The organism is Brevundimonas sp. (assembly GCF_047617075.1).
Taxonomy (GTDB): Bacteria; Pseudomonadota; Alphaproteobacteria; order Caulobacterales; family Caulobacteraceae; genus Brevundimonas.
In genome coordinates this window covers 1-56,506 of the sequence record NZ_JBLGCI010000002.1, presented here as the reverse complement: position 1 = coordinate 56,506, position 56,506 = coordinate 1, and the positions used below count along the sequence as shown (strand labels likewise).

Annotated in this window: 52 protein-coding genes and 1 tRNA gene (1 of these 53 cut by a window edge); 25 read left to right on the top strand and 28 right to left on the bottom strand. The window is 68.2% G+C overall.

Annotated features, from left to right (window positions below):
* The 3 genes from ACI8U3_RS02205 to ACI8U3_RS02195 all read left to right on the top strand — a co-directional run.
* A protein-coding gene (locus tag ACI8U3_RS02205) for an aspartate aminotransferase family protein (protein WP_415013476.1) crosses the window boundary here: on the top strand, positions 1-493 show its 3' end. It extends 683 nt beyond the left edge of the window; 493 of the gene's 1,176 nt are visible here — the last part of the coding sequence; its start codon lies beyond the left edge, outside the window; it ends in the stop codon at positions 491-493.
* An 11-nt stretch (positions 494-504) separates the two neighbouring features.
* The gene (argF, locus tag ACI8U3_RS02200) at positions 505-1,419 is read left to right on the top strand and encodes an ornithine carbamoyltransferase (RefSeq protein WP_415013232.1); all 915 of its coding nucleotides are present in this window, start codon (positions 505-507) and stop codon (positions 1,417-1,419) included.
* 78 nt (positions 1,420-1,497) lie between these two features.
* On the top strand, positions 1,498-1,758 hold the full coding sequence (locus ACI8U3_RS02195; protein WP_415013231.1) for a hypothetical protein: 261 nt from the start codon (positions 1,498-1,500) through the stop codon (positions 1,756-1,758).
* Between the two features lie 191 nt (positions 1,759-1,949).
* Here the strand turns inward: ACI8U3_RS02195 and ACI8U3_RS02190 are convergent, their stop codons facing one another.
* Genes ACI8U3_RS02190 through ACI8U3_RS02180 form a run of 3 tightly spaced genes read right to left on the bottom strand, consistent with a single transcriptional unit; the run spans position 1,950 to position 6,089 of the window.
* Positions 1,950-3,584 (bottom strand): serine hydrolase, encoded by a 1,635-nt coding sequence (locus tag ACI8U3_RS02190; protein ID WP_415013230.1) that lies wholly within the window; start codon positions 3,582-3,584, stop codon positions 1,950-1,952.
* Positions 3,585-3,644: 60 nt separating this feature from the next.
* On the bottom strand, positions 3,645-4,274 hold the full coding sequence (locus ACI8U3_RS02185; RefSeq protein ID WP_415013229.1) for a LysE family translocator: 630 nt from the start codon (positions 4,272-4,274) through the stop codon (positions 3,645-3,647).
* Between the two features lie 45 nt (positions 4,275-4,319).
* Positions 4,320-6,089, bottom strand: a complete 1,770-nt coding sequence (locus ACI8U3_RS02180) for a gamma-glutamyltransferase family protein (protein WP_415013228.1) — start codon at positions 6,087-6,089, stop codon at positions 4,320-4,322.
* 133 nt (positions 6,090-6,222) lie between these two features.
* On the opposite strand from ACI8U3_RS02180, the gene ACI8U3_RS02175 reads away from it, so the two are divergent.
* Positions 6,223-6,299: transfer RNA gene (locus tag ACI8U3_RS02175), tRNA-Arg, on the top strand.
* Between the two features lie 213 nt (positions 6,300-6,512).
* On the opposite strand, the gene ACI8U3_RS02170 is transcribed toward ACI8U3_RS02175, so the two are convergent.
* Complete coding sequence (locus ACI8U3_RS02170; protein ID WP_415013227.1) at positions 6,513-8,099, bottom strand: DUF5605 domain-containing protein; 1,587 nt, start codon at positions 8,097-8,099, stop codon at positions 6,513-6,515.
* A gap of 89 nt (positions 8,100-8,188) precedes the next feature.
* Positions 8,189-8,932, bottom strand: a complete 744-nt coding sequence (locus tag ACI8U3_RS02165) for a FadR/GntR family transcriptional regulator (RefSeq protein ID WP_415013226.1) — start codon at positions 8,930-8,932, stop codon at positions 8,189-8,191.
* Between the two features lie 234 nt (positions 8,933-9,166).
* Between ACI8U3_RS02165 and ACI8U3_RS02160 the strand changes: the two genes are divergently transcribed.
* From ACI8U3_RS02160 to ACI8U3_RS02125, 8 genes are all read left to right on the top strand, one after another.
* The gene (locus ACI8U3_RS02160) at positions 9,167-10,312 is read left to right on the top strand and encodes a mandelate racemase/muconate lactonizing enzyme family protein (RefSeq protein WP_415013225.1); all 1,146 of its coding nucleotides are present in this window, start codon (positions 9,167-9,169) and stop codon (positions 10,310-10,312) included.
* Between the two features lie 41 nt (positions 10,313-10,353).
* On the top strand, positions 10,354-11,286 hold the full coding sequence (locus ACI8U3_RS02155; RefSeq protein ID WP_415013224.1) for an aldo/keto reductase: 933 nt from the start codon (positions 10,354-10,356) through the stop codon (positions 11,284-11,286).
* Positions 11,283-12,158, top strand: coding sequence for an amidohydrolase family protein (locus ACI8U3_RS02150; protein WP_415013223.1), 876 nt, complete (start codon positions 11,283-11,285; stop codon positions 12,156-12,158). Before ACI8U3_RS02155 ends, ACI8U3_RS02150 begins: the two co-directional genes overlap by 4 nt.
* Positions 12,155-13,423: an MFS transporter gene (locus tag ACI8U3_RS02145; RefSeq protein WP_415013222.1), complete on the top strand. Its 1,269-nt coding sequence runs from the start codon at positions 12,155-12,157 to the stop codon at positions 13,421-13,423. Before ACI8U3_RS02150 ends, ACI8U3_RS02145 begins: the two co-directional genes overlap by 4 nt.
* Positions 13,424-13,558: 135 nt before the next feature.
* On the top strand, positions 13,559-16,279 hold the full coding sequence (locus tag ACI8U3_RS02140) for a TonB-dependent receptor (protein WP_415013221.1): 2,721 nt from the start codon (positions 13,559-13,561) through the stop codon (positions 16,277-16,279).
* Positions 16,280-16,416: 137 nt separating this feature from the next.
* Entirely contained in the window at positions 16,417-17,142 is a 726-nt protein-coding gene (locus tag ACI8U3_RS02135) for an SDR family oxidoreductase (protein WP_415013220.1), read from the top strand.
* Positions 17,143-17,225: 83 nt separating this feature from the next.
* Entirely contained in the window at positions 17,226-19,241 is a 2,016-nt protein-coding gene (locus ACI8U3_RS02130) for a right-handed parallel beta-helix repeat-containing protein (RefSeq protein WP_415013219.1), read from the top strand.
* Positions 19,238-22,444 carry a family 78 glycoside hydrolase catalytic domain gene (locus tag ACI8U3_RS02125; protein WP_415013218.1) on the top strand — a complete coding sequence of 1,069 codons (3,207 nt, stop codon included), beginning with the start codon at positions 19,238-19,240 and terminating at the stop codon, positions 22,442-22,444. Before ACI8U3_RS02130 ends, ACI8U3_RS02125 begins: the two co-directional genes overlap by 4 nt.
* Positions 22,445-22,593: 149 nt before the next feature.
* Here the strand turns inward: ACI8U3_RS02125 and ACI8U3_RS02120 are convergent, their stop codons facing one another.
* The 11 genes from ACI8U3_RS02120 to ACI8U3_RS02070 all read right to left on the bottom strand — a co-directional run bounded on the left by ACI8U3_RS02120 (position 22,594) and on the right by ACI8U3_RS02070 (position 35,512).
* Entirely contained in the window at positions 22,594-24,693 is a 2,100-nt protein-coding gene (locus ACI8U3_RS02120; protein WP_415013217.1) for a glycoside hydrolase family 2 protein, read from the bottom strand.
* A gap of 29 nt (positions 24,694-24,722) precedes the next feature.
* Complete coding sequence (locus ACI8U3_RS02115; protein WP_415013216.1) at positions 24,723-26,354, bottom strand: glycoside hydrolase family 28 protein; 1,632 nt, start codon at positions 26,352-26,354, stop codon at positions 24,723-24,725.
* A gap of 75 nt (positions 26,355-26,429) precedes the next feature.
* Complete coding sequence (gene lldD, locus ACI8U3_RS02110; protein ID WP_415013215.1) at positions 26,430-27,560, bottom strand: FMN-dependent L-lactate dehydrogenase LldD; 1,131 nt, start codon at positions 27,558-27,560, stop codon at positions 26,430-26,432.
* Positions 27,557-28,369 (bottom strand): kinase, encoded by an 813-nt coding sequence (locus ACI8U3_RS02105; RefSeq protein ID WP_415013214.1) that lies wholly within the window; start codon positions 28,367-28,369, stop codon positions 27,557-27,559. Before ACI8U3_RS02105 ends, lldD begins: the two co-directional genes overlap by 4 nt.
* Complete coding sequence (locus ACI8U3_RS02100; protein WP_415013213.1) at positions 28,353-29,306, bottom strand: 2-hydroxyacid dehydrogenase; 954 nt, start codon at positions 29,304-29,306, stop codon at positions 28,353-28,355. The genes ACI8U3_RS02105 and ACI8U3_RS02100 overlap by 17 nt, the downstream gene beginning before the upstream one ends.
* Before the next feature lie 11 nt (positions 29,307-29,317).
* Entirely contained in the window at positions 29,318-30,478 is a 1,161-nt protein-coding gene (locus ACI8U3_RS02095) for a fumarylacetoacetate hydrolase family protein (protein ID WP_415013475.1), read from the bottom strand.
* Between the two features lie 2 nt (positions 30,479-30,480).
* Positions 30,481-31,254, bottom strand: coding sequence for an enoyl-CoA hydratase/isomerase family protein (locus ACI8U3_RS02090; protein WP_415013212.1), 774 nt, complete (start codon positions 31,252-31,254; stop codon positions 30,481-30,483).
* The gene (locus ACI8U3_RS02085; protein ID WP_415013211.1) at positions 31,251-32,375 is read right to left on the bottom strand and encodes an extracellular solute-binding protein; all 1,125 of its coding nucleotides are present in this window, start codon (positions 32,373-32,375) and stop codon (positions 31,251-31,253) included. Before ACI8U3_RS02085 ends, ACI8U3_RS02090 begins: the two co-directional genes overlap by 4 nt.
* Positions 32,372-33,562 carry a CaiB/BaiF CoA transferase family protein gene (locus ACI8U3_RS02080; RefSeq protein ID WP_415013210.1) on the bottom strand — a complete coding sequence of 397 codons (1,191 nt, stop codon included), beginning with the start codon at positions 33,560-33,562 and terminating at the stop codon, positions 32,372-32,374. Before ACI8U3_RS02080 ends, ACI8U3_RS02085 begins: the two co-directional genes overlap by 4 nt.
* Positions 33,563-33,584: 22 nt before the next feature.
* A complete protein-coding gene (locus ACI8U3_RS02075) occupies positions 33,585-34,331 on the bottom strand; it encodes an SDR family NAD(P)-dependent oxidoreductase (RefSeq protein ID WP_415013209.1) in 747 nt (248 codons plus the stop codon).
* Positions 34,331-35,512 carry an aldose 1-epimerase family protein gene (locus ACI8U3_RS02070; protein WP_415013208.1) on the bottom strand — a complete coding sequence of 394 codons (1,182 nt, stop codon included), beginning with the start codon at positions 35,510-35,512 and terminating at the stop codon, positions 34,331-34,333. The genes ACI8U3_RS02075 and ACI8U3_RS02070 overlap by 1 nt, the downstream gene beginning before the upstream one ends.
* A 71-nt stretch (positions 35,513-35,583) precedes the next feature.
* Between ACI8U3_RS02070 and ACI8U3_RS02065 the strand changes: the two genes are divergently transcribed.
* The 4 genes from ACI8U3_RS02065 to ACI8U3_RS02050 all read left to right on the top strand — a co-directional run bounded on the left by ACI8U3_RS02065 (position 35,584) and on the right by ACI8U3_RS02050 (position 39,785).
* Complete coding sequence (locus ACI8U3_RS02065; protein ID WP_415013207.1) at positions 35,584-35,952, top strand: L-rhamnose mutarotase; 369 nt, start codon at positions 35,584-35,586, stop codon at positions 35,950-35,952.
* Positions 35,953-36,373: 421 nt separating this feature from the next.
* Entirely contained in the window at positions 36,374-38,008 is a 1,635-nt protein-coding gene (locus tag ACI8U3_RS02060; RefSeq protein WP_415013206.1) for an alpha-D-glucose phosphate-specific phosphoglucomutase, read from the top strand.
* Between the two features lie 8 nt (positions 38,009-38,016).
* A complete protein-coding gene (locus ACI8U3_RS02055) occupies positions 38,017-38,721 on the top strand; it encodes a hypothetical protein (protein WP_415013205.1) in 705 nt (234 codons plus the stop codon).
* Between the two features lie 113 nt (positions 38,722-38,834).
* Positions 38,835-39,785: an acetyl-CoA carboxylase carboxyltransferase subunit alpha gene (locus ACI8U3_RS02050; protein WP_415013204.1), complete on the top strand. Its 951-nt coding sequence runs from the start codon at positions 38,835-38,837 to the stop codon at positions 39,783-39,785.
* Here the strand turns inward: ACI8U3_RS02050 and ACI8U3_RS02045 are convergent.
* The 3 genes from ACI8U3_RS02045 to rdgB form a co-directional block, all read right to left on the bottom strand.
* The gene (locus ACI8U3_RS02045) at positions 39,782-40,480 is read right to left on the bottom strand and encodes a pirin family protein (protein ID WP_415013203.1); all 699 of its coding nucleotides are present in this window, start codon (positions 40,478-40,480) and stop codon (positions 39,782-39,784) included. The two genes, ACI8U3_RS02050 and ACI8U3_RS02045, sit on opposite strands and share 4 nt — an antisense overlap.
* Positions 40,481-40,573: 93 nt before the next feature.
* Positions 40,574-41,731 (bottom strand): radical SAM family heme chaperone HemW, encoded by a 1,158-nt coding sequence (hemW, locus tag ACI8U3_RS02040; RefSeq protein ID WP_415013202.1) that lies wholly within the window; start codon positions 41,729-41,731, stop codon positions 40,574-40,576.
* On the bottom strand, positions 41,724-42,326 hold the full coding sequence (gene rdgB, locus ACI8U3_RS02035; RefSeq protein ID WP_415013201.1) for an RdgB/HAM1 family non-canonical purine NTP pyrophosphatase: 603 nt from the start codon (positions 42,324-42,326) through the stop codon (positions 41,724-41,726). The genes hemW and rdgB overlap by 8 nt, the downstream gene beginning before the upstream one ends.
* Before the next feature lie 476 nt (positions 42,327-42,802).
* On the opposite strand from rdgB, the gene ACI8U3_RS02030 reads away from it, so the two are divergent.
* The 3 genes from ACI8U3_RS02030 to ACI8U3_RS02020 are packed head-to-tail and all read left to right on the top strand — an operon-like array spanning position 42,803 to position 44,195.
* Positions 42,803-43,366 (top strand): DUF2975 domain-containing protein, encoded by a 564-nt coding sequence (locus tag ACI8U3_RS02030; RefSeq protein WP_415013200.1) that lies wholly within the window; start codon positions 42,803-42,805, stop codon positions 43,364-43,366.
* 25 nt (positions 43,367-43,391) lie between these two features.
* Positions 43,392-43,640 carry a helix-turn-helix domain-containing protein gene (locus ACI8U3_RS02025; RefSeq protein WP_415013199.1) on the top strand — a complete coding sequence of 83 codons (249 nt, stop codon included), beginning with the start codon at positions 43,392-43,394 and terminating at the stop codon, positions 43,638-43,640.
* A 3-nt stretch (positions 43,641-43,643) separates the two neighbouring features.
* On the top strand, positions 43,644-44,195 hold the full coding sequence (locus tag ACI8U3_RS02020; protein WP_415013198.1) for a Smr/MutS family protein: 552 nt from the start codon (positions 43,644-43,646) through the stop codon (positions 44,193-44,195).
* Here ACI8U3_RS02020 and ACI8U3_RS02015 read toward each other — a convergent pair.
* The 4 genes from ACI8U3_RS02015 to timA all read right to left on the bottom strand — a co-directional run bounded on the left by ACI8U3_RS02015 (position 44,179) and on the right by timA (position 47,015).
* Positions 44,179-44,751, bottom strand: coding sequence for a DUF2939 domain-containing protein (locus tag ACI8U3_RS02015; protein ID WP_415013197.1), 573 nt, complete (start codon positions 44,749-44,751; stop codon positions 44,179-44,181). The two genes, ACI8U3_RS02020 and ACI8U3_RS02015, sit on opposite strands and share 17 nt — an antisense overlap.
* 63 nt (positions 44,752-44,814) lie before the next feature.
* Positions 44,815-45,264, bottom strand: coding sequence for a YaiI/YqxD family protein (locus ACI8U3_RS02010; protein WP_415013196.1), 450 nt, complete (start codon positions 45,262-45,264; stop codon positions 44,815-44,817).
* A 9-nt stretch (positions 45,265-45,273) separates the two neighbouring features.
* Positions 45,274-46,413, bottom strand: a complete 1,140-nt coding sequence (locus ACI8U3_RS02005; protein ID WP_415013195.1) for an MltA domain-containing protein — start codon at positions 46,411-46,413, stop codon at positions 45,274-45,276.
* A complete protein-coding gene (gene timA, locus ACI8U3_RS02000) occupies positions 46,413-47,015 on the bottom strand; it encodes a TIM44-related membrane protein TimA (protein ID WP_415013474.1) in 603 nt (200 codons plus the stop codon). Before timA ends, ACI8U3_RS02005 begins: the two co-directional genes overlap by 1 nt.
* A gap of 215 nt (positions 47,016-47,230) precedes the next feature.
* Between timA and secB the strand changes: the two genes are divergently transcribed.
* Positions 47,231-47,752, top strand: coding sequence for a protein-export chaperone SecB (gene secB / locus ACI8U3_RS01995; protein WP_415013194.1), 522 nt, complete (start codon positions 47,231-47,233; stop codon positions 47,750-47,752).
* Between the two features lie 84 nt (positions 47,753-47,836).
* Here the strand turns inward: secB and dnaQ are convergent, their stop codons facing one another.
* Genes dnaQ through ACI8U3_RS01970 form a run of 5 tightly spaced genes read right to left on the bottom strand, consistent with a single transcriptional unit; the run spans position 47,837 to position 51,466 of the window.
* Positions 47,837-48,547: a DNA polymerase III subunit epsilon gene (gene dnaQ / locus ACI8U3_RS01990; protein WP_415013193.1), complete on the bottom strand. Its 711-nt coding sequence runs from the start codon at positions 48,545-48,547 to the stop codon at positions 47,837-47,839.
* A gap of 6 nt (positions 48,548-48,553) precedes the next feature.
* On the bottom strand, positions 48,554-49,192 hold the full coding sequence (coaE, locus tag ACI8U3_RS01985; protein WP_415013192.1) for a dephospho-CoA kinase: 639 nt from the start codon (positions 49,190-49,192) through the stop codon (positions 48,554-48,556).
* A complete protein-coding gene (locus ACI8U3_RS01980; protein ID WP_415013191.1) occupies positions 49,189-50,007 on the bottom strand; it encodes a shikimate dehydrogenase family protein in 819 nt (272 codons plus the stop codon). Before ACI8U3_RS01980 ends, coaE begins: the two co-directional genes overlap by 4 nt.
* On the bottom strand, positions 50,004-50,600 hold the full coding sequence (locus ACI8U3_RS01975) for a Maf family protein (RefSeq protein ID WP_415013190.1): 597 nt from the start codon (positions 50,598-50,600) through the stop codon (positions 50,004-50,006). Before ACI8U3_RS01975 ends, ACI8U3_RS01980 begins: the two co-directional genes overlap by 4 nt.
* The gene (locus tag ACI8U3_RS01970) at positions 50,597-51,466 is read right to left on the bottom strand and encodes a pyruvate, water dikinase regulatory protein (RefSeq protein WP_415013189.1); all 870 of its coding nucleotides are present in this window, start codon (positions 51,464-51,466) and stop codon (positions 50,597-50,599) included. Before ACI8U3_RS01970 ends, ACI8U3_RS01975 begins: the two co-directional genes overlap by 4 nt.
* Before the next feature lie 446 nt (positions 51,467-51,912).
* On the opposite strand from ACI8U3_RS01970, the gene hemE reads away from it, so the two are divergent.
* The 5 genes from hemE to ACI8U3_RS01945 all read left to right on the top strand — a co-directional run bounded on the left by hemE (position 51,913) and on the right by ACI8U3_RS01945 (position 56,336).
* Complete coding sequence (gene hemE, locus ACI8U3_RS01965; RefSeq protein ID WP_415013188.1) at positions 51,913-52,953, top strand: uroporphyrinogen decarboxylase; 1,041 nt, start codon at positions 51,913-51,915, stop codon at positions 52,951-52,953.
* Positions 52,950-53,993: a ferrochelatase gene (hemH, locus tag ACI8U3_RS01960; protein WP_415013187.1), complete on the top strand. Its 1,044-nt coding sequence runs from the start codon at positions 52,950-52,952 to the stop codon at positions 53,991-53,993. The genes hemE and hemH overlap by 4 nt, the downstream gene beginning before the upstream one ends.
* Positions 53,990-54,442, top strand: a complete 453-nt coding sequence (locus tag ACI8U3_RS01955) for a CopD family protein (protein WP_415013186.1) — start codon at positions 53,990-53,992, stop codon at positions 54,440-54,442. Before hemH ends, ACI8U3_RS01955 begins: the two co-directional genes overlap by 4 nt.
* A gap of 202 nt (positions 54,443-54,644) precedes the next feature.
* On the top strand, positions 54,645-56,033 hold the full coding sequence (gene rho, locus ACI8U3_RS01950; protein WP_415013185.1) for a transcription termination factor Rho: 1,389 nt from the start codon (positions 54,645-54,647) through the stop codon (positions 56,031-56,033).
* Positions 56,034-56,108: 75 nt separating this feature from the next.
* Positions 56,109-56,336 (top strand): DUF6489 family protein, encoded by a 228-nt coding sequence (locus ACI8U3_RS01945; protein WP_409746592.1) that lies wholly within the window; start codon positions 56,109-56,111, stop codon positions 56,334-56,336.
* Positions 56,337-56,506 lie beyond the last annotated feature (170 nt).

Here is a 56,506-nt window from a genome sequence, read left to right as displayed (position 1 = left end):
CGGCATCACCCCGGACATCATGGCCATCGCCAAGGCCCTGGGCGGCGGCTTCCCCATCGGCGCCTGCCTGGCCACCACCGAGGCGGCCAAGGGGATGGTGGCGGGGGTGCACGGCACCACCTTCGGCGGCAATCCGCTGGCCATGGCCGTGGGCTACGCGGCGCTGGACGAGATCGCCAAGCCGGAGACCCTCGCCAATGTGGCCGAGATTTCCGGCTATCTGACCCAGCAGCTGCATGGGCTGAAGGAGCGCTTCCCCGACATCATCGTGGACGTGCGCGGACGCGGCCTGCTGATCGGCGTCAAGCTGGTCCCCAACAACCGCGAGTTCATGGGCTGGGCCCGCGACGGCCAGCACCTGCTGGTGGCCGGCGGCGGCGACAACTGCGTGCGCCTGCTGCCGCCCCTCAACCTCACCCTCGACGAGGCCCGCGAGGCCGTCGAGAAGTTCGAAAAGACCTGCGAGGCCGCCCGCGAAACGTTGGCGGCCTGATCGGAGCCGCCATGGTCCGCCACTTCCTCGACATCCACCGGCTGGACGCAGAGACCCTGCGCGCCATTCTGGACGACGCCCACGCCCGCAAGACGGCCCGCAAGGGCTGGCCCAAGGGGCGCGTGGACGCCGATGCGCCCGCGAAGGACCGGGTACTGGCCATGATCTTCGAGAAGAACTCCACCCGCACACGGTTCAGCTTCGACGCCGCCATCCGCCAGCTGGGCGGCGACGCCATCATCGCCAATGCGGCGGACATGCAGCTGGGCCGGGGCGAGCCCATCGAGGACACCGCGCGGGTGCTGTCGCGCATGGTGGACGCGGTGATGATACGCGCCAACGACCACGAGGACGTGGAGCGCTTCGCCCGGGTCTCGACCATCCCCGTGGTCAACGCCCTGACCGACCGCTCGCACCCGTGCCAGATCCTGGCCGACCTGATGACCATCGAGGAGCATCGCGGCCCGGTGTCGGGCAAGACCATCGCCTGGGTGGGCGACGGCAACAATGTCTGCGCCAGCTTCATCCACGCGGCGCCGAAGTTCGGGTTCCAGCTGAACGTGGCCTGCCCGTCCGACTACCACCCCGACCTGCACGACCTGCAGCGCGGCGGCGCCCATGTGCACCTGACCTCGGACCCGCGCGAGGCCGTGGCCGGCGCCGATGTGGTGGTCACCGACACCTGGGTCTCCATGGGCGATCAGGACTATGAGGAGCGGCTGGCCGCCTTCGAGGCCTACGGCGTCGACGCGGCCCTGATGAAACAGGCGGCGCCGGACGCGGTGTTCCTGCACTGCCTGCCCGCCCACCGGGGCGAGGAAGTCTCCGACGCCGTTCTGGACGGCCCCCAGTCCGTCGTCTGGGACGAGGCCGAGAACCGCATCCACGCCCAGAAGGCGGTGCTGGCGTGGTGCTTCGGGGGGTAGCGGAACCTCGCAGACTCCAAGGGTTCGCTCTAGAACGGCCAGATGACAGAGCCGCACGCGGCGAGGACGGGGCTGCTAATGAAGGACGTCATTACTTACGGGAAGTTGATGGCTAAGGTGGCATTCTATTCATTGGGAATGCTGCTGTTTTTATTGACGATCAATGTTTTTCCATCTTTATTGAGCAATATATTTAACTCGCGCCCGATTTTGTTTGAATTGCTTGGGCCTGCGATGATCTCGCTGAAGCTATGGGGACTTTTCTTTGGAATTTTGGCTATAATTTCTTCGTATGTTTACTGGAGCGCGCCGAAAAGTTCTGGAAGTAATTCTGAATGATCTGGGTTGCTCTAGCCATCCGGTGAAGCGCACCTGAGCGATAGCATCGCTCGCATTCCCGCTTTCCGACCGGGCGGCTTGATCGCGCCGAAGGTCTTCATTTCGGTCGAACCGCATGGCCGCTCCCCACCTGTTGCGGCGATCCGAGAGTCTGCTGATCGCAGCTCCAGCTTCATTCATGAGCGCACGACCTAAACCCGCGTCAGCCGCAGGTCCTGATAGTCGTACGAGAAGTCGATGTCCGGCGAGACGCCCTTGAGGGTCGCGCTGACCGGAACGCCGTCCGCCATCTCAAACATCACGAACGCATCCTCCTCGCGCCGGTCCGGGAAGCGGGTGCGGAAGGTCTCGCCGTCGTAGGGCTCCAGCGGGCCCTTCAGGGCGTTGGACCGGGTGAAGTCCAGCCACAGGCCGCCGTCGCGCTGGCTGATGACGATGTCGCCGTACCACGGGTCGCGCCAGGTTCCCGCATAGGCCGACAGCGGCAGGGACGGCGCGGCGCCGGCGGCCTGTTTCGCGTCGATTTCGGCGGCGGCGGTCAGGGAGCGTTCGGTGGACTCGGCCAGCAGCCTCTGGCCGTCCGCGATCCAGTCGAAGGCCGAGAAATCCCGGTCCTCGGCCATCACGATGTCGGCGATGCCGCTGCGCAGGGCCCGCAGCAGATAGCTTTCCTCGGCGTTGGAGAAGACGGCGAAGCCCGTATCGCGGCCGGGGATCAGCACCGTGGCCGAGATGCCGCCGGGCGAGCCGCCGCCGTGGGTCACCATGCGCTCGCCCCGGTAATCCGCCACGCTCCAGCCCATCGCATAGGTCGAGGCGATGGAGCGGCCGGGCAGTTCCGCCGTCGGCCCCGGCGAGGAGCCGGAGATGACGTTGGGCCGCCACATCTCGCGGGCGACCGCTTCCGACCACAGGCGCGTTCCGTCCGGCGCCACGCCCGAGGCCAGCTGGGTCTTCATCCATTGGGCCCAGTCGCGCGGCGAGGCGGCGAAGCCCCCGGCGGCGCCTGCGGAATCCCAGTTCCAGATGCCGACGATGCTGTCCTCCAGCAGGGTCATCTCCCCCTGATAGCGCAGGGGCGGTCCGATGCGGCCGTGGGGCAGGGCCGAGCGCGCCGGGTCCGCCCGGCTGGTCAGGGGAACCGTGTCGGCCATGCCCAGCGGGGTCAGCACCCGGGTCTGGACGAAGTCCTCCCAGGGCATGCCAGAGACCGCCGCGATCACCTCCCCCGCCGCCACGAACATCAGGTTGCAGTAGTGGTACCCGGCCCGGAAGCCATGCTCGATGGGCACGTTCGGGATGGCGGCCATGATCTCGGCCCGGGTCCGGTCGCTGTTGGGCCAGAACAGCAGGTCCCCGGCGCCCAGGCCGAAGCCCGCCCGGTGGCTGAGCAGATCGCGCACGGTGATGCGCTCGGTGATGAAGGGGTCCGACAGGCGAAAGTCGGGCAGATAGGTGCGCACCGGCGCGTCCCACTGCACCCGCTCCTCGTCCACCAGCATGCCCAGCGAGGCGGCCGTCATCGCCTTGGTGTTGGACGCCACGGCGAACAGGGTGGTCTCGTCCACGCGGCTGGCCGGCTGGTCCTGACGGCGCACGCCATAACCCTTGGCCAGCACCGTCTCGCCGCCGCGCACCAGGGCGACGCCCAGCCCCGGCTGGTCCGGGAAGGCGGCCATGCTGCGGGTGACGTATGCGTCCACCGCATCGGCCAGCGCCTGATCCCGCGCCGCGTCCCGGGCCCAACTGCGGCGCGGCAGGACGGCGGCGCCCGCCGCGGCGGTGGAGAGGGACAGCGCCGCGCGGCGCGAAAGGCTGAGGCTCATGACTGGATTTCCCGACTGATCCCGCAGGCTAGACCGGCGCCGCCCGCCCTGTCCACGCGCTCAGCGCTGCGTCTGCCACGCCATCCACACGGCGATCAGCACCAGCCCCGCCGCCATGGCCGCCCGGGCGCGCGGCCCCTGCATCCGCTCGGTCAGGCCGCGCCCGGCGCCCGCCGCGCTGAACACCACCAGCGAATGCACAAAGACAGCGATCATCAGGTGCAGCCCGCCCAGGATCAGGGCCTGGGTCAGGGGCGCCGCATAGCCGGGCCGGATGAAGGTGGGCAGCAGGGCCACATAGAACACCGCCGCCTTGGGATTCAGCAGATTGCCCACCATGCCGCGCAGGAACAGGGCCCGGCGGGTGGCCTCGGGCGCGTCGCGGTCGGCGGTCCCGTCGCCCCGCCACGCCTCCCACCCCAGCCACAGCAGGAACGCGACGCCGGCCCACCGGATCACTTCGTGCACCGCCGGATAGGTCAGCACGAAACTGGTCAGGCCCAGCAGCGCCGCCGCCAGCCACGCGGCCAGCCCCACGGTGATCCCCGCCACCGCCGCCATCCCGGCCGTGCGTCCTCGCGACAGGCTGACCAGCGCCAGCCAGCCCATGTTCGGCCCGGGAGTCAGCTCCACCAGCACCATGGCCATCAGGAACGGCGCGATGATCGCTGGGTCGAGCGGCGCCGTCATCGCTTCATCCCCGGCCTGACGATGGGAGGATCATGGATGATGACCTCACCGGCTCGCGGTGGATTCGTCGCGCACCACGCCTTCGCGGCGCGGGTCGGCGCCGGCGTCCCAGCGGCCGTCGCGCCAGAGCACGCCGTGAAGGCCGGAATTCTCTGATGCATTGGGCCTCAGCGTCACGCCCGCGGCCTCCAGCCGGGCGCGCAGCTCCGGGCTGAACATCTCGGTGTCCGCGCCGAAGCCGCCCCCCCGCGCCACCAGATTGGGCAGGTTGATGGCGTCCTGCATGGACAGGTCCCAGGCCAGGGTTCCGACCAGGGCCTTGGCCACATAGGCCAGGATGGAGGTTCCCCCCGGCGATCCCACCGCCCCCACGAAACGGCCCTGGCGATCCAGAATGATGACGGGCGTCATGGACGAGCGCGGGCGCTTGTTCGCCGCCACCGCGTTGGCGACGGGACGCCCCGCGTCGTCTGTGGGGCGGAAGGAGAAGTCGGTCAGCTGGTTGTTCAGGAAGAAGCCCGCCGCCATGCGGCCCGACCCGAAGATACTCTCCACCGTGGTGGTCATGCTGACCGCGTTTCCTTCGGCGTCCACCACCACGAAGTGGGACGTGCCGGCGGGCTCGGCGGTGGCGTCGGCGCCGCGGGGCCGGAACCCCGGCGGCAGGCCGGGTTCGGCGGCGCCGTCCAGGGTGGCGGCCATGCCCGCGCGCCCGGCCACATAGGCCGGGTCCAGCAGGCCGGCCACCGGAACCTCCACGAAGTCCGCGTCGCCCACGTACTGGTCGCGGTCCGCGTACATCAGGCGCTGCAGCTGGGCGAAGGCGAGCCAGGCGTCCGGGTCGGCCGGGCCTGCGTCCACCGCCGGGAGATGCTCGGCCATGGCCAGCAGCTGCAAGACCGCCACCCCGCTGGACGGCGGCGGCGGCACACAGACCACATACAGCCGCCACTCCCGACAGACGGGCTCGCGCGCCACCGGCTGGTAGGCGGCCAGATCGTCTTGGCTGAGGGCGCCGGGCCGCTCGCCCGCGCGCACGGTCTCGATGATCTCCCGGGCGATGTCGCCCCGATACAGGGCCCGGGGCCCTTCCGCCGCCAGGGCCCGCACCGTGGCGGCATAGGCGGGGTTGCGCAGCACGTCGCCCGCCGCCAGCCGTTCGCCGTCCGCGCCGGTGAAATAGGCCCGCGCCCAGTCGGTGGAGGCCTGGGGGGCCGATGACGCGATCATGCCGGCCAGACGGGGGCTGATCTCGAAGCCTTCGGACGCCAGGCGCTCCGCGTCCCCGAACAGGGTGGACCAGTCCAGCCGCCCGTGCCGCTCGTGGGCCATGCCCAGCATGGCCACCGCGCCCGGCGCGCCGGTGGAGCGGCCGCTCAGCACCGCCTCGCGAAAACCCAGCGGCTCGCCGTTTTCATAGAACAACGCCGGCGTGGCCGCCGACGGCGCCGTCTCGCGGCCGTCGAAGGCCGTGACCGCGCCGGTTGCCGCGTCATAGTGCATCAGGAAGGCGCCGCCCCCCAGGCCAGAGCTTTGCGGCTCCACCAGTCCCAGTACAGCCTGGATGGCCACGGCCGCGTCCACCGCCGAGCCGCCGCTCCGCAGCACCGCCATGCCCGCCTCCGCCGCCAGCGGGTTGGCCACGCTGACGATAGGGCCGCGCGCCGCCGGTTCAGGCGCTGCAAGGGGGCTCACCGTGTCGGGCCCGGCCGACAGCCGCATGGGCCCGCCGCAGGCCGCCAGGATCAGGGCCGAGGACAGGATCGGCGTCAGAATGCGCGCCGCGCGGCGGCGAAGGGGAGAAGACAGCGTCATATCCATTCCCTAGGGCGGAACGGCCCCCCTGAAAACCGCGCGATCGCCTTCATGGCCCTTCGGCGCAAATCGGACTTGCATCATCGCCCCGACGCGGCTAGGTGTCCGGCCCTTCGCGGTTCCACCGCCATGCGCGCCCGTAGCTCAGCTGGATAGAGCACCAGACTACGAATCTGGGGGTCAGAGGTTCGAATCCTTTCGGGCGCGCCATAGCGGTTCAAAACCGCGGACCGGCCGACGGCGGCGTCGGGGTCAGGTGACCCATTGACGCGCGATTGGCTCGCCATCGGCTCTGGCCTGGTCGCGTGATCGCGGATTTGGAACCGGTGCTCGTCCGATATGCGTGGCCGAAGACCGGGCTGCGGCTCGCCGTCATCTACGCCGCCTCAACCCGACGCGAGTTCAGAGCTTGTGTCGCCAGACCTAGATGCGCCGGACCCTGACCGCCATCCACGGCCGCCCGGGCAGGCTGACCGTGGGCCGGGCAGGGTCGTGGAAGAAGTAGCGGTTCTTGCGCGCCATGGTGAAGACGCCCGGCAGGGTGTCGATGGTCATGTTCCAGGTGTCGATGACGTCCACCTCGAACCGCTCGCCGCCTTCCAGTTCATCGCGCGGCAGATCGACGGCCCATTCCATCGGCGCATCCTCGCCGAAGTAGCGCAGGTACAGCTGGCCCAGCTTGCCGCCCAGATGCTGCTCCCACCACTTGTCGATGGGCTCGTAGCCGGGCGCCGGCGCCGCATCCATCACATCCTTGAAGAAGGCCAGCCGCGCCGGGCTCTCGCCCACCAGCGTCCCGCCGATGCCCAGCCAGAAGCCCTCGTCGGAATTGGGCGTGGTTTCGCTGTGCCCCACATAGGTCCCGGCGATCAGGCCCTCCCAGAAGGCGCGAGTCATCTCCTGACCGCTCAGATTGCCCCAGCGATCCTCCATGGTCCCCTCATAGCGGACCTCGTCGAACACCACCGGCTTGTACCAGACGTCGCGGTAGATCACCGCCCGCGCGTCATCCACCACCGCCGAGCCATTCTGGATCGAGGCGTGGGTCACCCAGGGGTGCGACTGGTCATAGATGCGCCGCCAGTTGTGGATGGACCGCAGCCGACCGTGCGGGTCCGCGCCCTGCACCAGCTGGAACATGCGGTCCCAGTCGGCGTCGGTCTTGCTTTCGAGCAGGTCGAACTCGTTGGCCATGGACCACCAGACGTTCCGGTACGCGGCCAGACGCGCGACCACATAGCGGACATAGCGGTCATCAATCCCGGCCGGCATGCGGTCGAATCCCCACCGGTCCTCGTCATAGGGATGGAACAGGATGACGTCGGCCTGAACGCCGAGGGCCATCAAGGCCGCCACCTGCTGATCCAGGCGCTGGAAATAGGCGGGGTTGAAGCGGGTGAAGTCCCAGTCGGCCTCTGCCGGTCCGCTCTTCTCGAAGGGGAACAGCGGCTCGTTCGGAATGGAGCCGTTCGGGAAGACCAGCATGCGGATCTTGTTGAAGGGCGAGGCCGCCAAGGTCTCCAGGGTTCGGCGTCGCTGGGCTTCTTCCTGGTGTGTCCAGCCATAGGCGGTGGTGCCCAGCTGGCGATAGGGCGTCCCGTCAGCGTAGGCGAAGTGGAAGGTGTCCGCCACGGCGACGGGGCCATGATTTCCCGCGACCGGCGCCGTGACCGTAAAGCCGCCGCTGCGACCGTCCAGCTCGGGCACGTCGCCGACGATCGCCCAGGTCCATGCGCCTTCGCTCGGCGGGCTGAACCGCACGCGCCAGATCCCGTCGCCGTCGTAGAAGCCGGGCGCGTCGATGGTGCGGCCTCCCTGGGTGAAAACGCCCTTCACCCTGGCGTCGAAGGGATTGCCCGACGCCGCCCCGGTCAGCGTGATCTCGAATACGCCCCAGCGTTCCACAGCCTGAGGGGCGCCCTGGGCCCGGCCCGGCCCGGCCGTGAGCGCCGCCGTGGCCGCCGCCAGGCCCACGCCCATCGCTGCCCGCCGCGTCAGTTCTCTGGTCATGTCACCTCCCGATATTTGTATGACATCTTATATGTCAGAGCTGGGGTGACAACCTTCTGCGGGGCTTTCGTTCGATGACGCAGCCGCCGTCAGCCGCCGGTACGCTTCGCGCTCTCGGGCCGTCGTTTGCGCCAGGAGGATTCGATATGCTCGCGCATGGCGCGCCCGGCTGCGTCGGCGTCCCGCCCCATAATCGCGTCATAGATCCGGGTATGCGCCTCGTGGGTGGCGCGCACATGGTCCACGTTCAGCCGCCCAGAGTAGCTGAACGTCTTCAGGGCCTTGCCCTGGATGCCGTCGATGATGGCCTTGGACAGGCGGTCACCGGACATGGACATGATGATGTCGTGGAAGTTCACGTCCTCATGGACGTAACCCGCCGGCGTCTCGATCAGCCCCGCCAGCTTTTCCATCTGCCGTGTCAGCGCCTCGGCGTGTTCGGAGGTCAGGTTGCGGGCGGCCTTGGCCGCCATGGACGCCTCCAGGGAGGCGCGAATCTCGGAGAGATTGTCCAGATAGGCCAGCCCGTCCTCACGCTGGAACAGGGCGCCGAGGACCATGGGATCCAGCAGGTTCCAGTGGGCCTGGTCCTCAATGATGGTGCCGCGTCCCTGCTGGGAGATCACCAGGCCCTTCTCGGTCAGCGCCGTGGTCGCTTCGCGCACGACGGTTCGGCTGACCCCGTAGATGTCGCACAGCACGTTTTCAGGCGGCAGGGCGGAGCCGACCGGATGGATCTCGGTGACGATGGCGTTGACGAGATCCTCGACCACCGCCTCGGCCAGACGGGGTCGCTTGCGGGGGGCTCGGGCGCTGAGCGCTGCGTTGGACAAGACCGGGTTTCCTCTATCGAGCGCAGGGCTGGCGCACTTGGCGGCTCAATCCTCTGACATCTGTCATCATATGCCCTCAGACGATTCAGCCAAGAGCCAGATCGGACCGGCGGCGATTCCACAACCCGGGATAGAGGCACTGGCGCTCCAAAAACTTCCGTGTCATAAGTCATCATACATATGATATTGCAGAGTCCGGCGCGCACCGGCCCTGTCGGAAGTGTGAGTTTCTGGATGAAGATCACGGGTTATCGCAGCCTCGCCACGGTTCACGACTGGGGCCGTCCCATCGGGGACGCCAACGGGGTTCTGGCCGGCGGACTGACCGACCTACCTGTTCTGTTGCTTGAGACCGACGGCGGGCTGACCGGAGTCGGCCTGGGTCAGCACGCCGATATCGAGCGGGTCTTTCCGGCAGTGGAGAACGAAGACCCGCGGGCGGTGACGGCCCTGTACGACAGGATGCTGGCGTCCGTTTTCAAGAGCGGCCACGGGGGCGCCACCTTCGGCGCCATCGCCGCGGTGGACATGGCGCTGTGGGATCTGAAGGCCAAGATGGCGGGCGAGCCCCTGTGGCGAACCCTGGGCGCGCGCGATCGCGTCGTGCCGGGCTATGCCTCGGCGCTGTGCATGGGGCTGGACGACGAGCAACTGGCCGCTGAATACGGCCGGTGGGCCCAGCGCGGCTTCACCTCGGCCAAGATCAAGGGCGGCCGGGACATCGACGCCGATATCCGCCGACTGAAGCTGGTGGAGGAAATTCTCAAGGCCAACACGTCCCGCCCCGCTATGATGCTGGACGTGAACGAGACCTGGAGCCTCAAGCAGGCCATCCGCCACATCAGCGAGATCGAGCGGCAAATGGACCTCACATGGATCGAGGAGCCCCTGCGCCGGTGGGACGCCGAGGGGCACGCGCGCATCAGCCGTGCGGTGAAGGCGGCGGTCGCCACAGGCGAAAACCTGACGGGCCTCGAGCAATTCGCGCCGCTGTTCGAAGCGGGCGCGGTGGACGTGGTTCAGACCGGCAGCGTCTGGGGGATCACCCATTTCCTGCGCGTGGCCGCGGCCGCCCACGCGCACAACCTGCCTGTATCGCCGGTCGCCTTCAGCGCCAATCCGGTCGCCCACGCCGCCGCCGCCACGCCCAACATGCTGAGCATAGAAGTCCAGTCCTTTGACATGCCGCTGGGCCTGACGGTTGATCAAGTTATCGAGGAGGGCGCCCTGGTTCTGGGCGACTCGCCGGGGCTGGGCATAGAGGTGGACGAGGCGGCCATTCGCGCGAACCGGCTGAACGGCGACTGGACCAAGCCTGAGGGTCCGCACGTGCGGCCGCTACGGGCCGGTCTCAGGCTGGCCCCGGAAAGGCGCGCGTAACACCGTGCAAGACCGGCTCAAGCCGGCGGCGAGGACAGGCGATGGAAACGACCAGACTGGGGCCTGACGGGCCCGCGATCCCCGCGTTGGCGCTGGGCGGCGCCTCGCTGGGCGGCGTGTATCGACCCGTCAGCCAGGCGGACGCAGACGCCACCATAGCCGCCGCCCTGGACTCCGGGGTGAACCTGATCGATGTGGCGCCCTATTACGGGCAGACCCGGGCCGAGACGGCGCTGGGCCATGCCCTGCGCGGCGTCCAGCGAGACCGCTATGTGCTGATGACCAAGGTCGGACGCTACGGCGACGACGCGTGGGACTTCTCGCGCGATCGTGTGCTGCGGGAATTCGACGCCAGCCTGAACCGCCTGGGCGTCGACCATGTGGACGTCCTGCAATGCCATGACATCGAATACGGGGATCAGGGCCAGTTGCTGGACGAGGCTCTGCCCTTGCTGCGCGAACTGAAGGCGCAGGGCGTCATCGGGCGGGTCGGGATCACGGGATATGATCTGGCGCTGCTGGAGTCCGTGGCGACGTCCGAGCAGGTCGACACAGTCATGGCCTATTGCACCTTCACCCTTCAGGATCAGCGGCTGGGCGCGGTTGCGCAGCGACTGGCCGGAGCGGGGATCAGCGTTTTCAACGCCTCGCCTCTGGGCATGGGTCTGCTGACCGACCGCGGGCCACCCGACTGGCATCCGGGCCTGCCCGAAGTGAAGGCGGCGGCTGTGAAGGCGGCGGCCGCCTGTCGGGAGGCCGGGTCGGACATCTCATCCACAGCCCTGTCCTTTGCGTTCAGAGCGGCTTCCGCGCACGGCATCGCCTCCACGGTCGTGGGCATGGCCAGCCCGGAACATGTGCGCCGCAACCTTGAAGCCTGGGCTGCAAAGCCCGATCCGGCCGCGCTGGCGGCGGCGGAAGCGGCGTTGGCGCCTGTGCGTGACCGGGGCTGGGACAAGGCGCCCGCCGCATGATCGATGCGCACCTGCACCTGTGGGATCCGGGGCGGCTGGATTACGGCTGGCTGTCCCATGTCCCGACCATTGCGGGACGGCATGGGGTGGAGGAATGGGCGCAGCTGAACGCGACGGTCGAGCAGGCTGTATTTGTTCAGGCGGACTGTCGGCCGGATCAGGCGCTGATTGAAGCCGACTGGATCAGCCAGATCGCCCCGGAAGTCCCCATCGGCGCCGTGGTCGCCTTTGCACCGCTGGAACAGGGCGACGCGGTCGAGGATCATCTGGCCGCATTGCGCCAGCGCCCGCTGGTGCGCGGCGTGCGCCGGTCCGCCCAGAACGAGGCTGACGGGTTCATGGCCAAGCCCGAGCATGTGGACGGTCTGACGCTCGCCGTCAGGGCGGGACTGAGCATCGACGTCTGCGTGCGCGACCGCCAGTTGCCGGAGCTTCTGGGCGTGCTGCGGACGCTGTTCGAGCGCGAGCCCGATGCGCGGGTGGTGATCGATCATCTGGGCAAGCCGGATATCGCCGCCCATGACGGCGACCCGGACGGCGCCGACTGGCGCGAGAATCTGGCCGCGCTGGCCGAGCTTCCCGGCGTTTTCGCCAAGGTCTCGGGACTGACGACGCAGGACCACTGGACCCAGGTCCGGCCAGGCAGGCTGCACCCCTACATCGACCACGCCCTGGCCTGCTTCGGCGCCGAGCGGCTGATGTTCGGGTCCGACTGGCCGGTTGTGGATCTGGCCGGGGGCCACGATGGCTGGCTGGAGATTTTTGAGATCGCCGTCGCCGGGCTCTCGGCGGAAGACCAGACACACATTCGCAGCGGGACGGCGCGCCGGGTTTACGGCCTGGACGCCGGCCACACACGAGGACAGGCATGACCATCGAGCAACTGGCGCACGACAAGGCCGACCAACATGTGGCGGGCGCGGCGCGCTGGCGGCTGCAAATCTCGCTGATGGTCAATTTCTTCCTGTTGATGGCGCTGTACAGCGGCGTTCTGGGGGTGCTGCTGCCGGACCAGATCGCCGAGTTCGATCAGGCCAACAAGGCCAACAATCTGGCGCTGATGTTCGCCGTCACGTCAGTGTTCTCCACCCTGACCACGCCCATCGCCGGCGCCCTGTCCGATCGGACGCGCACCCGCTGGGGACGGCGGTCGCCGTGGATCGCCGTCGCCTCCCTGATCGGGTCGCTGTGCCTGTTCGGCGTGTCGTGGATGACCACCTTCTGGTCGCTGATGGTCTTCTGGGTCATGGCCACGGTGGCCTACAACTCCATGCAGCCGGCCATGACCACGGTCATCGCGGACCGCTTCGCGCCGGAGAACCGGGGCATCGCGTCGGGCATCATGGGCGCGGGCATGACGGCGGGCCTGACCGCCGGCACCGTGGTGGCGGGTTATCTGGCGGGCGACCGGGTGCTGGCCTACAGCCTTTTCGCCCTGGCCATCGCCGCGTCCAGCATCGCCTTCGTCATCATCAATCGCGAGCCCCCGGCCAACGATCGCCCGGTACGCCATTTTTCCTGGATGGGTTTCCTGAAGGGCTTCTGGATCGACCCACGCCAGCATCCGGATTTCGCCTGGGCCTTCGCCGGCCGGTTCACCATCTACATGGGCTACCAGGCCGTGGCGGCCTATCTGCTTTACATCCTGCGAGACTACATAGGCCTTTCCGACGAAGGTTCGACCCGCACCATCGCCAACATGGCGATCCTGACCCTGATCTGTCTGGTGGCGTCGTCGCTGATCTCGGGGGTGTGGTCGGATCGGGTGCAGCGGCGCAAACCCTTCGTCTTCGCCGCCAGCCTGATCATGGGTTGCGCCATGGTGGCCCCGCTGGTGTGGCCGACCATGACCGGCATGTGGATCTACGCCGGCGTGATCGGCGTCGGGTACGGCATGTTCATGTCCATCGACATGGCGCTGATGACCCAGGTGCTGCCCAAGACCGAGGAGGGCGATGAAGGCAAGGACCTGGGCGTCCTGACCACGGCGGTGAACATCCCCCAGATCATCAGTCCGATCATGGCCGCCGTCCTGCTGGGCGTATTCGGGGGCAACTACGCCACCATCTTCATCGCGGCGGTGATTTTCGTGTTCGGCTCCGCCCTCTGCGTCCTGCCGATCCGCTCAGTGCGCTGATCGAAAAACGAGTTATGAGCAGAGTCCCAATTTGTAAGATGTATGATGATGATTTGACATACGACCGATGAATGCTACGGTGATATCAAGGCTCGTCTCCATAAGGGCCGTCACGGGGAAATCACAGGATTCAGCATGTCCAGAAAAAGACTCATGATGGCGGCCACCGCGCTGTCCGCCACGGCCGCCTTCACCGTCCTGACAGCCGGCGCCGCCGCTGCCCAGGACGCGGCTCCTGAAGCCACCGAAGTCGACGAGATCGTCATCACCGGCATTCGCGCCAGCCAACAGGCGTCCATCGACATCAAGCGCAATTCTGTGGGCGTGGTGGATTCCATCGTCGCCGAGGATCTGGGCAAGCTGCCGGACCAGAACGTGGCGGAGTCGCTCCAGCGCATCGCCGGCGTGACCATCGAGCGCAACCGCGGCGAAGGCCGCTATATCTCGGTGCGTGGCTTCGGTCCGCGCTTCAACGCCGTCACCGTCAACGGTCGCACCCTGGCCACCGACAACAACGGCCGCGAGTTCTCCTTCGACGTGATCCCGTCCGAAATCATCTCGGGCGCCGACGTTTACAAGTCGCCGCAGGCCAGCATCAACGGCGCCTCGATCGGCGCCACGGTGGACATCCGCACCCTGCGACCGCTGGATCAGGTGGACACCTTCAGCATGGCGGGCTCCATCGGCTCGACCTGGGCTGAACTGGCCGACACCTACAACCCCGAAGCCGCCGCGGTGATCAGCTGGCGCAATGACAGCCGCACGCTCGGGGCGGCCCTGGCGCTGTCCTACGTGGATCAGGAAACCCGCAACGACGAATTCACCATCGGCGCCGGCCACGTGCGGCGGTCCAGCACGGACTCCTACTACAACGCCGGCGGGGTCCCCGGCGCCCGGATCGGACCGAATGTCGATCCGTTCACCAACGTGTCGATGCCCTCCAACCTGTCGCCGTTCTTCTTCGAGCGGACCAAGGAAATGCTGGGTCTGAACGCGGTGGTTCAATACCGCCCCTCCGACAGCCTGACCCTGACGTTTGACGGCTTCCTGGCGGACGCGGACATTACCGAACAGCAGACCGGCCTGGCTTACGACTTCGCCGGCGGGACGCTGGTGGAACAGGTCGTGGAAGACGGCGAGGCGGTCTACCAGCGCTATGAAGGCGGCTTCGTCGATCAGATCGTCCAGTACGACAACCGCAACGTCACCACCAGCATGCTGGGCTTCAATGCCGAGTGGGAGGCGACGCCCAGCCTGACGGTCAGTTTCGACGCCGCGCACTCCCTGGCCGAACGTCGCGGACACGAGAACAACGCCTTCACAACGATCCGCCGCAAGGACGTGGATGTCTGGTGGGACCGTCGCAGCGGCAGCCCCATCTACGATTACGGCTTTGAAAGCCCGAATTACGCCAACGCGCCGACCAACCCCCAGGGGATCACCGCCCACTACTACATCTGGGGCGGCGGCTCGGATGTGGACGACGAAATCACCGAGATCCAGCTGGACGCCGAATGGTCGCCCGGCGACGGGGCGGTGACCATTTACGGCGGTCTGGCGGCGCAGAACCGCGTCAAGACCATCATGGCGGACGAGGTGCCTTTTGGTCAGCAGTGCGCCTACTGCAACTCTGACCGCGTCCTGCCGGAATCCCTGTTCACCAGCACCGACCGCAACTTCTTCGGCGGTTCGGGCGGCGGCGACATCATCCGCGACTGGCTCTATTACGATCCGCTCGAGCTGGTCCGCGTGGTCGACCAGTTCGCCGCCGAGGACGGCATCACCTTCGACCCCGCCATCCCGAACCCCTCCGGATCATCGGTGGTGGATGAGGACGTCCTGATCGGCTTCCTGATGGCGGACATCGAAACCAATCTGGGCGACATGCCCCTGGCGGTGAATTTCGGCGTCCGCATCGAGGACACGAGCTACACCTCGTCGGGCGCCTCGCGGACGGTTCTCAGCGCCGTGCCGACCGGCGGCGGGCAGAACACCATCGTCGTATCGGACGTGGTGCCCGTCAGCTTCGACGGCGACTACACGGACGTTCTGCCGTCCTTGAACGCCCGCCTGTCGGTCACGGACGACCTGATCCTGCGTTTCGCCGCCTCACGCGTCATGACCCGGCCGACACTGTCTGACCTGTCGCCGCGCCAGTCCATCCAGACAAACCCGGGCAACGAGACCATCCGCCGGGGCAACCCTGACCTGGAACCGTTCCGGGCCACCCAGGTCGAGGCGGGCGCCGAGTGGTACTTTGACGACAACTCCCTGCTGTCCTTCGCGGCCTTCTACAAGAACATCGACTCCTTCGTGACCCTGGTCACCACGCCGCAACAGGTGGATCAGGTGACGTTCCAGGTGACGGTGCCGGACAACGGCGACGGGGCCACGGTGCACGGCTTCGAACTGGCCTACCGCCAGGTGTTCCACGACCTTCCCGCGCCGTGGAACGGCCTTGGGGTTCAGACCAGCTTCACCTATGCGGACTCCGACGCCGAGTACACCAACACGGTCGCCAATGTGTCGTATGGGCTGGAGGGCCTGTCCAAATACTCCTACAATCTGATCGGCTTCTACGAGCAAGGACCCCTGACGGCTCGCGTCGCCTACACATGGCGCGACGAGTTTCTGGGCGTCGCTTCCGGCCGCAACGGCGAGCCGGAGTATTTCGACGCCTATGGTCAGCTGGATATGGGCGTTTCCTACGACTTCACCGACAACGTCACGGCCTATGTGGATGGCCTCAACCTGACCGACGAGGACGAGTTCATCTATTCCGTCACGCCGAACCGGACGAAGGAATTCCGCACGACCGGGCGGCGCGTATCGGCGGGTCTCCGGTTCCGCTTCTGAACCCCGCCACACTCCTCTCCTGAGCCTACTCGCGTCGCCTCGATCCTCGAGGCGGCGCTTTTTCTTTGATGGTTGACGACCAGACAGCTGAAGCCTAACCCGTATTCATAATATGTCTTATGAGTGAGGAGGCCGGCATGCGGCTGCAAGGCAAGACGGCGCTGATCACAGCTGCGGCGCAGGGCATCGGGCGCGCCACCACCGAAGCGTTCATCCGCGAAGGCGCGCGGGTCATCGCCACTGACGTGAATGTCGCGCCGCTGGCGGATCTGAAGGACGCCGACGTTCAGCCTCTGGACGCCACCGACCCCGAGGCGGTGAAGGCCTTGGCGTCGCAGCACGGCGATATCGATGTGCTCTACAACTGCGCCGGCTATGTGCACGCAGGAACGATTCTGGACTGTGACGAGGAGGCCTGGGCCTTCTCCAACACCCTGAACGTCACGGCCCAGTACCGCATGATCCGGGCGTTCCTGCCCGGAATGCTCGAGCGAGGCGGCGGCTCGATCATCAACATGTCGTCCATCTGCTCCAGCATCAAGGCGGTGCCGAACCGGTTCGCCTACGGCGCCACCAAGGCGGCGGTGATCGGCCTGACCAAGTCGGTGGCCGCGGACTTTGTCACCCGGGGCATTCGCTGCAACGCCATCTGCCCCGGCACGGTGGAGACCCCTTCCCTGCTGCAGCGCCTGCGGGACACCGGCGACTTTGAAAAGGCCTATGCGGATTTCACGGCGCGGCAGGCCATGGGGCGGTTCGGCCGGGTCGAGGAGCTGGCGGCCCTGGCCGTCTATCTGGCCTCCGACGAGTCGGCGTTCACCACTGGACAGATCCATGTGATCGACGGCGGCTGGGTCAACTGATCGCCTGCCGGGCGGCGGTTGACCCCGTCGCCAGCCTCGCGTTACAACCGGTCATAATACATAATATGATTGGGAGATCGCACATGGACAGGCTCGCCATTCTCGCCCGGCGCACCGCCCTCGCTTTGGCCGCTCTCGTGATGGGCGCGGCTGCGTCCAGCGCCGCGCTGGGCCAGGTGGCGATCCATGTCTCGCCTGGCGGAAACGACAGCGCGAACGGCTCCGCCGCAGCGCCGGTTCAGAGCCTGACCCGCGCCCAGTCGTTGGTCCGGGCGGCGAACGCCAACGACGACGTGGTCGTCCATGTGGATGGCGGAACCTATGTTCTGGACGAGCCCCTGCGCTTCGGGCGGGCCGACGGCGGCCTGAACGGCCACACCGTCACCTGGCGCGGCGCGCCGGGCGACATGCCCCTGATCTCCAGCGGTTTTCAGGTCACCGGTTTCACCCTGCATGACGAAGAGCGCCGCATCTATGTGGCGGATATTCCGCAAGGGCTCGATACGCGCCAGGTCTGGGTCAACGACACCCGCGCAGAGCGCCCCTGGGTCGAGATCCAGCCCGAGGATCTGGCGTTCAACGCCACCGGCTTCACCATCGTCAATCCGGAACTGAGCTATGTCGCCGAGATGGCTCATCCGGGTCGGCTGGAGGTCGAGGCGACGGGCTTTTTCACCGACCGCTTCTCTCCAGTCGCGTCCATCGACGGCATGGCGGTGACGATGGCCCAGCCCGCCTGGGACAACAACACCTGGGGCTATGACACCCTTACCCGCCCCATTTTCCCCGACGACTCGCGCCTGTTTCTGGTCAATGCGCTGGAGCTGATCGGCCGCACCAACGACTGGCACGCCCTGCCCTATCAGTTCTTCGTCGATCCCGACGTGGGCAAGCTGTACCTGCGCATCGCCCAGGACGACGACATCGCCGACCTGACGGTGACGGTCCCGACACTGGAGGCGCTGATCTCCATCGCCGGCGCCCCGGATCAGCCCATCGAGAACCTGACCTTCGAGGGTCTGCGGTTCTCTCACACCTCGTGGCTCGGTCCCTCGCGGCCCACGGGCTACGCCAACCAGCAGAGCGGCGCCTTCCTGCACGATGTGTCCGAGATCCGGCCCGACGACGCCTGGTCGGAATGCGGCTGGGGCTGTCCGGAATTCGAGTCCATGCGCCAGCTGTGGCACCAGCAGCCCGCCGCTGTTCAGGTGGCCGCGGCGCGGAACGTGACCTTCCGAAACAACCAGTTTTCACAGCTCGGCCAGATCGGTCTGGGCGTCGGCAACGACGCCACCGCCAATCTGTCGGGCCAGGGCCTGGCGGTTCAGGACATTCTGATTCAGGGCAACCGGTTCGCCGTGCTGTCCGGCGGGGCGATCATGGTGGGCGGCGTACGCATGGACGCGCACCATCCGTCCGATCCGAACCTGACCAACCGCAACGTCATGATCGCAGACAACACCGTGTTCTCGGTCAGCCAGGACTACCGCGACAACGCCGCGATCCTCAGCACCTATGTGGACGGCGCCAGCATCGTGCACAACGACATCTCGGACGCGCCCTATGACGGCATCGCCGTGGGCTGGGGCTGGGGCTACAACGACGCAGGCGGCAATCCGAACTACGACCAGAACCAGCAGGGCTATCTGTACAACCCTCGCTTCGAGACGCCCACGACCCTGCGCAACACCCTGGTCGCCAATAACCGCATCCACGGCATCAAGACCTGGTTCATGGACGGCGGCTCCATCTACAACCTGTCGGCCAACCCCGGCGCGGTGATCCGCGACAACCACATCTTCGACATCGGCGACCGCATCGGCATCTATCTGGATGAAGGCAGCAAGCACTTCACCGTGACGGGCAACGTCATCGAGACGCGTGGCAAGTGGCTGAACATCAACACCGCCGGTCGCATGTACCGGGAGCGCATCTCCACGGACAATACGGCCAGCGGCAACTGGCACACCTCGCTGAGTACGGGCGGCCGCTGGCTGGACGAGATCGGCAACTACGAGCGCGACAATTTCCTCGTGCCTGACGGAAACTGGCCCGCAGAGGCCCAGCGAGTCATCGACAACGCGGGGGTGCGCCAATGATTTCCGTTTCCCGACGCGCCCTGTTCGCGGGCGCCGGCATCGCCGGCGTGGCCGCCGCCCCCGCCCTGGCCCGCCAGCCCCGGGTCGACATCTCGGACCTGCGCGCCAACAACATGGTCCAGCCCATGGGGCTGGAGGATCAGGACCTGCGGCTGTCCTGGCGTCTGGACAGCCCCGACCGGGGCCTGCGCCAGGTCAGCTACGAGATTCTCGCCGCCAGCTCGCGCGCGCTGATCGAGGCGGGCACGCCCGACATGTGGTGGGCCGGCGAGTTTCTGACCGACAAGACGTTCGACGTGGGCTGGCTGGGCCGCCCGCTGCGCTCTCGCGAGACCGTGCACTGGCAGGTGATCGTGCGCGACCACACCGAGGCGCGCACCACCGGCCCCATGAGCAGCTTCGAGATGGGGCTGTTGAACGAGGACGACTGGAGCGCCGACTGGATCGAGGCCGAGACGGAGCTGGCGCGCGCCGACCGGCTGGCGGGTTTGCTGTGGATGCGCGGCGACCGGCCCGAGGACGGCTCGGCCCGGTATTTCCGCCTGGCCTTCGACCTGCCCGAGCGCGCCGAGGTCAGCCTCTTCTCCATCGCCAACTTCACCTACGATCTGCATCTGGACGGCGAGCGGGTTGAGCGGCCGGTGCATTCGCCCATCGCCTTCGGCACCGACCCCATCAACGAGACGCGCCATTCGCTGTCGGCCGGGCGTCACGTGCTGGCGATCCGGGTCGAGGACCCCGAAGGCTTCAACTCGCCCAAGCTGCACGAGATCGCTACGGCGGTGATGGTGCGCGCCGAACTGGCCAGTGGACGCACGATCCGCATCACCTCCGAGGGCATGAAGACGGCGCTGGATGCGCCGGGCGGCTGGACGTCGCCGCGCTTCAATGACCGGGTCTGGGCCCAGGCCGAACCGTCGCAGAACCAGCCCCAGATGTGGGACCAGTGCGGCGCCTTCCTGCTGAGGAAGGATTTCCGCGCGCGGGGCCCTATCGCCCGGGCCCGCCTCTACGCCACGGCGCTGGGCGCCTATGAAGCGCACATCAACGGCGCGCGCGTGGGCGACGCCCTGCTGACCCCCGAGAGCACCGACTTCCGCGAGACGGTTCTTTACCGGACCTATGACGTGACGAGCATGCTGCGGCCCGGCGACAACGCCATCGGCGCCATGATCGCGGACGGCTGGTACGGAAGCTATCACGCCCCGGCCGGCCGCTTCGCCTTCGGCGATCCGCCGCTGCGCTTCCTGGGCCAGCTGGAGATCACCTACGCGGACGGCTCGATGGACACCATCGTGACCGACGACAGCTGGAAGCTGTCGGACGAGGCGCCGGTGGTGCGCAGCGAAATCTACTATGGCGAGGACTACGACGCCCGGCTGGAGAAGACGGGCTGGGCCGAGCCCGGCTTCGACGATTCCGGCTGGCGGCAGGCCCGCGTCGGCGAGGCGCCGCCCGCCGAGTTGAAGGCCCACGTGGCCCCGCCGCTGCGACGCATCGAAACCCTGAGTGCGGAGTCGATCACCCAGGTCGGCCCCGACGCCTGGGTTCTGGACTTCGGCCAGAACTTCGCAGGCTGGGCGCGCCTGTCCATGCGCGGTCAGGCGGGCCAGACGGCGACCCTCAAGTTCGCCGAGGTGCTGCTGCCCGACGGCCGGGTCGACCAGTCCAACCTGCGCGCCGCGCGGGCGGCCAATGTCTATACGTTCAAGGGTGATCCGGCAGGCGAGACCTACGAGCCCCACTTCACCTATTTCGGCTTCCGCTACGTGCAGGTCGAGGGCCTGGGCCGCGCGCCGACGGCCGAGGAGATCCAGGGCATCGTCGTTTCGTCCGATCTGGAAGAGACCGGGCATCTGCGCATCAACAACCCGGTGATCCACGGCCTGTGGCGCAACAGCCTGTGGAGCCAGCGGTCCAACTTCTTCGGCGTGCCCACCGACTGCCCGCAGCGGGACGAGCGGCTGGGCTGGACCGGCGACGCCCATGTGTTCTGGGACGCCGCGGCCTTCAACATGAACGTGGCGCCCTTCACCCGGCGCTTCGCCCGCGACATGCGCGACGGTCAGGGGCCGCGCGGCGAGTATCCCGACTATGCGCCCGCCGGCTGGCGCGACCTGTCGCTGGGCGCCTCGCCGGGCTGGGCCGATGCCGGCGTCATGCTGCCGTGGACCAACTGGAAGCGGTACGGCGACACCCTGATCGTGGACCAGAACTGGGCGGCGATGATCCGCTATCTGGACTTCATTCTGGAGCACAATCCGGACCTGATCTGGCGCAACCAGCGCGGCTACGACTTCGGCGACTGGGTGGCTCTGGATGCGGTCAATCCCGGCGACGAGACCACGCCAAAGGATCTGATCGCCACGGCCATGTGGAAGCGGTCGGTGGAGGCCATGGCCGAGATGGCCTACGGCTCGCAGCGTCGCCCCCAGGGCGACCGCTATTCGGCGTTGGCCGCGCGCATAGGCGCCGCCTTCCAGGCCGAGTTCATCCGCCCGGACGGCAGTATCGGCAACGGCTCGCAGGCCGGCTACATCCTGGCCCTGCGCTTCGGGCTCGTGCCCGAAGACCTGCGTCAGGCTGCCACCGGTCATCTGACAGCAGATATCCGCCGGCGGGGCACGCTGCTGTCCACCGGCTTCCTGGGCACCCCCTTCAGCCTGGACGCCCTGGCCGACAACGGCGAGGCGGCGCTGGTCTATGACCTGCTGCTGCGGACCGACTTCCCGTCGTGGGGCTACATGATCCGTCAGGGCGCCACCACCATCTGGGAACGCTGGAACGGGGACACCGGCGACGTGGCCATGAACTCGTTCAACCACTACGCCCTCGGCGCGGTGACAGGCTTCATCTTCCGGCGCATCGCGGGCATCGAGCCCACTTCGGCCGGCTTCCTGACCTTCGACGTCAATCCGGTTCTGGACCCCCGCGTGCCGCGCGGCGGCGGCGATTACGACAGCGTCGTCGGCCGCATCTCCACGGACTGGGAGATCCTCTCCAGCGGCGGCTTCACCCTGAGCCTGACCGCACCCGCCAACACCATCGCCCGGGTCTTCCTGCCCGCCGCGTCGCCCGACCGTGTGCGCGAAGGCGGCCGCGCCCTCGATCAGGCCGAGGGCGTCAGCGTCCTCGGCCGCGAAGGCGACCGTCTGGTGGTGCAGGTGATGTCAGGAACCTACCGGTTCGACGTTCGCGGCTGATCACCCTCCTCTCCGATCAGCCATCACCTCCCCGAACGTCACCTGAGCCTCCCGGTCCCATGCGGATCGGGAGGCTTCTTTTTGCGGAAGACGCGCAGAAGAAAGGCGGCCCTCGCGGACCGCATTTCCTTCGTTCTCAGACTGTGGCTTCAGGGCCGGGTGACGTAGTTCCAGCGCACTTCGTCGGTAATCGGCTCGCGCCCTTCCGGACGGATCACCGCCTCCACCAGGTTCTCGCCGTCGGCCAGATCGATGGTCCATTCGGCGATGTGGTCGTCCACCGCCACTTCGGTCCAGTCGCCGCCGTTCAGGCGCATCCATATGACGTCTTCATTGGAAAAGGCGCGGACGATGACCCGGCGGGTGCGCTTGTTCACGTCGCGGCGGCTGGTGATGTGCAGCACCGGCTCCTCGTACCAGTTGGCCTGGTACCAGAAATAGGCGTCCTTGCGGGTCTGGCGGTCCTCGGTGATCAGGCCCTTGTCGTTGATGGCCGGTCGGTCGCCCTCGTTGCGCTTGAACGAGGGGAAGTCGATGCCAAGCCAGATGAAGTTGGACCACAGGAACGGGCGCTCGCGCAGCAGGCGCCAGTGGTCGATATGGAACTGGGTCTGCCACTGTTCGGGATGCCAGTAGCCGTCCGCCACGGGACGGCGCAGGACCGGATCCTCCTGATGCAGGATGCTGGCGCCGGCGCCGTATTCGCTGACGCCGATGGGACGGGTGGGCATGCGCGCGTGCAGTTCGTCCGCCCACGGACCGATCTCGGCGGATGTGTCCCAGTACCAGCCGAAATAGCGATTATACGACACCGTGTCGCTGTGCAGGGCGATGGGGTCATCGTCGTCCAGACAGCAGTGGGCGTAGGTGGTGGGCCGCAGCGGGTCCATCTCGCGCGCCGTGGCCTGAAGCGCGGCCATCAGGCGGTTGGCGTACTCGCCCGAGGTGCGCAGTTCGTTTCCGATGCCCCAGAAGCCCACGGACGGGTTGTTGTAATGCTGCGAGATCAGCTCGCGCATCTGCTGGACCAGATTCTCGCGGAAGGCAGCCGCATTGTCCATGTCGTCCACCAGCGGCACCTCGGTGACGAGAATGATCCCCATCCGGTCGGCGACCTCATAGACGTATGGCGGGTGCTGCATGTGCGCCAGCCGCAGGCCGGTGACGCCCATCTCGTACATCAGCCGCATGTCCTCCTCGATCTCGGCGTCGGTGACGATGGGGCCGCGGCCATAGCGAACGGGATGCTGCAGGTTGGCGCCGTAAAGGCTGTAGATTTCGCCGTTCAGCCAGACCCGGCCGTCCTCGGTCACGGCGATGGTGCGCACGCCCAGCGGGACCTCGGTCTCATCGATGACGTCGCCGCCGGACAGCACCTGGGTCGTGACCCGGTACAGATAGGCCTGACCGCGCCCGGCCCACAGGGTCGGATCATCGATGGTCATCGCCAGTTCCAGCTCGGCGATCTGTCCCGGCGCGGCGGACCCGGGCGTGCGGGCCGTGGCGACCTCGCGGCCTTCAGCGTCCAGAATGCGGGTCAGGATCTCGAAGTCCCGCGCCCCGTCGCCGGCGTTGCGTACCCGCACCCGCGCGGCGATGTCGGCGCTGTCGTCGTTCAGTTCGGTGGTGGCCGCATAGACCCCGGGCCCGCCGTGGTCCGTCAGGTCCACATGCAGGTCGTCCGTCTCGATCAGCTTCACCTCGCGATACAGGCCGCCGAAGATGTTGAAGTCGCCGTTGAGCGGCGCATAGCGGACATTGCGGGCGTTATCGACCCGCACCGCCAGCACATTGTTCCCGTCGCGCAGCTGGTCCGTCACGTCGAAACGAAACGCGGCGTACCCGCCTTCGTGCACCCCGATCCGCTCGCCGTTCAGCCACACGTCGGCGCGCAGGGTCGCGCCGCCGAAGTGCAGATAATAGCGGCGGCCTTCCTCGGGAGCGGCCTGCAGGTCCAGGCGATACCAGGCGGGGCCGCGATAATACTCCCCTTCCGGCTCGCCTCGCGCCCGGGCGCCGCCGATGCCGGAATCCTCGGCGTTGTAGGTGTGCGGCACCCGGACCTCGTCCCAGGCGGAATCGTCAAAGCCAGACGCCTCGGCGCCGGAAACATCCTGTTTGATGAAGCGCCAGCCCGAGGCCAGCGGCGTCTCCTCGGCGGCATGGGCGGAGGGCGTCAGGCCGATGACGATCATCAGGCCAAGGACGAGCGCTGCGGCGCGCCCGACGATGCGGCGAATGGCGGTCATGGTCATGATCCCTGTCAGCTCGATTCCGGTCAGCTCAGGCGCGTGATGCGGTCGAAGCGGGTGGCGCGGGTGTTGGTGGTCTGGATGGCGCTGGACGGGCCGTGGGGCGAGCGCAGGCCGTCGACGATCGCACCGTCCACATCGTCCAGCACGATCGCCGGCCGCTCGTCCGGCGTCTCCACATCGAAGGTCACGTCCTGCACGCTGATGTTGCGGGCGTGGCGCACGTAGAGACCGTGCGCCGGCATGCGACCCATGAAGGTGGGCTCCAGGCTGGAGGTGGGGCGCTCTGGGATTTCGCGGCGGGCGTCGGCGCGCGTGCCGCCGCCCTCGGACTGGATGTGGATGTTCGAGAAGCTGACGTCCTCGATCATCTCGCCCGGATTGCCCACGATGCCGCAGGCGTAGGCGCCGTCCGCGCCCGAACAGTTGATGTCCGAGAAGCGCACGCGGCGAACCTGCGACGGCCCGGAGCCCTCGAAATTCCGCAGACGGCCGGACAGGCGCACGAAGATCGGGTGGTTCACAGGATTGCGCAGATTGATGTTCGAGAACGTCACGTCCTCAAGGACGCCGCCGTCGATGGCGCCCATCTGCAGGCCGCGCGTATTCTCGCAGGTGCAGTCGGTCACCAGGATGTTGCGGAATCCCGTGGCGGAATCGGTGCCCAGCTTGATGCGGCCCAGCACGCCCACCTCGTCCACCGACATGTAGGGCGACGGCTCATAGGTGCCGCCCACCACCGTTCCCAGCAGATAACCGCTGGTCTTGCAGCCCGAGACGGTCACGTCCTCGCAGAAGATGCTTTCGTTCAGCGCCAGGCTGCTCTTGATGACGATGGCGTCGTCCTTGGGCGCGTTGACGATGCAGTTGGAGATGCGCACGTCGCGGCAGCAGTCGATGTCGATGCCGTCGCGGTCGGTGTCCACCGTGATGTTGTCGATGGTCAGATTGGTGCAGCCCAGCGAGAAACAGGCGAAGTGCCCGCCCTGCAGGATGGTGAAATCACGCAGCAGGATGTTGCGGCAACCGGTCAGGCCGATGGCCTTGTTGCCCCGGCCCTCATAGGCCATTTCGCGCGGGATGGCGCGGCGGGCCTCGTCGGGGGTCAGGCCCTGTTCCTCGGGCGACTGCCAGCCGGCGATGCCGTGCCAGCGCGGCGCCGGGCCCTCGCGGTCCAGACCGAGGCCATGGATCAGCCCCTTGCCGATGATGGCGATGTCGTGGACGCCGTCGCCGTAGATCAGGCTGTTGTGGAAGTGGGCGACGCCGAAGTCGGCGAACTGCTCGACGTAGACGTTTTCCGGCAGGTCGTACTGACCGGCGTGGCGGCGGGGGTCGGCGGCCTCGATCACCGAGCCGTTCATCAGAACCAGGGTGATGTAGCTCTTCAGGCGGATCGAGAAGCAGATGTAGTGGCCGGGTGGGACCACCACCGTGCCGCCGCCGGCGGCGGAGGCGGCCTCGATGGCGCGGTTGAAAGCGTCGGAGTCCACCGTGATCCCGTCGCCCCGCGCGCCGTAGTCACGCACATTGTAGAACCCCGACAGGGACTGCGTGGCCTTGACGATGGAGGGGCTCATGGCGAAGGCCGCTCCCAGTCCCAGGGTCACGAACCGTCGGCTGAATTCCGCCTTCTCGCTGAGCAGGCCCAGTCCCATCGCGCTTCATCCCTGTATGATTATCGTTCTCTCCATTGTTGTATGATGTATGACGTCAAATCAACCCCGGGCGGCTCAGGCCAGCAGATCGCCGTCGACGGCGCCTGCATCGGCGGCGCCGGTCAGGGTCATGGTGACGCGCATTTCGGCGGCGATCTGGTCCAGCAAGGCGGCCACCCCCGCCTCGCCCCGCGCCGCCAGGGCGTAGACATAGGTCCGGCCCAGAAGCACCCCCCGCGCGCCCAGAGCCAGCATCCGCACCACGTCCAGCCCGGTGCGCACCCCGCCGTCCGCCAGAACCGTCAGGTCGCCGCCCACCGCCTGGGCGATGGCGGGCAGGGCGCGGACCGACGACAGGGCGCCGTCCAGCTGACGCCCGCCGTGGTTCGACACCACGATGCCGTCGGCGCCGAAGCGCACGGCGTCGCGCGCATCGCCCGGGTCCAGCACCCCCTTGATGATCATCGAGCCTTTCCAGCTCTCCCGGATCCACTCCAGATCGCGCCAGCCGATGGTCGGATCGAAATTGGCGCCCAGCCAGCCGATGTAGTCGGCCAGCCCGGTGGTCTGGCCGCGATAGGCCGAGATGTTGCCCAGGTCGTGGGGGCGGCCGCCGAGGCCCACGTCCAGCGCCCAGGCCGGCTTGAACATGGCCTGCGCCATGCGCCGGGCGGGCGCGTTCGGCCCACTCATGCCCGAGTGCGGATCGCGATAGCGGGCGCCGGGCAGGGGCATGTCCACGGTGAACACCAGCACCCGCGACCCGACCGCCCAGGCGCGCTCCAGCGCGTCCTTCATGAAGCCCCGGTCCTTCAGCACATACAGCTGGAACCACGGCGCGCGGCCGCACCCATCGGTCACTTCCTGCATGGCGCAGACGCTGACGGTGGACAGGGTGTAGGGCACGTTCGCAGCGCAGGCCGCCCGCGCCGCCTGCACCTCGCCGCGCCGCCGGGTCATGCCCGCCAGACCGATGGGCGCCAGACCCACGGGCATGGCCCAGCGCTCGCCGAACAGCTCGGTCTCGAGGCTCAGATCGCCCATGTCGCGCAGCACGCGCTGTTTCAGCGCCACGTCCGCCAGATCGGCGATGTTGCGGCGAAGGGTGGTTTCGGAAAACGCGCCCCCGTCGATGTAGTCGAACAGGAAGCGGGGCAGCCGCCGCCGGGCGGCCTCGCGATAGTCGGTGGTGGCGGCGATGATCATGGGGCGTCCTTCAGGCGGCGGGTCTCGTCCAGATGCAGCACCAGATCGGCCCGCCCCGGCATGTCCCGCAGCATATGCCGCGTCAGCCGCTCATAGTGCTGGATGAAGCGGGCGATGTCCGCGTCGCTCATCACGTGACCGCCCGTGCGGCCTTCAGCCGCCAGGCGGCGCTTCAGGTCGTGCTCCTGCTGGGTGCGCCAGGCGCGCACCACGTCAAACGAGGGCGCGGCGAGCATGACCAGACGGTCGATGCGGCTGAACAGCTCGGCATAGGGCCCGGCCAGGGCGTCGTTCACGGTGCGGCGCCAGAGCCCGTTCGGGTCGTCTTCAGCCTCGAGGGCGTTAACCGGCGCGGCGAGCGCCTCGGCCGGCTCCGGCGTCGCCCCCACGCACCAGCCCTCGAAGATCACCACATCCACCGGACCGTCGACCTCGGGCCAGCTCTCGAGGGACGCAGGGGCGTCCTCGGCCTTGTCGAAGCGGGGAAGACGCACCGGATGTCCAGCCTTCAGGGCGTCGAGCAAACGGGCGCCCGCGTCCACGTCATGGGTTCCCGGAGGCCCGCGCACAGCCAATAGAGGGTGCGCATCTCGCGCCTGTTCGGCCCTGCGGCCGCGCGACAGATACAGATCGTCCAGCGACAACACGGCGGCCCTGCGGCCCTGGTCTTCAAGGCGCTGCGTCAGAACCGCCGCCAGGGTCGATTTGCCCGATCCCTGCGCGCCGCACAGGCCCAGAACGAACGTCCCTTGCGTCTGAACCAGCCAGCCGTCCAGCGCCTCCAGAATCCGTTCAGGCGACCCGGTCAATGGGCGACTCCCCGTCAAAGAAACGGTCCAGGTTGTCGGCCACCTTCATGCCCATGGCGGTCCGGGTCTCCAGCGTCGCGCTGCCCAGGTGGGGCAGCAGAACCACGTTGGGCGCCGCAAGCAGGGCCGGGTCCACCGCCGGCTCGCGCTCATAGACATCCAGACCCGCCGCAGCGATCACGCCAGTGCGCAGCGCCTCGGCCAGATCCGCCTCGTTCACCACCGAGCCGCGCGCCGCGTTGATGACCACGGCGCCGGGCTTCATGTGCTTCAGAAGGGCGGCGTCCACCATATGGCGGGTCTCGGGCCCTCCCGGCGTGTGCAGCGACAGCACGTCCGCCGCCTCGGCGAGGCTCTCCAGCGTGTCGTGATAGGTCGCGCCCGCCTCGTCTTCCGCGCGTCTGCGGCTGTGATAGGCCAGGGTCACGCCGAAGGCCCGGGCCCGCTCCGCCGTCGCCCGCGCGATGCGGCCGTAGCCCACCAGACCAAGGGTCTTGCCCGCCAGCGACTGGCCCAGCAGGTGGGTGGGGTGCCATCCGGTCCACTGGCCCGCGCGCAGTTCGCGCTCGCCCTCCCCCGCCCGGCGCGTCGCCATCAGCATCAACAGCATAGCCAGGTCGGCGGTGGCGTCGGTCAGCACATCGGGGGTGTTGGTCACCACGATCCCCGCCGTTTTAGCCGCGTCCAGATCGATATGCTCAAAGCCGGCGCCGTAGTTGCCGATGATACGGACGCGCGGGTTCGGGACGGACAGGATGTCGGCGGTGATCCGGTCCGACACCGTGGGACACAGGGCGTCATACTCCCCCATGGCGGCCTTGAACTGCTGGGCGGTCATTGGCGCGTCGCCGTCGTTCAGCGTCACCTCATAGCGGGCGTGCAGACGGTCCTCGACGGCGGCGGGCCAGCGGCGGCTGATGAGGATTTTTGGGGCCATGGATCCTCGTCTCAGATCAAACCGCGCCGGGCCAGATTCCGCATCAGGGCCGCGGCGCCGAAGGTCCAGGGTTCGCAGGCGTCGGTGGCGGTCACGCGGTTGATCAGGGCGCCCAGCCGGTCGCAGGCGATGCGCACCACGTCGCCGCCCTCATGGGTGAAGCCCTTGCCGGCCTCGTGCCGGTCGTCCACCGGGGCGAATAATGTGCCCAGAAACAGCACCAGGCCGTCCGGATAGCGATGGTGGTCGTTCACCGCCTGGGCGGCCAGATCGGCGGGGGAACGGCTGATCTCGCTCATCAGCGAGCGGCCGGTCATGACGAAACCGTCCTCGCCGGTGACCGTCAGGCTGATCTCCAGCCGTTCCACGTCCGCCAGGCTGAACCCGTCGTCGAACAGACGCACGAACGGGCCCACGGCCGCCGCGCCGTTGTTGTCCTTGGCCTTGCCCAGCAGCAGGGCCGAGCGCCCCTCCACGTCGCGCAGGTTGACGTCGTTGCCCAGCGCCGCGCCCACGATGCGTCCGGTGGAGGCGATGGCCAGCACCACTTCCGGCTCGGGGTTGTTCCAGACCGACGCCGGATGCACGCCGATCTCCGCCCCCGTCCCCACGGACGAAAGCGGCTGGCCCTTGGTGAAGATCTCCGCATCCGGGCCGATGCCCACTTCCAGATACTGGCTCCACGCCCCGCCCTCGATCAGGGCCTTCTTCAGCGCCGCAGCCTCCGGCGAGCCGGGCTTCAGGTCGCGCAGGTCGTCGCCCACCAGAGCCTGAATGCGCGCGCGGATGGACGCCGCGGCCGAGGCGTCGCCCCGCGCCTTCTCCTCGATCACCCGCTCCAGCATGGAGGTGACGAAGGTGACGCCCGCCGCCTTCACCGCCTGAAGGTCGATGGGCGACAAAAGCCAGGGCTGCGACGGATCACGGGTGCGCGGATCGGTGTTGGCCAGGACGTCGGCCAACGATCCGACATCGTCACCGTCGGCGCCTTGCAGCGCGCCCGCGGGATCGTCCGCCTCGCATAGATCACGGGCCGTCGGAAAGACGGCCGTCACAGCCGTCAGGCGCGCGCCATCCACGCGCACCACGGCCGGGCCGCTGACCTCGGGCAGCCAGACGCGGCCGAACAGCAGGGCCTCGGGATCGGCAGGCAGGATGTCTTGCGGCGTCAGGGTCATCGGCGGCGGAACACCGGGGGGCGTTTCTCGGCGAAGGCGGCGCGGCCCTCGCGCGCATCCTCGGTGGCGAAACAGATGGTCTGCAGGTCGCGCTCGTACTCCACGGCCTTTTCATAGGGCATGTTGTGGGCGGCGCGCAGGTTCACCTTGGCGGTTTCCGCCGCGATGGGCGCGCGCGAGGCGATGACGGCGGCGATCTCGCGGGCGCGGTCCATCAGACGGTCTGGCGCCACCACCTCGCTCACCAGACCCCAGGACAGGGCGGTGGCCGCGTCGATCGGATCACCGGTCAGGATCATCATGGCCGCATTGGACGCGCCGATGGAATGGGCCAGTCCCGCCGCCATCCCGCCGCCGCCGATCCAGCCCAGCTTGATTTCCGGCGCGGCGAATTTCGCATTGGCGGACGCCAGACGGATGTCGCAGCTCATGGCCGTTTCCAGCCCCCCGCCCAGGGCGTAGCCGTTGACCGCCGCAATCACCGGCTTGCTGCACAGGCGGACCGCATCGCAGTAGTCGCCGCGATTGCGGAACTGCCAGGGGGTCTCATAGGCGTCCAGGGTCGTGATGTCGGACCCGGCGCAGAACGCCTTCTCCCCGGCTCCGGTCAGGATGACGCAGCGGATCACGTCCGAGGCGTCGCACTCGGCGATGGCCGCCTCGATGGCCTCGGCCATGTCGGGGGTGACGGCGTTCAGTTTCTGTGGACGGTTCAGGGTGATGACGGCGACGGCGCCGTCCACCTCGAAGGAAAGGTCGGGGGTGCTCATGTCTCGGCTCCGGGCGCGTGATGGCGGGCAAAGAGGGTCTGCAGATCGTCCAGAACGGCGTCCGCCGCATCGCCCACCAGAAGGCCCTGGCGCAGGCGCTCGGACGCGGCGGTCTGGAAGGCGATGGCCCCGTCGTGCCGGGGGCGCAGGGACGCCTGTTCGAGGGTCTGGATCGTGCCGGCGTAGAATCCGCCCCAGCGCGCATCGACGGCCGGGTCGCGCCAGGCCGAGCGCAACGCCGGCTGGCCGTCGTGGTCGGGGATGAAACCCGCCTGCGCTTCGGCGGACATTAGCCAGCGCAGGTGGTCCATCAGCTCCGGCGACGGTCTGGCGCGGCGTGACACGCCGATGCCGGTGCCGCCCAGAATCGAGCCGATGGGCCCGCTCGCCGTGATGCGCGGCGCATCCGAAAAGGCCACAGCGCCCGGCGCATAGGTCACATAGCCATAGACCAGCGGACACAGCGCCACGTCGTCGTGCGCGCTCATGTGCTCCAGAATGGCGATGGGGTTGGCGTCGCGCAGGGCCTCGGGGCTGGTGCGCGTCAGGCGGGACAGGATGGACCACGCCTCGCGGGCGGCGGCCCGCTCCAGGAACACATCCGGCTCAGCGGCCGCTCTGGCGCCCAGGGCGGCGCAGACCGACTGGAAGCTCAGGATCGCGTGGGGCCCGGACAGCGAAAGAACCACGGTCTTGCGCTCCGACAGGGCGATCACTTCGTCCCAGGTGACGGGCGGCGTCTCGACCGCATCGCGGCGCCGGGCCATGACCTGGCTGGCGGCGTCCAGCGGCAGCGACCAGTGCCTGTCAGCGTATCGATAGCTGTCCAGGCTCGGCCCGATGCAATCGCGGCGCCAGCCCGCGATCTCGTCAGCGGAGAACAGTTCCTCCAGCGGGGTCAGGCAATCCGCCGCCACCGCCTCACCCACATGGGGATGGTCCAGCACCACCAGATCATAGCGGGCGCACAGTTCGCCGATGGGATGGGCCTCGAACCCCTCCAGCGAGTGCCGGTCCCAGCTCAGGCTGAGACCGGATTCAGCCGCGCGCCACGCCGCGGCCTCCAGCGCGCGATAGCCGCGCGGGTGGTCCCAGGTCAGGCCCCGCCAGATCCCGTTCATGCGTCGGCCTTCACTACCCCGGCGCTCAGCAGGCGTTCGATCTCGGCCTCGTCCTTGCCGGCCTCGCGCAGGATTTCCCGGGTGTGCTCGCCCACCTGCGGCGCGCCCCGCTCGATGGTGGTGGGGCTCTTGGAGAACCGGATGGGGAAGCCCGGCGTCTTCACCCGGCCCTCCGACGGATGGTCGTATTCCACGAAGGTGCCGTTGTGCTTGATCTGCTCATCCTCGACCAGATCGGCGTATCCATAGACCGGCGCGGCCCAGATGTCGTTCTCGCGGAACAGGGCCAGCCATTCGGCGCTGGTCCGGGTAACCAGCCGCACCCGGGTGCAGGCGAAGATCTCGTCACGCAGGCGCCAGCTGTCGGTCTCGTCGTCCAGATCGGCGAAGAACGGCTCGTCGATCAGGGCGCCCAGCTTCTTCAGCGAGGCCATGGCGATGGAGATGTAGCCGTCCGACGTGGCGAACACGCCGTAGGGCGCGCGGATATAGGCGTGGGCATGGGGCTCGGCCGACCGCGTCTGGGGCTTGTTCCCGACGGTGAAGACCGACAGCTCCTGCATCTGGATGGTGGTGATGGCGTCCAGCATATTGACCTGGACCAGCTGGCCCTCGCCCGTCCGCTCGCGGTGGAACAGGGCGGCCAGCGCGCCCTCGAAGGCGGTGTAGGCGGTGACGGCGTCCACCAGATATTGCCCGGCCGGAGACGGCGGCTGTCCCGCCGCGCCGGTGGACATCATGGCGCCGGACATGGACTGCAGCAGAAGATCCTGACCGGGATAGTTCCTGTACGGACCATCCTCGCCATAGCCGGACATGGACACATAGATCAGGCGCGGATTGATCGCCGACAGGGTCTCGTAATCCACCCCCAGACGCGCCGCCACGCCGGGACGATAGTTCTGGAGGAACACGTCGGCGTCCCTGACCATGTCCAGCAGCAGAGCCTTGCCCTCCGGCGACTTGAGGTCCACGGCCAGCGACCGCTTGTTCCGGTTCAGGGACAGGAACGAGACGTTGATGCGGTTTCCCGTCGCGCCGCCGGCGGCCACATGGCGCTGCCACTCGCCGGTGGTCGGCTCTACCTTGATGACGTCGGCGCCCATGTCGCCCAGGCGCTGGGCCGCGAAGGGCCCGGCCATGGCGATGGAGCAGTCCAGTACGCGGACGCCGCTCAGAATACCCATTGGAAATTCGTCCTGATGAAAACTACTGCATCACCCAGCCGCCGTTCACGTGCAGCGTCTGTCCGGTGATGAAGCCCGCCTCGTCGGCGGTGAAGAAGGCGATGGCGTGGGCGATGTCGCCCACATGACCCCGGCGTTTGACCGACTGCTGCTCCAGCACATGCCGGTTGTAGCCCTCGGGGTCGGGATGGATCTTCTCGGCGTCGGTGGGAAAGGCGCCCGGCGCGATGGCGTTGACGGTGATCCCGTGCGGGCCGAACTCCCGCGCCCAGGCCCGCGTCAGGCCCATCAGCGCGCCCTTGGACGCCACATAGGTCGACAGGTTCGCCCAGCCGCCCGAGAGGGTGATGCTGGAGATGTTGATGATCCGCCCGAAGCCGCGCGCCTTCATGCCCGGCAGGGCTTCCTGAACCGCCACGATCCCGGCGTCCACGTTGACCCGCTGGACCGCCTGATGGTCCTCGACGGTGTAGTCCTCGAAGGCTTTGGACGGGTAGATCGCCGCATTGTTGATGACCACGTCGATGCCGCCGGTGTCGGCGATCTGGCGCTTAAGCTCGGCCCGGAACGCCTCCAGGTCCGACAGGTCGACGGTGGAGACGATCAGCCGCCCCGCGCCCTCGCCCTCGGCCGCCGCCGTCAGATCGGCGACCTTCACCGGATCGTTGTCCACCGCGATCACCGTCGCCCCGCGCGCCATCAGCGCCAGCGTGGTCTTCAGGCCCAGGCCGCCTGCGGCGCCGGTGTACAGAACGGTCCGCCCCTGCATCAGCCCGCTCCCGTGATGGGGGGAAACACGCCGGACGGCTCGGGATAGTCCTCGTCAGGCTGGGCGGCCACGGCGGTGATCCGCGACACCGCGTCCGACACGGCCGCGGCGTCCGGCAGGATGCGGAACACGCTGTCGTAGCGGCGCTCGTCGCCGTGCTCCAGCCAGATCAGCTCGTCCCGCTCGCGGGCGAAATCCTTGCCCATAACATGGTTGGTGGAGGGCTCGATGCCCAGGGCGTAGTGCCCGGCTTGCAGGTTCTGCCACTCGTACATGGCCGGGAATTGCGACTTCCGGGTCTGAACCTCGAAGCCGAAACCCAGAGCCTCGTTGACCAGCGCCACATTGACCCGGCCGTCCGCATCGGCGGCCATCTCGTGCTGCCAGACCTGTTCGTGGAAATTCATCTTCGGCGCCGGCAGGGTGCGGTAACCCACCCCCTGCTTGCGATAGTCCTCGCCCGCGTGCGCGGCCCAGACCACATCGCGGATCGGCGCCACATAGCGCGAGCCCTCGGCCAGCACCGGGTGCCCCACATTGATGTGGTAGCAGTACATGTGCGGCGTCCGGTAAAAGCCGTGGTTCACCACCCGGTCGTGCAGGCGGATGTCGTCGCCGCCCACCGTGGCTTCGATGCGCCTGATCAGGTGCAGGTCCTCACCGAAAACGGTGGATTGCTGCACCACCCCCTCGGCCCACAGGATGCACTCGTCGCCGTCCCAGCGTTCGCCATAGCCGGTCAGGCGCGCCGGGATCGTGCCGATCCGTCCGTGCAGGGAGGAACTGACCGTCTTGCGCGGACCATAGTGGTAGTGCCCCGCCGGATCGTCATGCATGAACAGGACGTGGTCCAGACCGCAGGTGACCATCAGGCCCGAGAACGAGCGGAACCAGCCCAGGCCGCCCTCGCCCTCATACTCGTGCAGGTCCGGCCGCCGGAAGCCCGAAGGCGAGTGCCAGCCCACCGCACGACCACTGTGCTCGCAGTCGGCGATGTCCATGGCCCGGTCCACCAGAACCGTGAAGCGCAGGCCCGTGCCGGTGCGGAATTCCAGCATCCGCACGCCGCGCTCGACTCCGTCGCCCAGTGTCATCAGACGCACGCCGGCGAACTGGGACAGCGCGCCGGTGCGCTCGGAAAGCGCACGTCTGGTCAGGGTTTCGCCGTATAGCTCAGCCACGTCTGTTCCCGGGTTTCCATTCTTATTGTAATACGTATTATGACTACACGTTCAGGCTCGGAGGCGTCAACATGAAGCCGGAAACTTCATCGGGAACGGTGCGCCGCTGTTTCGCCGTGGATCTGGTGGCCGACGCCGACATGATCGCCCGCTATGAGGCGTGGCACGCCGCCGGCGGGCCGCCTGCCGCCGTCACCGCCGCCATCCGCGCCGACGACGTGCGCGAGCTGGAGATCTGGCGCGTCGGCGACCGCATGTTCATGATCGTGGAGCAGGGGCCGGGCTACGATCCCGTGACCAAGGCGGCGCGGGACGCCGCCAACCCGGATGTGCAAGCGTGGGACGCCCTGATGCGCACCTTCCAAAAGCCGCTACCCTTCTCGCCGGACCAGACCTGGACCGAGATGACCCGCATCTACGCCCTGTCGGAGCAGCCTTGAGGCTTGCTGAAAGTTGGTGGCTGCGCCGCCCGGGTCGTAGTCAGATGCCCCGACAAGCTCCAGTGATGCGGACAGTCCTGCTTTCAAGCGGCGTGCGGATCTCCGGAAAGCCACGCGGGCGACCATCCCGGATGGCGACTGATGGCCCGCGCCGTTTCGCGAGCCTGCTTCGCCTTGGCCGCCTTCTACGGCTGGAAGAACTCGCGGCCGGATGGTTGAGGCCAGGGGAGGGTCTGGACGGCCCTCGGACTGTTGCGGTAGGCGATTTCTTGTCATGCTTCGCCATGCGTCCGCTCCAGGGCCGGAACGGGAAGGGCCCAAAAAAGCCCCGGACCGCGCCGCCGCCATGTCATAAGCGGCCGCCGGCCGTTCTCGGGCGACGCGGCGAAACACCAGAACTGAATCCGAACCAGGATCCGGCATGACCATCGAACACCACGCCACCCCCGGCTTTGACGACCAGGCGCCCGGGACCTCCGGCCTGCGGCGGCCGACCCGCCGTTTCATGGAGCCGCATTATCTGGAGACCTTCATCCAGGCCCTGTTCGAGGTCGCCGACCCGCCCAGGGGCGCCACGCTGGTGGTCGGCGGCGACGGGCGGTTCTTTTCGGATCAGGCGGCGGCGACGGTGATCCGCATGGCGGCGGCCCACGGCTTCGGCCGGGTGCTGGTGGGGCGGGACGGGCTGTTGTCGACCCCGGCGGCGTCGCATCTGGTGCGGATTCATCAGGCGTTCGGCGCGGTGATCCTGTCGGCCAGCCACAACCCCGGCGGCCCGGACGGCGATTTCGGCGTCAAGTTCAACGGCGCGTCGGGCGGGCCGGCCCCGGCGTCCCTGACCGATGCGGTCCGCGACCGCGCCTCGGCCCTCCGGCGCTACAGCCTGTCGGACCAGCTCGCGCCGTCGCTGGACCGGCCGGGCGCCTTCGACCTGCACGGCATGACAGTGGAGGTCGTCGACCCGGTGACGGCCTATGCGGACCTGATGGAGACCCTGGTCGACTTCGATCAGATCCGCACCCTGATCGCCCGCCCGGACTTCTCCATGCTGTTCGACGCCATGCATGCGGTGACCGGACCCTACGCCCGGGAGATCTTCGAGGTCCGGCTGGGCGCTGGCGGCGTGGTGATGAACGGCGCGCCCTCCCCCGACTTCGGCGGCGGCCATCCCGATCCCCATCCCGACCACGCGCCCGAACTGGCCGCGGCCCTGTTCGGCGATCAGCCGCCGTCCTTCGGCGCGGCCTCGGACGGGGACGGGGACCGCAACATGATTCTCGGCCCCGGCATGATCGTTTCGCCCGGCGACAGCCTGGCCATCCTGACGGCCAACGCGTCGCGCCTCGGCGCCTATCGCAGACGGCCGCTGAAGGGCGTGGCCCGCTCGGCGCCCACCAGCCGGGCCGTGGACCGGGTGGCCGAACGGCTGGGCCTGCCGCTGTATGAGACCCCCACCGGCTGGAAGTATTTCACCAACCTGCTGGACGACGGCCGCATCACCTTCTGCGGCGAGGAGAGCTTCGGCACCGGCGCGGACCATGTGCGCGAGAAGGACGGCCTGTGGGCCGTGCTGATGTGGCTGAACCTGCTGGCGGTCGAGGACCGTCCGCTGCCGGACATCGTGCGCGATCACTGGCGCCTGTACGGCCGCGATTATTTCCAGAGGCTGGATTTCGAGGATCTGGATGCGGACCTCGCCTCGGGTTTCATGCGCGATCTGCGGGCCGATCTGGACCAGATGGCGGGACGCACCGTCGGCGCATTCACGGTGCGTCAGGCCGAGGAGTTCCGCTATGTGGACCCGGTGGACGGTGCGGTGGCCGAGCAGCAGGGCGTGCGCCTTTGGCTGACCCCCGACGCCCGAATCACCTACCGCCTGTCGGGCACCGGCGCGCGCGGCGCGACCTTGCGGGTCTATGTGGAGCGGTATGAAGCGCCCACGGGCGTGATCGACGCCCCCGTGGGTGAGGCCCTGTCGGCGCTGTCGGCGGCGGCGGCGGAAGCGGCGCACATCGCCGGGCGTCTGCAGCGCACCGCCCCGTCCACGATCACCTGATGGCCCCCATGAAACGTTTCGAAGAGCTGGACTACCGTCCCACCGCCAAGGGGCCTGCCATCCTGCGCCGTCGGTGGGTCCCGGCGGTGGACCGACACGTGGTGGAAATCCTGCTCGGCGACGAGCACCTGATGTCGGACCTGTTCATCGAGGGCGAGTCCGAACTGGCGCGGCGGGCTCTGGCGCTTGCGCCGGATCGGCCGCTGTCGGTGCTCGTCGGCGGCCTCGGCCTCGGCTACACGGCCCGCGCCGCGCTGGAGGATCAGCGGGTCGCCCGTCTGACGGTGCTGGACGCCCTGCAGCCGGTGATCGAATGGCATGAGGAGGGGCTGGTGCCGCTGACCCCGCCCCTGCGCGACGACCCCCGCTGCGTCCTGCGCCTGGCCGATTTCTTCACCTGGTTCCGCCCGGGAAGTCCCCGGCCCAGCGACGAGACCTATGATCTGGTGCTGCTGGACATCGACCATTCGCCGACGCGCCTGCTGGCCCCCGACCACGGCGCCTTCTACAGCCCCGAAGGTCTGTCGAATCTGGCGTTGGGCATGCGGCCGGACGGGGTGTTCGCCATGTGGTCCGACGATCCGGCCGAGGCTCATTTCATTGACGCCCTGAGGGGGGCGTTCGCCGACGTGCGCGCCGAGGACGTGGGCTTCGAGAACCCGCTGACGGGCGAGCCGTCCCGCTGCACCCTTTATCTGGGGCGCAGGCGATGAGGGTCAGACCCTTCTCGGCGGAACCACGCCGGCCCTCATGAACCCGCGCTTGCCCGCGCGCGTTGACGGCTCTAGGTTCCGCCGCTCCCCGATCAGCCGCCCCACGGACATCCATGGCCGCCCGTCACTACCTCGATTTTGAAAAGCCGATCGCCGAGCTCGAGGCCAAGATCGAGGAACTGGGGCTGCTGTCCGAATCCGCCGGTTCGTTCGAGGCCGAGGTGGCGGGCCTGCGCAAGAAGGCCGACCAGCTTCGCAGGAAGACCTACGCCGAACTGGATCCCTGGCGGAAGACCCAGGTGGCGCGCCACCCCCAGCGGCCCCACCTGGCCGACTATCTGGCGGGCCTGTTCACCGACTTCACCGAGCTGCATGGCGACCGCAAATTCAGCGATGATCAGGCCATCATCGGCGGCCTGGGACGGTTTCGCGGCCAGGCCTGCGTGGTCATGGGCCATGAGAAGGGCCACGACACCGCTTCCCGCCTGACCCACAATTTCGGCATGGCGCGGCCCGAAGGCTATCGCAAGGCTGTGCGCCTGATGGACATGGCCGAGCAGTTCGGCCTGCCGGTCCTGACCTTCGTGGACACCGCCGGGGCCTATCCGGGGCTGGGCGCCGAGGAGCGGGGCCAGGCCGAGGCCATCGCCCGCTCCACCGAGCGCGGGCTGACCTTGGGCACGCCGATGATCGCCACTGTCACCGGCGAAGGCGGCTCAGGCGGCGCCATCGCTCTGGCCGCCGCCAACCGGGTGCTGATGCTGGAACACTCCATCTATTCGGTCATCTCGCCTGAAGGCGCCGCCTCCATCCTGTGGCGTGACGGCGCGCTGGCGAAGGACGCGGCCGCCGCCATGAAGATCACCGGCCCCGACCTGATCGACCTGAAGATCGTGGATCGCCTGATCCCCGAACCGGTGGGCGGCGCCCACGCCGATCCCGCGGCGGCCATCCAGACCGTGGGCGATGTGCTCGAGGAAGAGCTGAAAGCCCTGACGGCGATGACGCCCGACGCGCTGAAAGCCCAGCGCGCCGAGCGCTTCTACGCCATCGGCAGATTTTAGGCTGCGTCCACCAGGACGATTTCCGCGTCGCCCAACGCCTTCACCGTGATGACGTCTTCACCGGTGATGGCCGCGCCGTCGCGGGCGTTCAGGCGCACGCCGTTGACCTCCACCTCGCCCTTCGCCGGCACCAGATAGCCGCGCCGGGTCGCGCCCAGCGCATAGTCGGCGCTCTCGCCCGCCTTCAGGGTCGCGCCCACCACCCGCGCATCGGTGCGGATGGGCAGGGCGTCCGTGTCGTCGTCAAAGCCGGAGGCCAGCACCACGAACTGGCCGGCCCGATCGCCCTTGGGAAACGGCTTGGCGCCCCAGGCGGGCTTTTCGCCCTGACGGGTGGGCAGAATCCAGATCTGGAAGATGCGGGTGACGTCCGGCTCCACATTGTATTCGGCGTGCCGGATGCCGGTGCCCGCGCTCATCACCTGGACGTCGCCGGCCTCGGTGCGGCCCTTGTTGCCCAGACTGTCCTCGTGGGTGATGGCGCCGTCGCGGACATAGGTGATGATCTCCATGTCGGCGTGGGGGTGGGGCGGAAAGCCCGAGTTCGGCGCGATCTCGTCATCGTTCCAGACCCGCAGGTTGCCCCACTGGGTCCGGTTCGGATCGAAATAGCTCGCGAACGAGAAGTGGTGCTTGGCCTTCAGCCAGCCGTGGTCGGCGCCGCCCAGGCTGTCGAACGGTCTGCGCTCGATCATGATGGTCTCTCCCTGAAGGGGTGGGTGTTGACACCTGAGATAATCGAGACGGTCCTCGGGGAAAGAGTCAACTGAAACACATATTGTTACTAATCACGCCCCGGCGCCGCCTCGGGTCAGCAACGCCCGCAGCAGGGCGTCCAGGATCGGTCGGCCGTCCGGCGAGGCTGCGACCCGGCCGTCTGTGAAATTCAGCCGTCCTGACTGTGCAAGGTCGCCAACCCGGTCCCCCAGGCCCATGCGGCCGATCAGGTCCAGAGGGACGCCCTCGGTGGTGCGCAGACCCAGCAGCAGGCGTTCCTCGTCGGCCTCCTGCGGCGACAGGCGCTGGTCCTCTTCCCAGGGCGCACCGGCGGCCACGCCCGCCAGATAGTCCGCGACCCGGCGCTGGGCGACGGTGGCCGTGCGTGCGCCCTCCAGCGTCAGGCGGCCATGGGCGCCCGGCCCCACGCCCAGATAATCCCCGCCGCGCCAGACATGCAGATTGTGCACCGAGCGCGCCGCCTCGCTGCGGCCGTGGTTGGAGACCTCGTAGGCGTCGAAGCCGCGCGCCTCCAGCACCGCCTGGGTGGTCTCATAAAGATCGGCGGCCAGATCCTCGTCCGGCGGCGCCAGCGCGCCCCTTGCGAAGGCCCGGCCGAAGGCGGTCGTCGGTTCTATGGTCAGCTGATAGGGCGAGATGTGCTCGAACCCCAGATCCACGGCCCGGTTCAGTTCCTCGGTCCAGTGCGCCACCGTCTGGCCGGGGCGGGCGTAGATCAGATCGATGGACAGGCGCGCGAAGGCCGCCCGCGCCAGCTCCAGCGCCCGCATGGCCTCGGCCGCCGAGTGGTTGCGGCCCAGGAACTTCAGGGCCTCGTCGTCCAGCGACTGCACGCCCAGCGACAGGCGGTTGACGCCGGCCTCGGCGAGGGCGGCGAAGCGCGCGGCCTCCGCATCGGTGGGGTTGGCCTCCAGGGTGATCTCGATGTCGCCGCCACCCGGAAACAGGGCGCGCGCCCGCGCGATGACACGGGCCACCTGATCCGGCGGCATCAGCGAGGGCGTGCCGCCGCCGAAGAAGATGGAGGCCAGCCGGCGCGGGCCCAGCCGGGCGGCTTGCGCCTCCATATCCGCCACGATGGCGTCCGCCAGCGCCGCCTGTTCCTCCGTCCGCCCCCGGTCCCGCACCACGTTGAAGTCGCAGTACGGACAGATGCGGGCGCAGTACGGCCAGTGGACGTAGAGAGCGACCGTGTCCGGCTCAGTCAAACAGGGCGGCCTTCAGCTTCTCGAAGGCACGGGCGCGGTGGGTGATGGCGTCCTTCTCCGCCGGCTCCATCTCGCCGAAGGTCAGGTCGCCGCCCTCGGGGACGAAGATGGGGTCGTAGCCGAAGCCCCGCTCGCCCCGGGGCGGGAAGGTCAGGCGGCCGTCCACCCGTCCCTCGACCACCAGACACGGCCCGTGGGGCCAGGCCACGGCCAAGGCCGAGGTGAACCAGGCGGACCGGTCGTCCGAGCCGTTTTCCTCCAGCCGCTCCTCCACCTTTTTCATGGCGTGGGCGAAATCCTTGTCCGGCCCGGCCCATCGGGCGGAGAAAATGCCGGGCGCACCGTCCAGCGCGGTGACCGACAGGCCGGAGTCATCGGCGATTGAGACCAGGCCCGAGGCGTCCGCCGCGGCCCGCGCCTTGAGCACCGCATTGCCCACGAAGGTGGATTCCGTCTCGTCCGGCTCCGGCAAATTCAGTGACTTCGCCGTAATGATCTCGAAACGGCCCTCCAGGAGGGCGGCGATCTCCACCGCCTTGCCCGGATTGTGGGTGGCCGCGACGATCTTCTGTCCCTTGTCCAGCTTGGCTTTCATGATTGACCTTACCTGCGTTTAATGCATTGCAAAAGTTTAATATCGAAAAACAATAAATCTGCTTGTCTGTTTCTCGGCTAATCCGTATTGATAATCACCAAGAACGGGCCGCAACGTTCTTGCAGGTGCGAAAGATTAAGCCCCTGTAATGATGCGGTGCAACATAGCCGAGCCTCACTGAAGAACGAGGACGGCGCCTCAGGAAAGACGGAGACAGACAATGCATACGATGAACGCTTCGATGTGGATGGAAAAGGTCGGGATGAGCCTGGTCAGCGCGATCATGATCGCCGGCCTTCCGATGGCCCTGGTGGCCATTGTCGTCCAGTCCCTGTGATCAACGTCACGCTGAAAGAGCTTTGACGACGACCATGAAGGACGCGAAAAGCAAGACCGCGTGCGGGCTCGCCGGGCCCCGCGCGGCGCCTTCGCCCCTTCGCCCGGCCTGACCACGACGATCCGACAGGACGACAGTCATGCCGATCCAGATTCGCCCCCCCGGCCTGAAGGCCCCGAGCCTGAAGGCATTGGGTCCGGGCTCGGTGTCCAGCCTGCTCAAGACCGCGCTGGACGTCGCCTATATTCTGCTTTGGCTGGTCACCGGCATTCTGCTGCTGGTTCTGATCGCCTCCCTGTTCATTCCTCTGGACAACCTGACCGTCACTGTGGGTGACGAGCGTCAGCTGCCCCTGACCCGCTCGCTGGTTGTGTTTGGTCTCGGCTCGGTCGCGGCCTATTTCGGCGGCTTCGTGCTGATTCTGCGCAATCTGCGCAAGATTTTCCGCACCCTGACTCTCGGCGATCCCTTCCAGCCGGACAATGTCCGCCGGCTTCGCCAGGTCGGCGTGATTCTGGCCGTGGTCACCGGCGGCGTGTTCATCGCCCAGATGCTGATGGCGCGCGCCGCGCCCGGCGTCCTGTCGCCGCAGGGTTTCAGCGATCTGCTCACGCCGGTGTTTTCCGTGCTAGTCGTGTTCGTGCTGGCCGAGGTGTTCCGCGAGGGCGCCCGTCTGCGCCGCGAATCCGAACTGACCATCTGATTTTCGCCGAAAGCGTATCTGTTTCATGGCCATCCGCGTCCAGCTTGACCGCATCTTGCTTGATCGGCGCATGTCGCTGACCGAGCTGGCAGATCGCGTGGGCGTGACCCTGGCCAATCTGTCGATCCTGAAGACCGGCAAGGCGCGGGCTATCCGCTTCTCGACCCTGGACGCCCTGTGCCGCGAACTGGATTGCCAGCCCGGCGACCTGCTGGCCTGGGAGCCGGGTCCCGCCGACACGCCCGATGAGGCCGACACAGACGACGGCGCCTGATCCGTGGGGCGCAAGCTCACGCCCGAGGATCGCGACATCTGGGACAAGGTGGCGCGCACCGTGTCGCCCGCCAAACCCCGCAAGGCCGAACGCATCGCCGTCACCGCCGCCTCGGCCCAGTCCGCCCTGAAGGCCGAGCTGAAAGCCCCGCCGAAATTCGTCAAACCGCCGCGCACGGTTCCTGCGGCGACGTCCGCGAAACCGGCGATCGGCCGCATCGCCCAGGGCGCGCCGGACCCGCTGGAGCCCCGCCGCCACCGCCGCATCGCCCGCGAGCGCGACCCCATCGAGGCGACCCTGGACCTGCACGGCTTCGGCCGGTTCGAGGCGCAGGATCAGGTGACGGCGTTTCTCACATCCTGCCAGTCGCGGGGCCTGCGCGCGGTGCTTCTCATCACCGGACAGGGGCGGCGCGGCGGCGGCGTCATCCGCGCCTCGATCCACGAATGGCTGCAAAGCCCCGGCCTGCGCGGGGTGGTGTCCGGATTTGCGGCCGCCCACCGCCGTCACGGCGGCGACGGCGCGATCTATGTGACCCTCAAGCGCCGGGGCTAGGCGCGGGGGCCGCAGGGTTTTCGCCCTCGGGCAGGCCGATGTGCACCAGAACCCAGCGGTAGGCGCCCCGGCGCTCGAAGGTGAACACGGTCTGCGCTCCCGCCTCATCGGTCACCGCCATGCGCGTCCGGTTGACGCCCCAGTACAGGGGGCTGGGCCACGGCCCTGCATCTCCATCGGGCGCAGCGCCGCCGGGTCCGGACCGCCCGGCGGCGGAACGGCCTTCCCCCGCCGTCAGGCCGGCCAGGGCGGCGGGGGTGAGATAGGCGTCCACGTCCACCGCCGGGCGCGCGGCGTCCTCCAGCTGGCGGCGCACCGCCCCGATGGGATCCTCCAAAAAGGCCGGCGGCGGAACCCGCGCCTCTGGCCGGTCATCCAGCTGCGGCCGCAGGGACTGGCGCACCGCGCCGAAGTCCACCAGCTCGGCCAGGCTGCCGGTGTCCTCCGACTGGGCCGCCGAGCGCAGGGCGAAGAAGGCCACGCCCGGCGCGGCGAAGAAGCCGATCACCGCCGCGGCGATCGCCAGGAGAAACACGCTCAGAAGGGGACGTTTCATCGGCGCACCATGCCCCAGCCCGGCTGCGGGGCAAAGGGCTGGCGCGTCAAAGGCGAATGCGGCTCACGCCCGTTTGGCCATGACCACCGCCCGATCCAGGGCCTGCAGAAATCTGGAGCGGTCGCGGGGGCCGAAAGGCGGCGGGCCGGAGGTGGCCACGCCCATGCCGCGCAAATGCTCGCCCACCATGCGTCCGGCCAGGGCCGAACCGATAGAGTCCTCGGTGAACACGTCGCCGTTCGGCCGTATGGCCTGGGCCCCGGCCTTCAGCGCCCGGTCCGCCAGGGGGATGTCGGCCGTCACGACCACGTCGCCCGGCCCGGCCCGCTCGGCGATCCAGTCGTCTGCGGCATCCGGGCCCGCCTCCACAACCACCTGCTCGATGTAGTCCGCGCGGGGAAGGTTGATCCAGCCGTTGGACACCACCACGGCCCGCAAGCCCGTGCGCAGGGCCACGCGGAAACATTCATCCTTCACCGGGCAGGCGTCGGCGTCGATGTAGAGCGTATGCATGACCTTGGCCTAGCGCGGAACCAGCCGCCACATGCGCAAGGGATGGCGCACGGTTCCGGCTTCCTCTCCGGCCTCGTCGCCCCGGCCCATGTAGAAGTCGGCGCGGACCCGGCCCCGGATGGCGCTGCCGGTGTCCAGGGCCGTGACCAGACCGAAATAGCTGTCCCGCGCACCCATCAGCCCGGCGCCGCTGGCGGCGATCCACACCGGCTCTCCATAGCGCCAGTGGGCCGGGTCCACGGCGATGGCGCGGCGCTCGGGCAGGGGCACGCCCGCCGCCCCGGCCGGTCCCTTGCCGTCGTCCGGCTCCAGCCGGAAGAAGATGTAGCGGGGGTTCAGACGCATGACCCGGTCCGCCGCCGGCCCCCGATTGTCCGCCAGCCAGCGGCGGATGGCCTCGCCGGATGTGCCGTCGCGGGGCAGCAACCCTTCGTCCGCCATGGGCCGGGCGATGCCCAGAAAGCGCAAGCCGTTGTCCGCCGCATAGGCCGCCCGCGCGGTGCTGCCGTCGGCGAAGGTCAGATAACCAGAGCCCTGGATCTGCAGAAAGAACAGGTCCTCCGGCTTCAGCCAGGCCATGACCAGCGACGGGTCATAGGACGTCTCTATGGCCGCCCGGTCGGGATAATCCCGCACCGTCCCGTCCGGCAGGCGCTGGCGGTACAGCGCCCGTCCGTCCGACCCCTGACTGCGCGTCAGGTCCGGCGGCGGCGCCAGCAGGGGCGCCGAGAATTCCGCGTCCCGCGCCGCCCGGGCCTCGTATTCCGGGGCGAAATAGGACGTCAGTAGGCCGACTTCGTCGCCGCCCTCGGGGCGGAACCGGGTCTCGAAGAACAGGCGGGCGTTCTCGCTGGTCACGCCGGGCGTGGCGGCCAGCAGCTTCGCCGCCTCGCACACGCTCCAGGCGCGGCTGTCGGCGCCGCAGCCCTCGACATAGCCGCGCAGGGCCGCCAGATGATCTTCCTCGGCCCAGCCGGGCAGGGCGGCGAAGGCGGGGTCTGAGGGCCCCGGGGTCCAGGGCGCCGGCTCGCCGGGGACGGGCTGCTCAACCGGCAGGGGCGCAGGGGCAGGCCCCGGCGTCGGCGCGGGCGCGGTGGCGCAGGCGGCGGCCGTCAGGGCCACCGCGACCGCGATCAGAACCCGCCGCATCAGGCGCTGGCCGCCTCGACGCGGGTCAGCACCCAGTTGGGATCATTGGCGCCGATGGACCGCTCGAAGGTCCACAGTTCGGCGGTGCGGCGCTCATCCGTGGTTTCCTCGCCGGAGCCGGACGTCGCCTTGCTGCGCAGCTCGGCCAGGAACAGAACCTTGGCCCGGGCGCGGTCGCCTTCGGCCGTGGCGACCTCCAGATCGGCGCGGGGTGGGTGGACAAACTCCACGCTGTCCTTCTCGCCGCGGGCCTCACGGGCCGCAATGCCGCTTTCGAAAGACGCCATCACGCCCGGCGCCAGCAGGGGACGCAGGGCCTCGCGATCGCCCGATGCATAAGCGCGCACGATGGTTTCATAGGCCTGACGGGCGCCGTCCAGAAAGCGGGTCGGGTCGAATGAGGGGTCCCGCGCCTTCAGTCCGGCCGCAGCGGCCGCTGTGGCGGCGTCCACAGGCGTCTCGGGCTTCTGCTGCGCGTCCGGCTCGGCCGGCACGCCCGGCATCCGGGGCGGCTTCTTCATCCCATCCTCGGGCTGACGCCCCACCTTCTTGCCCAGCACATTGTAGAGCTGAAACAGGACGAAGGCGGCGATGGCGGCCATCAGAAGAAGTTCATAGGGAAAGGAGGACACGGCGTTTTCCTGAAAGGCGTCTGGTCGGGCTTAAGGGCTCATATGGGGACGCGCAAGGCGAGCGCGAGACTCACCCCTTCCCGGCGACGGGCGTTGCGGGCGGCGTCCGCCGATGCTAGCAGCCCCGCGACCGTCCTTTCAGGCGAAACCATGGCGTTTGCCCCAAACCGGAAGCTTTCCTGCTCATGACTGACACCAACGCCGACAACGGCGCGTCCAATCCCGTTCCCCAAGGCGCCCAGCCGCCCGCCGGCCCGCACTTCCGCGTCCTGACCCAGTTCGTGCGCGATTTCTCGTTCGAGAACCCCAAGGCGCCGGAAAGCCTGCGCTTCGAGGGCAAGCCCCAGATCGACATGGGCGTCGAGATGAACGCCCAGGGCCGCGCTGACGGCCTGTTCGAGGTAGACCTGAAGCTGTCGGTCAAGGCGACCTCGAACGACAACGCCATGTTCCAGATCGAGCTGGTCTACGGCGGCCTGTTCCAGATCGGCGGCGTCGAGGAGAAGAACATCGAGCCGATGCTCCTGATCGAGTGCCCGCGCTATCTGTTCCCGTTCGCCCGCCAGATCATCGCCACGGCCACCGGCGACGGCGGCTTCTACCCGCCCTTCCTGCTGGAGCCGCTGGACTTCGCGGCCATCTACGCGGCCCGCAAGGCCCAGCAGAACGGCGCCCCGGCCATGCCGCCCGCCCAGGGCGAGGCCTGATCCGGGCTCAGGAGGCGGTCAGCATTATCCGAGGGCCTGATTCACGGCGTCGGTGGAATCGCTTCGCGATTTCACCTCAACCGATCAGGCCTGGGCCGCCTCCACCCCATATCCCCGCCACAGCGACAGATCCTTGAACTGGCTCTGCAGAAAGGCGACGTGCGCCGCCTCTTCTTCCGGTGAAACCCGCACGGGCAGGGGCCGCGGCCGCTCGCCGTGGCTGACCGCCTTGAAGCCCGCCGACGTGGGGCCGCGCGCGGCGCTGAGGTCCAGCACCCGCTCCTTGCCGCCCTTCAGCTCCAGATAGACCGAGGCCAGCAGCCGCGCATCGATCAGGGCCCCGTGCAGGGTCCGCTCGGCCAGCGAAATCTTGAAGCGCTTGCACAGGGCGTCCAGCGAGTTGGCCATGCCGGGAAACCGGGTCTGGGCCAGCGCCAGGGTGTCGATCCAGCGCACCTCTTCCACGATCAGTCGCCCGCACAGCCCCAGCTCGTGGTTGATGAAGGCCCGGTCGAAGGCGGCGTTGTGGGCGATCACCGGCGCGTCGCCGATGAACTCCAGCAGCTCGTCCGCCATTTCCATGAATTTGGGCGCCCCGCGCACCTTGTCGTCGGTGATGCCGTGCACCCGGATCGCGTCCGGCGGGATCAGCCGCTCGGGATTGACCAGACGGTGGAACGTCCGACCCGTGGGCAGCAGATCATCGATCTCGATACAGCCCACCTCGATCAGCCGGTCGCCGGTCTTCGGATCAAAGCCGGTGGTTTCGGTGTCGAGAACGATTTCGCGGGCCATGGCCCCTTATTGCGGCGTTTCGCGCGCCGATGGAATCCCCCGGCGCCCCGCCCAGCCCGGTTTCAGCACCTCATCCACAACCGCGCGCACTTGATCCCGGGCATGGTCCAGCCCCTTGTGGCTTTCGATGATGAAATCGGCCCGCGCTCGTTTTTCCCCGTCCGGCGTCTGGCGCGCCAGAATCTCGGCGAAGCGCTCCGGCGTCATGCCGGGCCGCGACAGGACCCGCTCCCGCTGAACCTCGGCCGGGGCCGTGACCACCACAACCGCATCCACCTCGGCGTCGCCGCCGGTCTCCATCAGCAGCGGAATGTCCAGCACCAGCAGCCGCGCCCCCGCCGCCCGCGCCTCGGCCATCAGCTCGGCCCGGTGTTCACGCACCAGCGGATGCACGATGGCCTCCAGCCGGGCGTAGCCGTCCGGGTCCGCGCGCAGGGCCTCGGCCAGCTTCGCCCGGTCCACGCCGTCCGGCCCCGTCACCCTTGGAAAGGCCGCCTCCACCGCCTGAACCACCGCGCCGCCCCGGGCATAGAGATCATGCACCGCCGCGTCCGCGTCCCAGACAAGCGCGCCTTCCTCGGCGAACATGGCCGCCGTGGTGGACTTGCCCATGCCGATGGAGCCGGTCAGGCCCAGCACGATCACGGCTCGAGCCCTTCAAGATGCGCCAGAACCACCGTGCGCGGGTCCAGATCCGGCGGTTCCCGGTCGAAAATGAAGGCGAACGACGGCCCCGCCTGTCCGGTCAGCATGCCCAGTCCGTCCACGCCGGTCAGCCCGCGCGCACGCGCCGCCGTCAGAAATGGCGTCTCCAGCGGCTTGTAGGTCATGTCCAGCGCCGCCACGGCCTCGGGCGTCCGGCTGAAATCGAAATCCATCGGGCCGCTGACGGCATTGATCACGAGACGGGCGCCCGCGATGTCCCCCGCCACCCGCACCCTTTCATCAAAGGTCTCAGCCAGCGCCTGCGCCCGCTCCGGCGTGCGGTTCAGGATCACCACCTCCGGCGCGCCGCCGTCCAGCAGAGCCGCCACCGCCGCCCGCGCCGCGCCGCCCGCGCCAAGAAACAGCACCGGCCCCACCGTCAGATCGAAATCCGGCGCCTGTTCGCCCAGCGCCTTCAGCAGGCCTTCGCCGTCCGTGCTGTGCGCCCGCACCCGCCCGTCCCGAAACGCCAGCAAATTGGCCGAGCCGCAGGCCCGCGCCGTGTCGCTGACCTCGTCGGCGCACGCCAACGCCTGACCCTTGAACGGCGCGGTCACGTTCAGGCCGTGGATCATCCCCGCCCGCCCCGCCTGGATCAGCACGTCGAAGGCCGCCTCGTCGAGCGGCGCAAAGGCGGCGTAGACCGCGTCCATGCCCGCCGCCTCCAGCCAGGCGTTGTGGATCACAGGGCTGAGCGAATGGGCCACGGGCTGTCCCACGACGCCCGCCAGCAAGGCCGCGCCGGTGATCCTCATGAGGCCAGCATGCCCCGCGCCCGCAGCTCCGCCAGCACCGGCCACAGCGGCATGCCCAGCACAGTGAAATAGTCCCCCTCGATGCGCGCGAACAGCTGCGCGCCCAGGCCCTCCAGCCGGTAACAGCCCACGCTGGACAGGATCGCCTCCCCTTCCGCCCCCAGATAGGCCTCCAGAAAGGCGTCCGAGAAATCGCGCACCTGCATCCGCGCCGAATCCGCCGCGCTCCACACCGTTTCCCCGCCCACTGCCAGCGCCGCCGCCGAGTGCAGCACATGACCCTTGCCGCGAAAGGCCCCCAGCCGCGTCCGCGCCTCGTCCAGGCTGCCCGCCTTGTCGATCAGGGCCCCGTCCAGATCCAGCGTCTGGTCCGACCCCAGAACCAATCCGTCATGCTTCCGCGACGCCGCCTCCGCCTTGGCGCGCGCCAGAGCCAGCGCCACTCCCGCCGGGTCCGCGCCCTGCGCCAGCAGACTGACCTTGAGCGCCCCTTCGTCCACATCCGCCGACGTGGCCTCATGGGGCACGCCCGCACCCGTCAGCATGGCTCGCCGCGCCGCGCTCTTGGACGCCAGAATCAGGGTTCGGCTCATGACTGCGCCCCGCCCGCGTCCGGCTCGCCCGTCCCCGCCCGGCGCTCGTTCAGCAGATTGATGACCTGGGCCGCCGTTTCCTCGATGGAGCGGCGGGTGACGTCGATGGTGGGCCAGCCGCGCCGCTCGAACATGCGCCGGGCCTTCACCGTCTCGTCGCGCACCGCCTCGTGGTCCACATAGGTGGAGCCCCGCACCTCCCCCAGACCCTCCAGCCGATTGCGCCGGATCTGCACCAGACGGTCCGGCGACACGGTCAGGCCGACGATGAGCGGGTGCTTCAGCCCGTTCAGCCGCTCCGGCGCCTCCTGGCCGGGCACCAGCGGCACATTGGCCGCCCGCACGCCCCGGTGGGCCAGATAGATGCAGGTGGGCGTCTTGGAGGTGCGGCTGACCCCCACCAGCACCACGTCGGCGTTCTCCAGATCGTTCTGGCTCTGCCCGTCGTCATGGGCGATGGCGTAGTCCAGCGCCCCGATGCGGTTGAAATAGTCGGTGTCCAGCGCGTGCTGGGCCCCCACCCGCGTGGAGATGGCGGCCCCCAGATAGCGCGACAGGGCGCCCACCAGCGGGTCCAGCGCCCCGATCTGCGGCATGCCCATGCGCCGGCACCCATCCTCTAGCGCCGCGCGCAGCTCCCGGTCCACGATGGTGTGCAGCACCACCCCGGGCGAGGCGGCGATGGACTCCAGCACCTTGTCCAACTGCTTGTGGGAGCGCACCAGGGCGTAGATGTGCTCGATGGGAATCACCCCGTCGAAACGGGCCACCACGGCCTTGGCCATGGCGTTCAGGGTCTCGCCGGTGGAGTCCGACACCAGATGCACATGGAAATAGGTGGCCAGACGGCCCGGCTTGGCGATCATCGGGGGGCGAACCTGTGGGCGGCGCCCTGAAAGGCTGGGGACGGTTTCATGACTTTTCCATAGCGTCTCGAGCCGTCGGGCGCATCCTTCGGGATTGCGGGGACGATCCGGGCGGTCGGGGTCATTCCATCCCTTGTGTGCGATCCGTCGGCGCCCAGCATGGGGACGCTTGCCGCCCATGTGGACTTATCCCCGCCGCCCCGATTTCCGCGATTGCTGAATGGCAAAGGGCCGGTAAGGTTTTGTTAACACCATCCCGCCGGATCATCCCCACCACCGTACCCGGTGGATTACCGGCCCAGGGCAGGGGACAGGCGGGGCGCCGTCTGGCCGCGACCCTGAAACTGTCCCCGTCGTCCCCTGCCCAAGACTCTACCCCCATCTCTCAAGATTCTAATTCATGAGTAAGGATTGAGTGGGACGGTCAGGCCCCGTAAACGCTCGGCATGGCCAGCGACGACCCCGTTTTCCTTCGCGCCCTTCGGGGAGAGACCCTCGAGCGCCCCCCGGTATGGTTCATGCGTCAGGCCGGGCGCTACCTGCCGGAATACCGGGCCTTGCGGGCCCAGTCCCCGGACTTCATCGCCTTTTGCCTGAATCCCGAGATGGCCGCCGAGGTCACCCTGCAACCCATGCGGCGGTTCGGCTTCGATGCGGCCATCGTCTTCGCCGACATCCTGCTGATCCCCCGCGCCCTGGGCCAGAAGGTCTGGTTCGAGGCGGGCGAGGGGCCCCGGCTCGGCGCCCTGCCCGACATCGCGTCCATGCGGGATCTGGCCCCGGCGGCGGGTGAAGCCCTGTCGCAGGTGGGCGAGACCCTGTCCCGGGTCCGCGAGGCCCTTGAGCCCGAGCGCGCCCTGATCGGTTTCGCCGGCGCGCCCTGGACCGTGGCCACCTACATGCTGGACGGGGAAGCCCGCACCATTGGCAAGGGCGAGCGGGCCCAGGCGCGCACCTACGCCTATGCGGAGCCCGAGAAGGTGGACGCCCTGCTGGACGTGCTGGTGGAATCCAGCGCCTGGTATCTGAAGATGCAGGCGGACGCCGGCGCACAGGCCCTGAAGATCTTCGAAAGCTGGGCCGAGGGCCTGCCCGACGATCTGTTCGACCGTCTGGTCCTCAAGCCGCACCAGAAGCTGGTGGCCCGCCTGCGCGAACTGGGCGTCACCACGCCCCTGATCGGCTTCCCGCGCGGCTCGGCGGCTCTGGCCGAGGGCTATGCGCGGGATATGGACGTGCAGGCCGTGGCGCTGGACACCGCCTGTCCGCTGGCCGTCGGCCGCCGGGTCCAGGCCATCAAGCCCATTCAGGGGGCGCTGGATCCCCTCCTGCTCCGGGCGGGGGGTGCGGCGCTGGACCGCAGGGTGGATCAGCTGATGGAGGCCTGGGGACAGGGTCCGTGGGTCTTCAATCTGGGCCACGGCATCCTACCTGATGTGCCGATCACCCATGTGGAGCAGGTGCTCCGCCGGATCGGAGCCCAATGACCGACACAGCCACGCCCCGCCGCATCGCCGTCGTCCTGATGAACCTGGGCGGACCCGATGGTCAGGAGTCGGTCCGGCCGTTCCTGTTCAACCTGTTCAACGATCCCGCCATCATCGGCCTGCCGGGCATCGTCCGTACGCCCTTGGCCAAATTCATCTCCTCGAAGCGCGAGGAGGAAGCCAAGGCCAACTATGCGATGATGGGCGGCGGCTCGCCCCTGCTGCCCGAAACCGAAAAACAGGCCGCAGCCCTGACTGACCGTCTGCGGCGCGACTGGCCCGGCGACGACGTCCGGGTCTTCATCGCCATGCGCTACTGGCATCCCCTGACGCCCGAGACGGCGAAGGCGGTGGAGGCGTTCGGCCCGGACCAGGTGGTGCTGCTGCCGCTGTATCCGCAGTTCTCCACCACAACGTCCCAGTCTTCGCTGAAGGCCTGGCGCGAGCACTATCGCGGGCCGGGCCGGATCAGCGCCGTGTGCTGCTATCCCGAGGCCACCGGCTGGATCGAGGCCCAGGCGGCCCTGATCACCGAACAGCTTGAAAAGGCCGGCGACAAACCTGTTCGGGTGCTGTTCTCCGCCCACGGCATCCCCGAGACCCTGGTCCACCGGAAGGGCGATCCCTATCAGGAACAGGTGGAGCGCACGGTGTTCGCCGTGGTCCAGCGTCTGGGCCTGAAGGACTGGACCATCTGCTATCAGAGCCGGGTCGGACCGCTGAAATGGCTGGGTCCGTCCACGCCCGAGGCCATCGAACAGGCCGGTCTGGACGGCGTCGGCGCGGTGGTGGTTCCCATCGCCTTCGTCTCCGAACATGTGGAGACCCTCGTGGAGCTGGACGAGGAATATGGCCACTTGGCTGAGGAAAAGGGCGTCGCGCCCTATCTCCGCGTCCCTGCCGTGGGCGTGGCCGACGATTTCATCGAAGCCCTGGCCGAGGCGGTCGGCTCGGCCGTGGATCGCTCGGGGATCGCGCCCTACGGGCCCGGCTGTCAGGGGGACTGGAAGGCCTGTCCCTGCCGGGGCGTGGCCCCGTGAACGCCTATGATCTGGCCCGGGCCCTGCACGTTCTGGCGGTGATCGCCTGGATGGCGGGTCTGCTCTATCTACCGCGCCTGTACATCTATCACGTCAAGGCGACGCCCGGCGGCGAGATGGACCAGACGTTCCAGACCATGGAGCGTAAACTACTGAAATTGATCATGAATCCGTCCATGATCGCAGCCTGGATCTTCGGCCTGTGGCTGTTCTGGCTGCGCAGCGGCTCCGGCGCGGACTGGTCCTTCGCCCACCAGCCCTGGATGATCGCCAAGATCGCCGGCGTCCTGTTCCTGACCGGCTGGCATCAGTACCTGGGGATGGCGCGCAAGCGGTTCGCCGCCGGGACCAACCAGCGGTCCGAGCGCTATTGGCGCAAGACCAATGAACTGCCCTTCATCGCCGCCATCGTCATGGTTCTGTCCGTGACCCTGGAATGGACCTTCTGATCCGTTCCGCTTGACGTCGCCGCCGGCCTGTGGTGTCGCTGGCGTCGAGGCGCGGAAACGCGCTGCCCTTCTCTCAAGACACCCCGACCGTCCCGCTTGACGCTTGGGCATCCGTCTTTCCCCTCCGGCCTTCCGGCCAGACATCGCCTTTTCCTCCCCCGTCCGCCCGGCCCTCGCCGCGCGGCCTCTTCGCGATACGCTCATGACTGACACCGAAAACCAGACCCCCGCCGACGACACGACGGTCGAGGATCAGACCGCCGACACGCCGTCCGACAGCGATGGCGAGTCCGAAAACGGCGATGACGAGCGCGGCGCCGGTCTCGGCGAACGCATCTCGCTGGAGGAGCTGAAGGAGAAGTCGGCCGCCGATCTGGTCGCCTTCGCCGAAGGCCTCGAGATCGAGAACGCCTCGAACCTGCGCAAACAGGATCTGCTGTTCGCCATCCTGAAGGTGCTGGCCGACGAGGAGGTGGAGATCTCCGCCGACGGCGTGCTGGAGGTTCTGCCCGACGGCTTCGGCTTCCTGCGCAGCCCGGACGCCAACTATCTGCCCGGCCCGGACGACATCTATGTCAGCCCGTCCCAGATCCGCCGCTTCGGCCTGCGCTCCGGCGACACGGTCCACGGTACGGTGCGGGGGCCGCGCGAGGGCGAGCGCTATTTCGCCCTGCTCAAGGTCGACACCATCAATTTCGAGGACCCGGAGACGGTCCGCACCAAAGTCAATTTCGACAACCTGACGCCGCTGTATCCGGACTCCCGCCTGAACATGGAGATCCAGGATCCGACGCTGAAGGATCGCTCCGGCCGGGTCATCGACATCGTTGCGCCCCTGGGCAAGGGCCAGCGCTGCCTGATCGTGGCGCCGCCGCGGGTCGGCAAGACGGTGATGCTGCAGAACATCGCCAAGTCCATCGAGCAGAACCATCCCGAGGTCTATCTGATCGTCCTGCTGATCGACGAGCGCCCCGAGGAAGTCACCGACATGCAGCGCACGGTGAAGGGCGAGGTCGTGGCCTCCACCTTCGACGAGCCCGCCACCCGCCACGTGGCCGTGGCTGAAATGGTCATCGAAAAGGCCAAGCGTCTGGTGGAGCACAAGCGCGACGTGGTCATCCTGCTGGACTCCGTCACCCGTCTGGGCCGCGCCTACAACGCCACCGTGCCGTCCTCGGGCAAGGTCCTGACCGGCGGCGTGGACGCCAACGCCCTGCAACGGCCCAAGCGCTTCTTCGGCGCCGCGCGCAATGTGGAGGAGGGCGGCAGCCTGACCATCATCGCCACGGCCCTGATCGACACCGGCAGCCGCATGGACGAGGTGATCTTCGAAGAGTTCAAGGGCACCGGCAACTCCGAGATCGTGCTGGACCGCAAGGTGGCAGACAAGCGCATCTTCCCGGCCATCGACGTGCTGAAGTCCGGCACCCGCAAGGAAGAGCTGATCGTGCCCAAGGATCAGCTGACCAAGACCTATGTGCTGCGCCGCATCCTCAACCCCATGGGCCCCCAGGACGCCATCGAGTTCCTGCTGGACAAGCTGCGCCAGTCCAAGAACAACGGCGACTTCTTCCAGTCCATGAACACCTGATATGTTTCCCTATCGCCCCGCGCGCGGCGCGGGGCTGCTTGAGGGAGTGTTTCACGTGAAACACGGGAGCCAGCGATGAAGGTCAAGATCGAGATCGATTGCGAGCCAGCCGAGGCGCGGGCCTTCCTGGGCCTGCCCAATGTGGAGCCGCTGAACGACCACATGGTGGCCGAGATGCAGCGCCGCATGGACGAGAACATCGCCGCCATGCAGCCCGACGAACTGATGAAGACCTGGACCAGCTTCGGCCTCCAGGCCCAGGACCACTTCCGCCGCCTCATGGAAAGCGCGACGAAGTCATGACGCCAATCCTCCCCCTTCGGGGGAGGGGGACCGCGAAGCGGTGGAGGGGGCTTGTCCGCTTCACCGCCGCTTGCCTTTCCGATCCCGCGACTGAACCGGGGGGGGGGGGGCGGGGGGGGGGGGGGGGGGCCGCCCCCCCCCCGGGGGGGGGGGGGGGCCGGGCCCCCCCC

Coding starts and splice junctions, on each gene's coding strand:
- argF (WP_415013232.1), top strand. CDS start 505: ATGGTCCGCCACTTCCTCGACATCCACCGGCTGGACGCAGAGACCCTG.
- ACI8U3_RS02195 (WP_415013231.1), top strand. CDS start 1,498: ATGAAGGACGTCATTACTTACGGGAAGTTGATGGCTAAGGTGGCATTC.
- ACI8U3_RS02190 (WP_415013230.1), bottom strand. CDS start 3,584: ATGAGCCTCAGCCTTTCGCGCCGCGCGGCGCTGTCCCTCTCCACCGCC.
- ACI8U3_RS02185 (WP_415013229.1), bottom strand. CDS start 4,274: ATGACGGCGCCGCTCGACCCAGCGATCATCGCGCCGTTCCTGATGGCC.
- ACI8U3_RS02180 (WP_415013228.1), bottom strand. CDS start 6,089: ATGACGCTGTCTTCTCCCCTTCGCCGCCGCGCGGCGCGCATTCTGACG.
- ACI8U3_RS02170 (WP_415013227.1), bottom strand. CDS start 8,099: ATGACCAGAGAACTGACGCGGCGGGCAGCGATGGGCGTGGGCCTGGCG.
- ACI8U3_RS02160 (WP_415013225.1), top strand. CDS start 9,167: ATGAAGATCACGGGTTATCGCAGCCTCGCCACGGTTCACGACTGGGGC.
- ACI8U3_RS02155 (WP_415013224.1), top strand. CDS start 10,354: ATGGAAACGACCAGACTGGGGCCTGACGGGCCCGCGATCCCCGCGTTG.
- ACI8U3_RS02150 (WP_415013223.1), top strand. CDS start 11,283: ATGATCGATGCGCACCTGCACCTGTGGGATCCGGGGCGGCTGGATTAC.
- ACI8U3_RS02145 (WP_415013222.1), top strand. CDS start 12,155: ATGACCATCGAGCAACTGGCGCACGACAAGGCCGACCAACATGTGGCG.
- ACI8U3_RS02140 (WP_415013221.1), top strand. CDS start 13,559: ATGTCCAGAAAAAGACTCATGATGGCGGCCACCGCGCTGTCCGCCACG.
- ACI8U3_RS02135 (WP_415013220.1), top strand. CDS start 16,417: ATGCGGCTGCAAGGCAAGACGGCGCTGATCACAGCTGCGGCGCAGGGC.
- ACI8U3_RS02130 (WP_415013219.1), top strand. CDS start 17,226: ATGGACAGGCTCGCCATTCTCGCCCGGCGCACCGCCCTCGCTTTGGCC.
- ACI8U3_RS02125 (WP_415013218.1), top strand. CDS start 19,238: ATGATTTCCGTTTCCCGACGCGCCCTGTTCGCGGGCGCCGGCATCGCC.
- ACI8U3_RS02120 (WP_415013217.1), bottom strand. CDS start 24,693: ATGACCGCCATTCGCCGCATCGTCGGGCGCGCCGCAGCGCTCGTCCTT.
- ACI8U3_RS02115 (WP_415013216.1), bottom strand. CDS start 26,354: ATGGGACTGGGCCTGCTCAGCGAGAAGGCGGAATTCAGCCGACGGTTC.
- lldD (WP_415013215.1), bottom strand. CDS start 27,560: ATGATCATCGCCGCCACCACCGACTATCGCGAGGCCGCCCGGCGGCGG.
- ACI8U3_RS02100 (WP_415013213.1), bottom strand. CDS start 29,306: ATGGCCCCAAAAATCCTCATCAGCCGCCGCTGGCCCGCCGCCGTCGAG.
- ACI8U3_RS02090 (WP_415013212.1), bottom strand. CDS start 31,254: ATGAGCACCCCCGACCTTTCCTTCGAGGTGGACGGCGCCGTCGCCGTC.
- ACI8U3_RS02085 (WP_415013211.1), bottom strand. CDS start 32,375: ATGAACGGGATCTGGCGGGGCCTGACCTGGGACCACCCGCGCGGCTAT.
- ACI8U3_RS02080 (WP_415013210.1), bottom strand. CDS start 33,562: ATGGGTATTCTGAGCGGCGTCCGCGTACTGGACTGCTCCATCGCCATG.
- ACI8U3_RS02075 (WP_415013209.1), bottom strand. CDS start 34,331: ATGCAGGGGCGGACCGTTCTGTACACCGGCGCCGCAGGCGGCCTGGGC.
- ACI8U3_RS02065 (WP_415013207.1), top strand. CDS start 35,584: ATGAAGCCGGAAACTTCATCGGGAACGGTGCGCCGCTGTTTCGCCGTG.
- ACI8U3_RS02060 (WP_415013206.1), top strand. CDS start 36,374: ATGACCATCGAACACCACGCCACCCCCGGCTTTGACGACCAGGCGCCC.
- ACI8U3_RS02055 (WP_415013205.1), top strand. CDS start 38,017: ATGAAACGTTTCGAAGAGCTGGACTACCGTCCCACCGCCAAGGGGCCT.
- ACI8U3_RS02050 (WP_415013204.1), top strand. CDS start 38,835: ATGGCCGCCCGTCACTACCTCGATTTTGAAAAGCCGATCGCCGAGCTC.
- ACI8U3_RS02045 (WP_415013203.1), bottom strand. CDS start 40,480: ATGATCGAGCGCAGACCGTTCGACAGCCTGGGCGGCGCCGACCACGGC.
- rdgB (WP_415013201.1), bottom strand. CDS start 42,326: ATGAAAGCCAAGCTGGACAAGGGACAGAAGATCGTCGCGGCCACCCAC.
- ACI8U3_RS02030 (WP_415013200.1), top strand. CDS start 42,803: ATGCCGATCCAGATTCGCCCCCCCGGCCTGAAGGCCCCGAGCCTGAAG.
- ACI8U3_RS02025 (WP_415013199.1), top strand. CDS start 43,392: ATGGCCATCCGCGTCCAGCTTGACCGCATCTTGCTTGATCGGCGCATG.
- ACI8U3_RS02015 (WP_415013197.1), bottom strand. CDS start 44,751: ATGAAACGTCCCCTTCTGAGCGTGTTTCTCCTGGCGATCGCCGCGGCG.
- ACI8U3_RS02010 (WP_415013196.1), bottom strand. CDS start 45,264: ATGCATACGCTCTACATCGACGCCGACGCCTGCCCGGTGAAGGATGAA.
- ACI8U3_RS02005 (WP_415013195.1), bottom strand. CDS start 46,413: ATGCGGCGGGTTCTGATCGCGGTCGCGGTGGCCCTGACGGCCGCCGCC.
- timA (WP_415013474.1), bottom strand. CDS start 47,015: ATGGCCGCCATCGCCGCCTTCGTCCTGTTTCAGCTCTACAATGTGCTG.
- secB (WP_415013194.1), top strand. CDS start 47,231: ATGACTGACACCAACGCCGACAACGGCGCGTCCAATCCCGTTCCCCAA.
- dnaQ (WP_415013193.1), bottom strand. CDS start 48,547: ATGGCCCGCGAAATCGTTCTCGACACCGAAACCACCGGCTTTGATCCG.
- ACI8U3_RS01980 (WP_415013191.1), bottom strand. CDS start 50,007: ATGAGGATCACCGGCGCGGCCTTGCTGGCGGGCGTCGTGGGACAGCCC.
- ACI8U3_RS01975 (WP_415013190.1), bottom strand. CDS start 50,600: ATGAGCCGAACCCTGATTCTGGCGTCCAAGAGCGCGGCGCGGCGAGCC.
- ACI8U3_RS01970 (WP_415013189.1), bottom strand. CDS start 51,466: ATGATCGCCAAGCCGGGCCGTCTGGCCACCTATTTCCATGTGCATCTG.
- hemE (WP_415013188.1), top strand. CDS start 51,913: ATGGCCAGCGACGACCCCGTTTTCCTTCGCGCCCTTCGGGGAGAGACC.
- hemH (WP_415013187.1), top strand. CDS start 52,950: ATGACCGACACAGCCACGCCCCGCCGCATCGCCGTCGTCCTGATGAAC.
- rho (WP_415013185.1), top strand. CDS start 54,645: ATGACTGACACCGAAAACCAGACCCCCGCCGACGACACGACGGTCGAG.
- ACI8U3_RS01945 (WP_409746592.1), top strand. CDS start 56,109: ATGAAGGTCAAGATCGAGATCGATTGCGAGCCAGCCGAGGCGCGGGCC.